This window comes from uncultured Mailhella sp. (assembly GCF_944324995.1).
Classification (GTDB): domain Bacteria; phylum Desulfobacterota; class Desulfovibrionia; order Desulfovibrionales; family Desulfovibrionaceae; genus Mailhella.
In genome coordinates this window covers 57,672-102,503 of the sequence record NZ_CALUYL010000006.1, presented here as the reverse complement: position 1 = coordinate 102,503, position 44,832 = coordinate 57,672, and the positions used below count along the sequence as shown (strand labels likewise).

The 44,832-nt window shown below is 63.0% G+C and carries 38 protein-coding genes (1 of these 38 cut by a window edge); 17 read left to right on the top strand and 21 right to left on the bottom strand.

The window, feature by feature from the left end:
- Window positions 1-779 precede the first annotated feature (779 nt).
- The gene (locus Q0K02_RS04485; RefSeq protein WP_294485443.1) at window positions 780-1,223 is read left to right on the top strand and encodes a flavodoxin; all 444 of its coding nucleotides are present in this window, start codon (window positions 780-782) and stop codon (window positions 1,221-1,223) included.
- Window positions 1,224-1,557: 334 nt separating this feature from the next.
- Here Q0K02_RS04485 and aroE read toward each other — a convergent pair whose 3' ends face one another.
- The 9 genes from aroE to Q0K02_RS04440 all read right to left on the bottom strand — a co-directional run bounded on the left by aroE (window position 1,558) and on the right by Q0K02_RS04440 (window position 10,202).
- The gene (gene aroE / locus Q0K02_RS04480) at window positions 1,558-2,424 is read right to left on the bottom strand and encodes a shikimate dehydrogenase (RefSeq protein ID WP_294485442.1); all 867 of its coding nucleotides are present in this window, start codon (window positions 2,422-2,424) and stop codon (window positions 1,558-1,560) included.
- Between the two features lie 15 nt (window positions 2,425-2,439).
- Window positions 2,440-2,958: a shikimate kinase gene (locus Q0K02_RS04475; protein ID WP_294485441.1), complete on the bottom strand. Its 519-nt coding sequence runs from the start codon at window positions 2,956-2,958 to the stop codon at window positions 2,440-2,442.
- Window positions 2,955-4,013, bottom strand: coding sequence for a chorismate synthase (aroC, locus tag Q0K02_RS04470; protein WP_294485440.1), 1,059 nt, complete (start codon window positions 4,011-4,013; stop codon window positions 2,955-2,957). The genes Q0K02_RS04475 and aroC overlap by 4 nt, the downstream gene beginning before the upstream one ends.
- On the bottom strand, window positions 4,013-4,849 hold the full coding sequence (locus Q0K02_RS04465; protein WP_294485439.1) for a prephenate dehydrogenase/arogenate dehydrogenase family protein: 837 nt from the start codon (window positions 4,847-4,849) through the stop codon (window positions 4,013-4,015). The genes aroC and Q0K02_RS04465 overlap by 1 nt, the downstream gene beginning before the upstream one ends.
- Entirely contained in the window at window positions 4,846-6,165 is a 1,320-nt protein-coding gene (gene aroA, locus Q0K02_RS04460) for a 3-phosphoshikimate 1-carboxyvinyltransferase (RefSeq protein ID WP_294485438.1), read from the bottom strand. The genes Q0K02_RS04465 and aroA overlap by 4 nt, the downstream gene beginning before the upstream one ends.
- A gap of 3 nt (window positions 6,166-6,168) precedes the next feature.
- On the bottom strand, window positions 6,169-7,308 hold the full coding sequence (gene pheA / locus Q0K02_RS04455) for a prephenate dehydratase (protein ID WP_294485437.1): 1,140 nt from the start codon (window positions 7,306-7,308) through the stop codon (window positions 6,169-6,171).
- 3 nt (window positions 7,309-7,311) lie between these two features.
- Window positions 7,312-8,280 (bottom strand): 3-dehydroquinate synthase II family protein, encoded by a 969-nt coding sequence (locus tag Q0K02_RS04450; RefSeq protein WP_294485436.1) that lies wholly within the window; start codon window positions 8,278-8,280, stop codon window positions 7,312-7,314.
- 19 nt (window positions 8,281-8,299) lie between these two features.
- A complete protein-coding gene (locus tag Q0K02_RS04445; RefSeq protein WP_294485435.1) occupies window positions 8,300-9,103 on the bottom strand; it encodes a 2-amino-3,7-dideoxy-D-threo-hept-6-ulosonate synthase in 804 nt (267 codons plus the stop codon).
- A 301-nt stretch (window positions 9,104-9,404) separates the two neighbouring features.
- Window positions 9,405-10,202 carry a 2-amino-3,7-dideoxy-D-threo-hept-6-ulosonate synthase gene (locus Q0K02_RS04440; RefSeq protein ID WP_294485434.1) on the bottom strand — a complete coding sequence of 266 codons (798 nt, stop codon included), beginning with the start codon at window positions 10,200-10,202 and terminating at the stop codon, window positions 9,405-9,407.
- Between the two features lie 821 nt (window positions 10,203-11,023).
- Between Q0K02_RS04440 and Q0K02_RS04435 the strand changes: the two genes are divergently transcribed.
- From Q0K02_RS04435 to Q0K02_RS04405, 7 genes are all read left to right on the top strand, one after another.
- Window positions 11,024-12,454 (top strand): anthranilate synthase component I family protein, encoded by a 1,431-nt coding sequence (locus tag Q0K02_RS04435; protein ID WP_294485433.1) that lies wholly within the window; start codon window positions 11,024-11,026, stop codon window positions 12,452-12,454.
- A complete protein-coding gene (gene trpD, locus Q0K02_RS04430) occupies window positions 12,435-14,021 on the top strand; it encodes an anthranilate phosphoribosyltransferase (RefSeq protein WP_294485432.1) in 1,587 nt (528 codons plus the stop codon). Before Q0K02_RS04435 ends, trpD begins: the two co-directional genes overlap by 20 nt.
- Complete coding sequence (locus tag Q0K02_RS04425) at window positions 14,018-14,833, top strand: indole-3-glycerol-phosphate synthase (protein ID WP_294485431.1); 816 nt, start codon at window positions 14,018-14,020, stop codon at window positions 14,831-14,833. Before trpD ends, Q0K02_RS04425 begins: the two co-directional genes overlap by 4 nt.
- On the top strand, window positions 14,823-15,467 hold the full coding sequence (locus Q0K02_RS04420) for a phosphoribosylanthranilate isomerase (protein WP_294485430.1): 645 nt from the start codon (window positions 14,823-14,825) through the stop codon (window positions 15,465-15,467). Before Q0K02_RS04425 ends, Q0K02_RS04420 begins: the two co-directional genes overlap by 11 nt.
- The gene (gene trpB, locus Q0K02_RS04415; RefSeq protein ID WP_294485429.1) at window positions 15,464-16,633 is read left to right on the top strand and encodes a tryptophan synthase subunit beta; all 1,170 of its coding nucleotides are present in this window, start codon (window positions 15,464-15,466) and stop codon (window positions 16,631-16,633) included. Before Q0K02_RS04420 ends, trpB begins: the two co-directional genes overlap by 4 nt.
- 33 nt (window positions 16,634-16,666) lie before the next feature.
- The gene (gene trpA, locus Q0K02_RS04410; protein WP_294485428.1) at window positions 16,667-17,443 is read left to right on the top strand and encodes a tryptophan synthase subunit alpha; all 777 of its coding nucleotides are present in this window, start codon (window positions 16,667-16,669) and stop codon (window positions 17,441-17,443) included.
- A gap of 209 nt (window positions 17,444-17,652) precedes the next feature.
- Complete coding sequence (locus Q0K02_RS04405) at window positions 17,653-18,585, top strand: DUF1848 domain-containing protein (protein ID WP_294485426.1); 933 nt, start codon at window positions 17,653-17,655, stop codon at window positions 18,583-18,585.
- 23 nt (window positions 18,586-18,608) lie between these two features.
- Here the strand turns inward: Q0K02_RS04405 and Q0K02_RS04400 are convergent, their stop codons facing one another.
- The 6 genes from Q0K02_RS04400 to Q0K02_RS04375 form a co-directional block, all read right to left on the bottom strand.
- Window positions 18,609-20,093 (bottom strand): histidine-type phosphatase, encoded by a 1,485-nt coding sequence (locus Q0K02_RS04400; protein WP_294485424.1) that lies wholly within the window; start codon window positions 20,091-20,093, stop codon window positions 18,609-18,611.
- 482 nt (window positions 20,094-20,575) lie between these two features.
- A complete protein-coding gene (locus Q0K02_RS04395) occupies window positions 20,576-20,905 on the bottom strand; it encodes a ferredoxin-thioredoxin reductase catalytic domain-containing protein (RefSeq protein WP_294485422.1) in 330 nt (109 codons plus the stop codon).
- Entirely contained in the window at window positions 20,883-21,317 is a 435-nt protein-coding gene (locus Q0K02_RS04390) for a glutaredoxin family protein (protein WP_294485420.1), read from the bottom strand. Before Q0K02_RS04390 ends, Q0K02_RS04395 begins: the two co-directional genes overlap by 23 nt.
- 121 nt (window positions 21,318-21,438) lie before the next feature.
- Window positions 21,439-23,010: a hypothetical protein gene (locus tag Q0K02_RS04385; RefSeq protein WP_294485418.1), complete on the bottom strand. Its 1,572-nt coding sequence runs from the start codon at window positions 23,008-23,010 to the stop codon at window positions 21,439-21,441.
- Window positions 23,011-23,153: 143 nt separating this feature from the next.
- The gene (locus Q0K02_RS04380) at window positions 23,154-24,014 is read right to left on the bottom strand and encodes a zinc metalloprotease HtpX (RefSeq protein WP_294485416.1); all 861 of its coding nucleotides are present in this window, start codon (window positions 24,012-24,014) and stop codon (window positions 23,154-23,156) included.
- 221 nt (window positions 24,015-24,235) lie between these two features.
- Window positions 24,236-25,072 (bottom strand): histidinol-phosphatase, encoded by an 837-nt coding sequence (locus Q0K02_RS04375; protein ID WP_294485414.1) that lies wholly within the window; start codon window positions 25,070-25,072, stop codon window positions 24,236-24,238.
- 726 nt (window positions 25,073-25,798) lie between these two features.
- On the opposite strand from Q0K02_RS04375, the gene Q0K02_RS04370 reads away from it, so the two are divergent.
- Window positions 25,799-26,266 carry a tRNA (cytidine(34)-2'-O)-methyltransferase gene (locus Q0K02_RS04370; protein ID WP_294485446.1) on the top strand — a complete coding sequence of 156 codons (468 nt, stop codon included), beginning with the start codon at window positions 25,799-25,801 and terminating at the stop codon, window positions 26,264-26,266.
- Between the two features lie 16 nt (window positions 26,267-26,282).
- Here the strand turns inward: Q0K02_RS04370 and Q0K02_RS04365 are convergent, their stop codons facing one another.
- A complete protein-coding gene (locus tag Q0K02_RS04365; RefSeq protein ID WP_294485412.1) occupies window positions 26,283-29,393 on the bottom strand; it encodes a hypothetical protein in 3,111 nt (1,036 codons plus the stop codon).
- A 437-nt stretch (window positions 29,394-29,830) separates the two neighbouring features.
- Between Q0K02_RS04365 and Q0K02_RS04360 the strand changes: the two genes are divergently transcribed.
- Entirely contained in the window at window positions 29,831-30,511 is a 681-nt protein-coding gene (locus Q0K02_RS04360; protein WP_294485410.1) for a septal ring lytic transglycosylase RlpA family protein, read from the top strand.
- A gap of 455 nt (window positions 30,512-30,966) precedes the next feature.
- Window positions 30,967-32,424, top strand: a complete 1,458-nt coding sequence (locus tag Q0K02_RS04355; protein ID WP_294485409.1) for a catalase — start codon at window positions 30,967-30,969, stop codon at window positions 32,422-32,424.
- Between the two features lie 320 nt (window positions 32,425-32,744).
- Here the strand turns inward: Q0K02_RS04355 and lpxB are convergent, their stop codons facing one another.
- From lpxB to cobA, 5 genes are all read right to left on the bottom strand, one after another.
- Window positions 32,745-33,860, bottom strand: a complete 1,116-nt coding sequence (gene lpxB, locus Q0K02_RS04350; RefSeq protein ID WP_294485407.1) for a lipid-A-disaccharide synthase — start codon at window positions 33,858-33,860, stop codon at window positions 32,745-32,747.
- Window positions 33,832-34,812 (bottom strand): nucleoside recognition domain-containing protein, encoded by a 981-nt coding sequence (locus tag Q0K02_RS04345; RefSeq protein ID WP_294485405.1) that lies wholly within the window; start codon window positions 34,810-34,812, stop codon window positions 33,832-33,834. The genes lpxB and Q0K02_RS04345 overlap by 29 nt, the downstream gene beginning before the upstream one ends.
- A gap of 272 nt (window positions 34,813-35,084) precedes the next feature.
- Window positions 35,085-35,531, bottom strand: a complete 447-nt coding sequence (locus tag Q0K02_RS04340) for a hypothetical protein (protein WP_294485404.1) — start codon at window positions 35,529-35,531, stop codon at window positions 35,085-35,087.
- A 79-nt stretch (window positions 35,532-35,610) separates the two neighbouring features.
- A complete protein-coding gene (gene purN, locus Q0K02_RS04335) occupies window positions 35,611-36,285 on the bottom strand; it encodes a phosphoribosylglycinamide formyltransferase (RefSeq protein WP_294485400.1) in 675 nt (224 codons plus the stop codon).
- Window positions 36,282-37,802, bottom strand: coding sequence for a uroporphyrinogen-III C-methyltransferase (gene cobA, locus Q0K02_RS04330; RefSeq protein ID WP_294485399.1), 1,521 nt, complete (start codon window positions 37,800-37,802; stop codon window positions 36,282-36,284). The genes purN and cobA overlap by 4 nt, the downstream gene beginning before the upstream one ends.
- Window positions 37,803-38,157: 355 nt before the next feature.
- Here cobA and Q0K02_RS04325 point away from each other — a divergent pair, with 355 nt between their 5' ends.
- The 6 genes from Q0K02_RS04325 to htpG all read left to right on the top strand — a co-directional run.
- On the top strand, window positions 38,158-39,078 hold the full coding sequence (locus Q0K02_RS04325; protein WP_294485397.1) for a respiratory nitrate reductase subunit gamma: 921 nt from the start codon (window positions 38,158-38,160) through the stop codon (window positions 39,076-39,078).
- 12 nt (window positions 39,079-39,090) lie between these two features.
- Window positions 39,091-40,686, top strand: coding sequence for a (Fe-S)-binding protein (locus Q0K02_RS04320; RefSeq protein WP_294485395.1), 1,596 nt, complete (start codon window positions 39,091-39,093; stop codon window positions 40,684-40,686).
- Between the two features lie 798 nt (window positions 40,687-41,484).
- Window positions 41,485-42,228: a sulfite exporter TauE/SafE family protein gene (locus Q0K02_RS04315; protein ID WP_294485394.1), complete on the top strand. Its 744-nt coding sequence runs from the start codon at window positions 41,485-41,487 to the stop codon at window positions 42,226-42,228.
- Window positions 42,229-42,364: 136 nt separating this feature from the next.
- Window positions 42,365-43,309 (top strand): TIM44-like domain-containing protein, encoded by a 945-nt coding sequence (locus tag Q0K02_RS04310; protein ID WP_294485391.1) that lies wholly within the window; start codon window positions 42,365-42,367, stop codon window positions 43,307-43,309.
- A gap of 392 nt (window positions 43,310-43,701) precedes the next feature.
- On the top strand, window positions 43,702-44,442 hold the full coding sequence (locus tag Q0K02_RS04305) for a DUF4851 domain-containing protein (protein ID WP_294485389.1): 741 nt from the start codon (window positions 43,702-43,704) through the stop codon (window positions 44,440-44,442).
- Between the two features lie 291 nt (window positions 44,443-44,733).
- Window positions 44,734-44,832, top strand: partial view of a molecular chaperone HtpG gene (gene htpG / locus Q0K02_RS04300; protein WP_294485387.1) — the start only. Its footprint extends 1,920 nt past the window's final position; 99 of the gene's 2,019 nt are visible here — the first part of the coding sequence; the start codon lies at window positions 44,734-44,736; its stop codon lies off the right edge, out of view.

Here is a 44,832-nt window from a genome sequence, read left to right as displayed (position 1 = left end):
TTTTTTCTTTTGAAAATTCATAACATGCGCCACGGTCCTATAATGGCAACGTTTTTTTCCCCCCCCCCCCCCCCCCCGGCCGTCTGACGATGGCTTGACCCGGCGGGAGCCGGAGTCGTCAGGCGGCAAAATTTCCGCAGGCTTGCCTGCTCGATATTGGAATACGACCGGGTCGTGTTCCGTGCTGAGGGTAACCCTCAGTCTCCTGGTGCGGCGAGGGCCGTTCCCCGCGGTGGGGAACGGCCCGAGGAGTCCACCCCATGTTTGCCATAACAGCATGAGGCGATCCGAGCGCTTCATGTCTCCATAAGAACGTCGAGAACTCCGAGGCGACGTTCCGTGCCGGATCACGCGGGTGTTCCGGCAAAATTTCTGCCGTGCGGCAGGAGCACGAACGTTTCTGTTCGTCAACACATTCGCCATACTTTTCGGGAAAAACAGGTGGCCCGAAAAGTTCTCCTCCGCATTGCCGGCATGCACGCCATGACATGTCGGCAAAATTTGCTCTGGGGTCGCAAGGCTCCAGTCTCCTCCCCCCCCGGCCGGACTTTCGGCTCACAGCGAAGGTCCGGCAAAATTTCTGTCCTGCATCCATCCCGCGATTGCGGGGTGCGTACTCCTGGTCGAGCACGGCGGAGAGGGGCGGTATGCTCTCCGCCGTGCAAAAAACGCGAACTTATCTTCCCTCCGGGACAGGGATCGCCGGTTTTCGACACGGGGTCGGGAACGGGCCACTGCCCTAGGGTCTCTGTTTCGGAGGTTTTTTTCTGGAGAAAGCCATGAAGATTCTCATTGTGTATGGTTCCACGACGGGCAACACCGCGGGTATTGCCGAAGCTCTCGCTGAACGCATCGGAAACGCCGGTCATGACGTCACGCTGCTGAACGCCGCCGACGCGTCGGCCGAAGGACTGTGCAACGGCTACGACGCCGCGCTGTTCGGCTGCTCGGCCTGGGGCACGGACGAGGTGGAAATGCAGGACGACTTCAACACGCTGTTCGAGGACTTCGACGCCATCGGCGCAAGCGGCAAGAAGGCGGCCTGTTTTGCCAGCGGCGACAGCAGCTTTGAGCATTTCTGCGGCGCGGTGGACGTGATTGAAAACCGGCTTTCCGGCCTGGGCGCCGTGATTATGGAAGAGGGCCTCAAGGTGGACGGCGACTATTCCGGCAACAAGGCGGACGTGGACGCCTGGTGCGACCGCATCATTGAAGATCTGTAGCGAAAAGAGACTGGTTATGATCGGGTCATCCGGGCGTCGGCGCGCCCGGATGACCGGCCTGAACATGAGGATTCAGGGTGCGCGAGTATCGCCCGAAGAGTTTCAAGACCTGAAACGCCGAAACGCGCTTTCCGCGCCGCCGAAGCCTTGGGGAAAACGCCCGGAGGAAATGTTCAAGAGAGAGAAAGCAGCTGCAAGAGAGAGTATCCGGAGAGAGAACCGACTTGTAACCGAGCCGGTTCTTTTTTTTTGCATGAAGGCGTGGAGAAAATAAGGCCCACTTGCGGCAGGGGGGACGCAGCGGCGTTCGGAACGGGGCGTGCCCCGTTCTGGATCAGACTTTCTGATGCAGCACCGGAATCAGCCTTTTTTCCACGGCCTTTTTCATGAGCGCGGCGTCGAGCGGCATGGCGGCGAACAGTTCCAGCGCGAGAATGGCCTGATGAATGAGCATGCCGAGGCCGTTCATGGTCTGATGTCCGCGTTTTTCCGCTTCCTTCAGCAGTTCGGTTTTGAGCGGCCGGTAGATGAGATCGCACACCGGCGCGGAGGCGGGAAGGGCGTCGAGAAAACGGAAGTCGGCAAACTGCGCGGGAACGCCCTGCATGCCGAGCGGCGTGCAGTTGATGAACAGATCCGCTTCGGCCAGCGTCCGCTCAAAGTCCGGGCTGCCGAGGGCGACCACATGCACGCGGGCCGAGGAGCGGGCGAGTTCTTCGGCCTTGGCCGGGGTGCGGCAGCACACGGCAATGGACTTGGCTTCCGCCGCGGCAAGCTTGAGCACCACGGAGCGGGCCGCCCCTCCGGCGCCGTACACGGCAATCTTTTTGCCCTCAGGCAGGATGTCTTCGTCGAGCAGGGAGCGGAGGAATCCCGCGCCGTCGGTGTTGTGGCCGTGGAAATGTCCGTCGCGGATGACCACGGTGTTCACGGAGCGGTACATGCGCGCGTCGTCGGAGAGCGTGTCCATGAGGGGCACGAGATCGGCCTTGTGCGGCATGGTGGCGTTGAAGCCCGCAAGGTTCATGCCGGGCGTGCCGGGCAGCCAGGCCGCCACGGTTCCGGCGGGAACGAGAATGCGGCCGTAGGTGCAGTAGAGGCCGAGTTCGTCCAGCATGGCCTGCTGAATGAGCGGGGAGAGGCTGTGTTCGATGGGATCGCCGATGACGGCCAGTTTCTTTCCGTTCAGAATGCTGCTCATGGAAGACTCCGTGGGTCAGACGTGGGAATTGCTGCGGCGGTAATGCCGCAGTACCTGGAGAATGCGGCGCTTCAGGGTGCGCGGGCCGCCGTGATTGGGAACGGTCACGTCGGCGTGACGGCGGTACAGGGCAAGTCGGGCGGCGTAGAGGCGGAAGAGCTTGTCTTTGTCGTCCTGCACGAGCGGGCGGTCCTTCAGCGTGGTGGAGCGGAGAATGCGGGAAGGATGGCGGTCGATGAAGACGACAAGGCCGTTTTTGGAAAGTTCCTTCATGTTTTCTTCGCGCAGAATCATGCCTCCGCCCGTGGATATGACGGCGCCCTGCACGGCGGCGGCTTCCCGGGCGCAGGCGGATTCGATGTCCCGGAAGCCCGACTCGCCGTCTGCGGCAAAGATGTCCGGAATGGTGCGGCCCGTCTTTTTTTCGATCATGACGTCGGTGTCGAGAAGCGGCAGGCGCAGCCTTTTCGCGAGCCTTCTGCCGAAGGTGCTCTTGCCGCAGCCGGAAAGTCCTATGAGCACGAGATTTTTCATGCGAGCACTCCCGGCAGTTCGGTGAGGGCCAGAGCGCAGGCGGCCTCGATGACGGGCACGGCGCGCGAAAGAATGCAGGGGTCGTGCCTGCCGGAGATGGTGAGTTTTGCGGCCTCGCCGGTGCTCATGTTGACGGTGTCCTGCTCTTTGCCGATGGAGGGCGTGGGCTTGACGACCACGGTGAACACGACGGGCATGCCGTTGGAAATGCCGCCGTTGATGCCGCCGTTGTTGTTGGTGCGGGTGCGGAGGGGGTTGCCCGGCGTAAGAGAGTCGTTGGCTTCGCTTCCGCGCATGGAAGCGAAGTCGAAGCCCGCGCCGAAGGCCAGTCCCTTGACTGCGGGCACGGCGAACATGTGCCGGGCGATGAGACTTTCGATGTTTTCATCGAAGTCCGGGCTGCCGAGTCCGGCGGGCACGTTGAGCGCAAAGCACTGGATGAGTCCGCCTGCGGAGTCGCCGTCGCCCCGGGCGTCGAGAATGGCCTGCTGCATGGCTTCGCCGCGCGCATCGTCGATGACGGGCAGGGGCTTGCGGGCCGCGGCCCGCAGGGCCTCGACATCGGGAGAGGCCAGATCGAGGGGAGCGTCATCGATGCCCGCAATGCTCTTGACGCGCGCGAGCACTTCCACGCCCCGGGCGCGCAGGGCCAGCTTGGCCACGGCTCCGGCAAAGACCAGCGGGGCCGTGAGCCGGCCGGAAAAGTGACCGCCGCCGCGGTAGTCCTCGAAGCCGCGGTAGCGAAGATGGGCGGTGAAGTCTGCATGGCCGGGGCGGGCGAGCCAGCGGGTGGCGGCGTAGTCGCGGGAGCGGGTGTCGGTGTTTTCTATCACGCCGCAAAGGGGCGTGCCGCAGGCCTTGCCCTCGAACACGCCGCTCAGGATGCGCACTTCGTCCTTTTCGTTTCTTGCCGTGGCAAGCGGCGATTTGCCGGGCGCGCGGCGCGCCATTTCGGCGCGGATGAAGTTCTCGTCGATGTCGAGTCCCGAAGGGACGCCCTGAAGTACGACGCCGATGGCCGGGCCGTGGGATTCGCCGAACAGGCTGTAACGCATTATTGTTGTCCTTTTTTCAGCCCCATGCGGGCCGACTGGAGAGCCACCTTGCGGGCTTCTTCGTGAATTTTCTTTTTCTCTTCGCCTTCCTTCCACCACCAGCGGGCCTTGTGCAGAATGAGGTCCACATCGCCCGCGGCGGCCAGCGAAAGCAGATTGCGGTACTGGCGCGTCATGGCCTGACTGTGGGGGTTGGCTTCGAAAAGCCAGGTGAACAGCGCGCCGTCTTCCATGAGCTGCTTTTCCGAGGAGTTCATGCGCCGCAGGAAGGAGGGGGTTATGTACGGCAGAAGCGCGGGGTCTTCCGCCGTCATGGCGAAATACACCGCGCTCGTGATGAAGTTCATGCCCTGAATCTTGGCTTCCGCGATGTCGTGCTCTTCGGCCGTGGCGCGGAAGGTCACGCAGCCGAAGCCCTGAAACAGGCTCTCCACAAAACTTGTGTCCTCTTCCGAGGCCCGCCTGCCGGGCACGATGGTCACGCGCAGTTCCAGGTCCTGCGCGGGCACGGGCCCGAAGAGCGGATGCGTGCCCACCACCGGCCCATCCCACAGACTTTCCATGTGCTGCATGGGCAGTTCCTTCACCGAGGTGATGTCGGCAAGGATGGCGTTTTTCTCCATGAAGGGGCGAAGCAGGGAGACGGTGTCGGCTATGGCCGTGGCCGGTATGCACAAAAGCACCAGGCGCGCCCCCCGGCAGGCCTCCTGCATGGCCTGCTCCTCAAAGGGCAGATCGAGACCTGCGGGGTCAAGTTGCGGATTGCGGCCGAAGCGCTCCATGAGCATGGAGCCCATGCGGCCGCGGCACCCTACAATGACGATGCGTTCGCTCATGCAAGGGCGCTCCACACGTTCCAGAATTCGGGGAAGGACTTGCGCACCACGGCGGGATCGTCCACCACGACGCGCTGCCCCCGGCCGAGACCGAGGAGCGATGCGGACATGGCGATGCGGTGATCGTTGTAGGTGTGGAACACCGTGCCTTCGGGAATGGAAGGCGCATTCGGCGCAAGACCGCGCACGGCAAGATAATCCGCGCCTTCCTCCACGGACGCGCCGATGCGGGAAAGTTCCGCGGCGCAGGCGGAAATGCGGTCGCATTCCTTGAGGCGGAGGTGGGCGATGTTTTCCATGCGCGTTTCGCCTTCGGCGTAGGCCGCCGTCATGGCCACGGTGGGCACGAGATCGGGGCAGGCTCCCATGTCCACGGTGATGCCGTGCAGCTTCGAGGGGCTCACGAGAATGCCGTCGCTTCGCACGTCGATGGACGCGCCCATGTCCCGCAGAATGGTCAGGATGGCGCGGTCGCCCTGCAATGAGTCGGGGCGAAGCCCCGTCACGAGCACGGGCTCGCGGCCCACGGCTCCGGCGGCAAGCAGGTAGGAGGCTCCGGACCAGTCGCCTTCCACGCGGTATTCGCCGCTTTTGTAGCTGCCGGGATGCACGGTGATGCGAAGCTCTCCGGGACGCGCTTCCTGAACGCTTTTCCACGGCACAATCTTCCATGCGCCGCCCGTCAGCATTTCCACCTCAAAGGCGATGCCGAAGTCTTCCAGCACCTGCAGCGTGAGTCCCACATAGGGCCAGGACACCACCTTTTTGCCCGTGAGAGAAATGCGCAGCGGCGAGGGGCAGAAGGGCGCGGCCAGAAGCAGACCGGAAAGAAACTGACTCGATTCGTCCACGCTCATGTCCACGTCGCCTCCGGCAAGGCCGTCCGTGGAAAGCACGAGAGGCGGATAGCCTTCCTTTTCCTCAAAGGTCACGCGTGCGCCGAGCGTTTGAAGGGCCTTGGCGAGCGCGCCGATGGGGCGTTCGTGCATTCTCGGAACGCCGTGAATGCGGAACGAGCCGCGACCGGCGGCCAGCACGGCGGTGAGCAGACGGCAGGTGGTGCCCGATTCGCCCACGTTGCAGTCGGCGGGCTCGTCGATTCCTCCGACCGGGCCTCTCTCCATGCCCTGCACGCGCCAGTTTCCGTCGCCGAGATCCTCCATGACGGCCCCTGCGGTGTGGAGAATGTCGCGCGTGCGCTCAAGATCGGCGCTGGAGAGCGCGTGGCGCACCAGCGACGAGCCGTGCGCGAGCGCGGCCGCAATGAGCGTGCGGTGAGAGACGGATTTGGATGCGGGGGCCTGAAGCGTTATCATGAATCAGAATCCTGTGGTGTTGGCGGTTGAATCGAGACGCGGTCCTTCGGGATAGCAGCCGAGCACGCGCAGAGACGTGCAGCAGGAGGCGAGATCGCGGATGAGATCGGCGCGGCGGGAGGCGGTGAGATCGCATTCCACGTCGGCAAAGAACATGTAGTCCCAGCACCGGCCCTTCAGCGGACGGGATTCGAGCTTGGTCATGTTCACCTTGTGCGCGGAGAACACGTTGAGCACGTCGCAGAGCGTGCCGGCCTTGTTCTTCACCGTGAAGAGCAGCGACGACTTGAAATTGTCGGCGTCGGCTTCGTGCGGGCTTCCGGCGGGAACCTCGCCCGCGCGGATGAGCACGAAGCGCGTCCAGTTGGCGGCGTCGTCCTGAATGTTGTCGGCAAGGGAGCTCATGCCCAGCTTTTCGGCCATGCTGCGGTGACCGATGGATGCGGCTCCCGCTTCCTGCGAGGCCTTCCACGCGGCGGCGGCCGTGGAGTCCACGGACACGAGCCTCGCTCCGGGCAGATGGGCGCGCAGCCATGCGGCGCACTGGCCGAGCGGCTGCGCGTGCGAGTACACGGTTTTCACGTTGTCGAGCGACGTTTCCCGGCTGAGCAGGCTGTTGGCGATGCGGGAATAGAATTCGGCCTGAATGTTCACGTCGTACTGAGAGAACAGGTCGAAGCTCTGGGTGATGGTGCCGTGAATGGAGTTTTCCAGCGGAATGACGCCCGCGTCGAACTGTCCGAGGCTCACGCCGCGGAAAATTTCATGGAAGTCGCGGCAGGGCACGAAGGACATGGATTCGCCGAGAAAGTCCATGGCCGCAAAATAGGAGAACGTGCCTTCCGGGCCGAGATAGGCCACGGTACACGGTTTTTGCAGGGAACGGGAAGCGGAAAGCACGGCGCGCCAGATGGAAAGGATGTGTTCCGTCTTCAGCGGACCGGGGTTGCGTTTGGCGAGCCCTTCCAGAAGCCTGGCCTCCCTGGCCGGATCGAACACTTTGCCCGACACCTGTCTCTTGGCCTGCCCGACGGCCACGCTCAGGCCTGCCCGCCGGTTCAGAAGCTCAAGAAGCTGGGAGTCCACGTCGTCAATCTGCCTGCGCAGGTCTGCGAGGCCCGGAATCTGGAAAGGCTCTGCCATACTCTATTTCTCCTGAATGTCTTCCTTGATGCGCATGCCGAAGTGACGTCCGGCCTCGTCGGTGCGACAGAGCACCTTGTCGCCGGGCTTGAGCGTCACCACGCTCACGGGAGTTCCGTCGGGAGCGGTCAGGCGTATGGTCTCGGCGTTCTGAAGGAACACGGCGCCCGTCTTGTCCCCGACCTTCGCTTCCACGAGCAGCATGGGACGCACTTCAATCTTCACTCTTCCGGCGGTGGCGATGCTGGTGGCGCCCGTGTAGTCCACGACGAGCATCTGCGTTCCGGCCGTCACTTCCGAAAGATAGGTCGTGGCGTCGCCGGGCAGGCGCACGTAGGCGTGAACCGCGCCCGCGTTCACGCGGAAGGGGCGGGAGGCCACGTATTCGTTGTGCTCCGTTTCGGCGTGAACAAGGAAGGTGAAGGCGCTGGAATTGCCCACCAGCATGCCCTGTCCGCGGTGCAGCATGGACATGGTGTCGATGCACACGCGGTGTCCGAGTCCGGCGGGCTCCACGCGGACGATTTCGGCTTCCTCCAGGTCTTCGTGCTCACGGCTGATCTTGCAGCGCGACACGATTTCCTTGAGATCGGCGATGGCTTCGGGCAGCACCACGATGCCCTGCACGCCGCGCTGAAGAATGCCGGACGCAAGCACGGCTTCCTCCAGCGTTCCGGCTTCGGCCGTCACGTTGTCGCACTGGGCGAGCAGGTTTTCCACGGGAATGATCTCCCATCCCCGGGCGAGAACCACCTGCTTTCCCGAACGGAGCGAGTCGCGGATCTGTTCTTCGTCGGCCTTGGAGGTCATGGCGCAGGAGGGCATGTCCTCTTCCGCAATGACGGGAGTGCGGGAGAGCACGGACACGGATTCCACCTTGTCGGCGGGAACGATGACCCCGTCCACGCCGGATTCCAGCGCGAGGGTCACGTCGTTCTTGCTGAAGGGCACGCTTTTGAAATAGATGTTCATGGACTATCCTTCAAAAGAATTAGTCTTCGCCCACGATGGCCATGGCGTCGTCCACGGAGGCGTTCGAGTGAACGAGGGCGTTCATGGCGCGCATGAGATCCACGCGGCGGGGATGTTCAAACACGTTGCGGCCGATGGAAACGCCCGCGCCGCCGGCCTGCAGGGAATCGTACACCATCTGCAGCAGCTTGCGCGTGGAGTCGATGCGTTCGCCGCCGGCAATGACCACGGGCGCGCAGCAGCATTCGGTGACGCGCTGGAAGGTTTCGGGGCTGCCGGTGTAGGAGACCTTCACGATGTCGGCGCCGAGTTCCGCGCCCACGCGGGCGCAGTGGGCCACCACGTCGGTGGCGAAGCTGTCGCGGATGAGACCGCCGCGGCCGTAGAGCATCATGAGCAGCGGCACGCCCCAGCGGTTGCAGTGATCGGCAATGACGCCCGCGGTGTTGAGCATTTCGCGTTCGTTGGGATCGCCGAGGTTGATGTGGACGGACACGGCGTCCGCGCCGAGGCGGATGGCTTCTTCCACGGTGCCGGTGAGCACCTTGGTGTTGCCGTTGGGGGAGAGCTCCGTGGAGGCGGTGATGTGCATGATGAGGCCGAGGTCGGCGTTGGCGTCGGCGCAGCCGGAGGCGCGGATGAGACCCTTGTGCATGAGCACGGCGTTGGCGCCGCCTTCATTCATGTCGTCCACGGCCTTGCGGATGTCCACCAGACCGTCGGGCGCGCCGATGGTCATGCCGTGATCCATGGGCACGATGATGGTGCGTTTAGTGTCGGGGTTGAAGATGCGGGTCAGTCTTTTCTTGGTGCCGAGTTCCATGGGGCGTTCCTTCTTTTTGAACGTTGTGGGCTGCGTGGCGGCTGTAGCATACAAAAAGGGCCGCCGGCTTGTTTCGCCTGCGGCCCGAAGTTTGCAAACTGAGGATGTCAGCAACTCTTCCGACCACAGGGCCCGGTAAAATAAAAGTAAAAACCAAAGGTAAAGCCGTTGGTTTCAAACTGGGCGGTGGCGGAATACAGAGTATGCATGACAAACAACCATTGAAAGTTTAAGAATTTACTAATCCCAGAGAAAGAAATCTGTCAACAGGAAAATGGCGGGAGACGAAAACTTTTTCGTCTTATTTTTCACCCATCATTTCCAGGGCCTCGTCCACGGTGGCGTTGCCGTGAACCATGGCGCGCAGGGCCTTGAGCAGTTCCACGCGGCGCGGATGCTCGAACACGTTGCGGCCCACGGAAAGGCCGGAACCGCCCGCCTGCAGCGAGCCGTACACCATTTCCAGCAGCTTGCGCGTGGAATCGAGCTTGGGGCCGCCCGCAATGAGCACGGGCACGCCGCAGTCTTCCACCACGTCGGCGAAGGTTTCGGGATCGCCGGTGTAGGGCACCTTCACGATGTCGGCGCCGAGTTCCGCACCCACGCGGGCGCAGTGGGCGATGTTGTGCGGATCATAGCTGTCCACGTCGTGACCGCGCGCGTACACCATCATGAGCAGAGGCATGCCCCACAGGCTGCATTCCTTGGCGATCTTGCCGGCGTCGGCCATCATGAGGCTTTCGTCGTCGTCGCCGAGGTTGATGTGGATGGACACCGCGTCCGCGCCGAGACGCACGGCCTCTTCCACGTCGCCCACGAGCATCTTCTTGTTGGGGCGGCGCGAAAGGCTGGTGGACGCCGAAATGTGCATGATGAAGCCGAGGCGCATGTGGGATTCGTAGTCGGCCTTGTGGATGAGGCCTTTGTGCAGAAGCACGGCGTCGGCCATGCCTTCGTCCATGTCGTGAATGGCTTTTGCCATGTCGCGCAGACCGCGGGGCGCGCCGTCGGACATGCCGTGATCCATGGGAACGATGATGGCGCGGCCGGTTTTGGGATTGATGATGCGATTGAATCTTCTGAGAGAGCCGACTTCCATGAGAGGTACCTCTTTGCAGGCATTCCGGCGGTTACGAAAAAAGCCGCCGGCTTTTGATTATGCCTGCGGCTTTATATTCCTGTGTGACGGAAGAGATCAGCACAGCTCGCCGCTTGGCCGGAAATAATACGCATAGCACCAGCAACCGAAGCTGCTGGCGTAGGTAAAATAGCCGAAGCGGAACGCGCTGAACATGATGTGCCAACCTTTTTTTTCTCTCATAGCTCCGGTCTGGAATCGCTGTCAAGCGGGGAAGCAATCTTTTTGTCTCGTCGTTCATAATTAATGATCGAATGTTGCGTCATGGGCGTCTGCGGAGGCGGACTTGCTTTCCGCAAGACCGCGCTGCGCCTCGATTTTTGCCCGGAACGAAAAAATCTGCATGATATTTTGCACAGACGTCGATACTTTTTTGTATATGAATGCGCTTTTTCCGGTCATGCCGTGCACTATCATGACTCATACAGAAAAAAGATGACACGGCTGATGCAAAATTGTTTTATACCTGAGCCGTCGGCCTTCATGATCCGGAAAGTTGCGGCAGACGCATCCTTTCCGGAAAAAATTTTTCCGACGCCGTTGACAAACGGAGCGCTCTTGCATACACAGAAGGAAAGTTCACCATTCACGTTCAGGAGTCTTCCATGTCCGCAGCCGTTTTCACCATGTCCTTCGCCGGTCAGTGGTGGTGGCGTATCTTTTCTTCAGGGAGAGGATGCGGTCTTGACGTCTGAGTAATGGTGCAGATTCGGAAGCAATAAATGCCGTTCCCTCTCCGGGGAGCGGCATTTTTTTATTAACTCACACTGAGGATTATCGACATGACAACCAAGACATCGCCCATTCGAGTGCGTCAGAGCGTCCGCTGGCTCCCGGCGGACATGGACACGCCCATCAGTCTTTTCCTGGACATGGCCCGGGACAGGGACGGCATTCTTCTGGAAAGCGCGGAAGTGGACGGGCGATGGGGTCGCTACAGCGTGCTTGCCTGCGACATGGCCCTGTACCTCATTTGCCGCGAAGGAAAGCTTGAATGCCGCACGGAAGACGAACGCCTTGCGCGTCTTGCCGCCTTCAACGGCATGAACTTCGTGGAAGGGCTTCGCTCGGTCATGCGTTCGCTGGAAATTCTGCCCGACCCGCAGGCCGCGGATCTGCCGCCCATCACGCGCTCTTTGTGCGGCTATCTGGGCTACGGCATGGCGTCGCTCTTTCATCCGAAGCTCGCCCCCGTCATGAAGCCGGAAGATGCGGAGTGCGTGCTCTGTCTGCCCGGAACTCTGCTGCTTTTCGATCACATGTACAATCGACTGGCGCAGGTGAGCCTCGGCGAACACAGGGATCTGGGCCGCAGCGGATCGTTTTCCCGTCAGGATTCGACGCATGCGGACAGGGCCGACGTGCTGGCCGAACCCGGCGAGGCCGGATTCCAGGCGGCCGTGGAACGCATACGGGAAATGCTGCGCATGGGCGAAGCCATTCAGGTGGTGCCTTCGGTGCGATTCAGCATGCCGTTCGACGGCGATCCCTTCACCCTGTACCGCCGCATGCGCAGTGAAAACGCGTCGCCGTACATGTTCTTCATGCGTCTGCCGGGCATCACGCTGTTCGGCTCTTCGCCGGAAGTCATGGTGCGCTGCGAGAACGGCAGACTGCTTTCCGCGCCCATTGCCGGAACCAGACGCCGCGGCGCGACCGTGGCCGAAGACGAGGCCCTGGCCGAGGAGCTCATCGCCGATCCCAAGGAGCGCGCCGAGCACATGATGCTCGTGGATCTCGGCCGCAACGATCTCGGCAGGCTCGCGCGCCCCGGCTCCGTGGAAGTGGAGAAGCTCATGATGGTGGAACGTTTTTCCCACGTCATGCATCTCACGAGCCGCGTCACCGCGGAACTTGAGGACGGCCTCGACGCCGTGGACGTCCTTGCCGCCACGTTCCCGGCGGGCACGGTGAGCGGCGCGCCCAAGATACGCGCCATGGAAATCATTGCCGAAACCGAACCCTGCCCGCGCGGACCCTACGCAGGCTGCATCGGCTGGCTCGGTCTGGACAGAGACGGCGTGAACCTCGATACGGGCATCACCATCCGCAGCATGTGGGTGCGCGATCAGCGCCTGTACTGGCAGGCCGGAGCCGGCATCGTTCACGATTCCGTGCCGGCCCTGGAATGGAAGGAGGTTTGCAACAAATCGGCCATCATGCGTCAGGCCTGTTTCACCACGGGAGAGTTCCATGTTCCTGCTCATCGATAACTACGATTCCTTTACCTACAATCTTGTTCAGGCCTTCTGCCGTCTGGGGCACCGCCCCCGCGTGGTCAAGAACGACGATCCCGGTCTGGTGGCCATGGCCAACGATCCTTCGCTGCGCATGGTGTGCATTTCCCCCGGGCCGGGGCATCCGTCGCAGGCCGGATACTGCCTCGACTTTCTGAAGCAGCTCAGTCCGCGCATTCCGGTGCTCGGCGTGTGCCTCGGGCATCAGATTCTCGGCCTCTACGCCGGGGCGGACGTCGTGCCCGGCCCCGTGGTCATGCACGGCAGAACTTCGGAAATCGTGCACGACGGCAAGGGGCTGTATCGCGGCATGCCCAATCCCATGGTGGTGGGCCGCTACCATTCCCTGGTGGTTCGCGTGGACGACGAGCATCCCAACGATCTGCTTTCGGTGTCCGCGCGCGGGCCGCAGGGCGAAGTGATGTCCATGCGCTTCAAGGATCGTCCGTGGGTGGGCGTGCAGTATCATCCCGAATCCATCCTCACGCCCGACGGTCTGCGTCTTCTGGAAAACTTCCCGGGCAGCCTGCTGCCCACGGTTCACGCCGCGCCCACCATCAGTTCCATTCTGGAATCCGTGTCCCGCGGCAGGGACATGACCGACGAGGAATGCGACGTGGCCTTCGGCTCCATGCTCGACGGCACCATGACGCCCGCCCAGGCCGGAGCCCTGCTCATGGGCCTGCGCATGAAGGGCGAAAAGCCCGCCGAACTGGCCGCGGCCATCCGCATCATGCTGGCGCGCGCCGTGAAGGTGACGGGCATTCCTGAAAAGTGCATCGACATCGTGGGCACGGGCGGCGACGGCAAGCGTTCGTTCAACTGTTCCACGGCCACGTCGCTCACGCTGGCGGGCATGGGCTACCGCATGCTCAAGCACGGCAACCGCGCCGTGTCTTCCACCTCCGGCGCGGCGGACGCGCTGGAAGGCCTCGGCATTCCGCTGGAAAAGGATCCCGAAGCCATCGTGGAAATGCTGAAGGAACGCAATTTCGCCTTCCAGTTTGCGCCGTACTTCCACCCGGCCTTCGCCAACGTGGGGCCGGTGCGCAAGCAGCTCGGCATGCGCACCATGTTCAACATGCTGGGCCCCATGCTGAATCCGGCCTGCCCCGACTATCTCATGATGGGCGTGGGCGATCCGAATCAGGTGGATCTCATTGCGGCCACGCTGCAGAAGCGTCCCTTCCACAAAGTGGCGGTATTCAACGGCGCGGGCGGCTACGACGAATTGACCACCATGGGCAAAACGCGCGTCGTTCTCATTACCGACGGCAAGATGGACGAAGTGGTGTTTGATCCTGCGCTCTACGGCTTCGAGCCCTGCGAGCCCGAGGACGTGGAAGTGAAGAACAAGGAGGAAGCCGCGGCGGTGCTGAAGGAACTTCTGGCCGGACGCGGCCCCCGGGCCATGCGCGACATGATGACGGTGAACGCGGCGTTTGCCATCTACATGCTGGAAGACGACAAGAGCATGGAAGAGTGCGTGGAGCTGGCCCGCAAGGGCGTGGCCGAAGGCGCGGGCATGAGGGTGCTGGCATGACGGGACTGGAACGTTTTGTGGAGGCCAAGCGGGCGGAGATAGCCGAGCTTGAGCGCCTCGGCGCGGACAATCTGCATCCGTGGAAGGGCGGCAGACCGTCGTTTCGCGGGGCGCTTGAAAGCGGAGGGGCCGGGCCTCTTCCCGTGGTGGCGGAGTACAAGCGGGCCTCTCCCTCGCGCGGCGTGATCTGCGAAACGCTGGAGCCCGAAGACGTGGCCCTGCAGTACGCGAAGGCCGGGGCGGGCGCGATTTCCGTGCTCACCGAGGAGCGGTATTTTCACGGCTCGCTGTCGTACCTTTTCCGCATGGCCTCGGCCATGCAGCGGGAAGGCGCGGCGGTTCCCATGCTGCGCAAGGACTTCATCTTTCATCCGCTGCAGGTGGCGGCGGCGCTTTCCACGCCGGCGTCGGCGCTGCTGCTCATCGTTCGCCTCACGCCGGACGCCTGTCTTCTTCGCGAGCTGCGCGAGCAGGCCGAGGCGGGCGGCATGGAGGCGGTGGTCGAGGTGTTCGACGCGCGCGACGTGGCGCTGGCCCGCGAGAGCGGGGCGGGCATCATTCAGGTGAACGCGCGTGATCTTGCTTCACTCAAGGTGGACAGAAGGGCCTGTCTTGCGCTGGCTGAGGCGTGCCCTCCGCAGGAGGGGGAACTCTGGATTGCGGCAAGCGGCATGAGCTGCCGCTCCGATCTGGAAGAGGCCGCAAAGGCCGGATTCCGGGCCGCGCTCGTGGGCTCCGCGCTCATGGAACACGGTCGTCCGGGGGAGGCGCTGCGCGCGCTTCTTGGCGGGGAGGCGGAGTATGCGGATTAAAATCTGCGGCATGAGCGAGCAGCGTCTCATCGACGAGGCGGCCGCGCTCGGCGTGGAGTTCTGCGGATTCGTGTTTTACGAACCGAGCCCGCGCAACGTGTCGCCGAGGCTGGTTGCGTCTCTGGACACGCACGGCATGAAGCGCGTGGGCGTGTTCGTTCGTCAGAGCGCGGAGGAAACAGAGCGCATCGCAAGCGAAGCCGGGCTGGATTTCGTGCAGCTTCACGGCGGTCAGAGTGCGGCGTTTGCCGCGCGTTTTCCGGCAGAAAAAGTGATCCGCGTGCTCTGGCCGGGGAAATATTCGTCCGCGCAGGCGCTTCAGCAGGGCATCGACGCCTTTGCCGACACCTGCGGCATGTACCTGCTCGACGCGGGCATGGGCAGCGGCCGGGAGCTCGACTGGCAGAGTCTTGCCGATCTTTCGTTTCCGCATCCGTGGTTTCTTTCCGGCGGACTCGGGCCGGACAACGTGGCAAGGGCGCTTTCGGCCTGTTCTCCGGACGGGCTCGACTTCAATTCCAAACTGGAATCCTCCCCGGGCAGAAAGAGCGGGGAACTCATGGAAAAGGCCGTGGCGGCGGTTCGCGAATGCGCAAGTGGCGCGGCAGACAGCAGAAAAGGTGACAGGCTATGAAAAAAGGATATTTCGGCGATTTCGGCGGGCGTTTCGTGCCCGAGCTGCTCATGCCGCCCCTCATGGAACTTGAGGAGGCCATGAAGGACATTCTGCCTTCCGAAGCGTTTCGGAACGAGCTTGACGATCTGTTGAAGAACTACGCCGGGCGCGCGACTCCGCTCACCTTCTGCCCCGGGCTTTCGGCAAAGCTGGGCTTCGAGGTGTGGCTCAAGCGCGAGGATCTGCTGCACACCGGCGCGCACAAGATCAACAACACGCTGGGGCAGGCGCTTCTGGCCAAACACATGGGCAAGACCTCGCTCATTGCGGAAACCGGCGCCGGTCAGCACGGCGTGGCCACGGCGGCCGCGGCGGCGCGCCTCGGCATGAAATGCACGGTGTACATGGGCGCGGAAGACGCGGAGCGGCAGTCCGCCAACGTGCGGCGCATGCGTCTGCTCGGCGCGGACGTGGTGGCCGTGGAGAGCGGCTCCCGCACGCTCAAGGACGCCATCAACGCGGCGCTCCGGGCATGGATTTCCCTTCAGGAAACCACGCATTACTGCTTCGGCACGGCGGCCGGGCCGTATCCGTTCCCGGATCTCGTGCGGGAATTTCAGAGCGTCATCGGCCGCGAGGCCCGCGCGCAGATGCTGGAGCGCACGGGCAGCCTTCCCGACTACGTGGTGGCGGCCGTGGGCGGCGGCTCCAACGCCATCGGCATGTTCACGGCCTTCGTGCCCGACGAGTCGGTGAAGATCATCGGCGTGGAGGCGGGCGGCACGGGCGAGCCCGGCTGCATGCATTCGGCGGCCATCAATCTCGGACGCCCCGGCGTGCTGCACGGCGAGTACACCATGCTGCTTCAGGACGACGAGGGGCAGATTCTGCCTTCCGGCTCCATTTCCGCGGGACTGGACTACCCCGGCGTGGGCCCGGAACACGCCCATCTTGCGGCCGTGGGCCGCGTGAAGTACGGCGTGGCCTACGATCACGAAGCGCTTTCGGCCTTCCAGGAGCTCTGCCGCGTGGAAGGCATTCTGCCCGCGCTGGAATCCTCCCATGCGCTGGCCTACGTTCTGGCGCACGCCGGGGAATTCGCTCCCGGCAGCCGCGTGCTGGTGAACCTTTCCGGCCGCGGCGACAAGGACATGGACATTGTGGAAAAGGCGCTGAACCTCTGATTTTCGGCGGCACGGCCGCGAAGGAACAATAGTATGCATCTGCTGGAAAAAAAGTTACGCGACGCTTCGGCCGAAGGACGCACGGCGCTCATTCCCTTTGTGACGGCGGGATATCCCTCGCCGGACGCCTTCTGGAACGTCATTGAAGAACTGGACGAGAGCGGCGCGGACGTCATTGAAATCGGCGTTCCGTTTTCCGATCCCGTGGCCGACGGCCCCGTGGTGGAGGCGGCGTCCGTGGAGGCGCTGAAAAACGGCGTCACGCTGCGCCGCATCATGGAAGGGCTGCGCGAGCGCAAGGGCAGGTTCAAGGCCGGGCTGGTGCTCATGGGCTACATGAATCCGTTTTTGCAGTACGGTCTGGACAAGCTGGCGACGGAGGCGCAGGAGGTGGGCGTCCACGGTCTCATCGTGCCTGATCTGCCCTACGACGAGGCGGGCGACATGCGCGCGGCGCTCTCCGCGCACGGTCTGGCGCTCATTCCTCTGGTGGGGCCGAACACCTCCGAGGAGCGCATGAAGCTTTACGCGGACGTGTCGGAAGGTTACGTGTATGTGGTGTCCGTCATGGGCACCACGGGCGAGCGCGCGAGCCTGCCGCCGGAAGTGCCGGAGGTGCTCTCCCGTGTGCGCAGGGTGTTTTCTCTTCCGGTGGCGCTCGGCTTCGGCCTGCGCGTTCCGGAACAGCTCGACGCGCTGCTGAAGGACATCCGGCCGGACGCCGCGGTGTTCGGCAGCTCGCTCCTCAGGCACATTGCGGCGGGCAAGGCCCCTGCGGACTTCATCAAAGTGTGGAAGGCCGCCCGGTAGCGGCCTGCCTGCGTTCAGGAACGCGCCCGCCTTCGACGCGAGATACGGCCTGAAAAGAGAATCGTTCTGCGCCCGGCGCTCCGTGATATCCTCCTTTTCGGAGGACAGGCGGATGGCCGGGCGTTTTTTTTGACGCATGGGCGGGATTTTCGCGCGGATGCCTGCCTGACAACGAAGAGATGAGCCCGCCCGCGCGGGCGCGGAGCAGCATGATCGTAAGCGTCAGCCGGAGAACGGACATTCCGGCCTTTTACGCGGACTGGTTTTTCCGCAGACTGGAGGAAGGATTCGCGCTGGTGCGCAATCCCGTGAATCCGCGCCGGGTGAGCCGGGTGAACCTTTCGCCCGACGCGACGGACGGCTTCGTGTTCTGGACCAAGAATCCTTCGCCCATGCTGAATCGGCTCTCGCGCCTCCGGGACTACGCGTATTATTTTCAGGTGACGCTCAACGCCTACGGCCGGGACGCGGAACCCGGCGTGCCTTCCAAGCGGGATGTGATCATTCCGGCGTTTCGTCGTCTTTCCGAACTCGCGGGGCGGGAGCGGGTGATCTGGCGCTATGATCCCGTGTTTTTCAGCGCTGCGTACACGATGGAGCATCACGTCCGCTACTTCGAGAGGCTGGCCGCGCTGCTTGCTCCGTGGACGAAAAAATGCATCGTCAGCTTTCTGGACGTGTATCGGAACACGCGGCGGAACATGGCGTCGCTTGGTCTGCGGGACGCGTCGATGGAGGAGCGGCGATCGCTTGCGTCGGCCTTGGCCGAGATTGCCCGGTCGCACGGTCTCACGCTGGAGGCCTGCGCGGAAGACATGGATTTTGGAGAATTCGGCATAGGCCGCGCCCGCTGCGTGGATGCCGATCTGCTCGGCAGGCTGCGGGGCGTGACGCTGAAGGCAAGGAAGGACCCGCATCAGCGCCCGGCCTGCGGCTGCGCGGAGAGCGTGGACATCGGCGCCTACGACAGCTGTCTGCACGGCTGCCGCTACTGCTACGCCTGCGCCGGACGATCGGGTGCGCCCGCGGGGGCGGGCAGGCACGAAGCCTGCTCGCCGTTTCTCGTGGGGCACGGTGAACCCGGGGACGTGGTTGTGGAAAGAGCGGGGAGAGCCTGCGGGGACAGGCAGCTTTTTTTGTGACGCGCGGCGGAAGCTTTGGCCTGCTAGGGCTGCGGACGCGCCGTCGTGGACAGAACGGCGTTCAGCCTCGCGTCGAGATCCTTTCCGGCCATGGCGCGCACGGCGGAGAGAAAATGCTCCAGAGGCAGGCCCGGACCTGCGGGCGTCGGCGCGAAGGAGCCGGGAAGCACGAGCGTTTCCTGCCGGAGCGCCGCGCTGTTCATGACGTTTTCGTCGGTGCTCAGCAGCGCCGCGGGCGTCTGACACTGGAAGGTCGCCTGCACGAGCCGTCCCTGCGGCGTGTCCCAGAGCCGGAACACCAGCATGGAGCCGGGAGGCGTGCTGTCTCTGGGGAAGGGCGTGTTGTTCCAGTGCAGGCCGAGAAGGCCCGCCACGTTGACGATGTTGGTGTCGTGCCCGGAAAAGATGACCAGCTTTGCCTTGTTGACTTCGCCCAGCGGCGAGGTTCCGGCCAGCGCTTCCGCCATGAAGAGCAGCAGCGGCATGCCTTCCTGACGGGCAATGGCGGGAAAGCGCTGAACAGCGTTCTGCACGCGGGTATGTACGGGCAGAAGGTGCAGGGCCGTGGAAGGATTCACCAGAATTTCCCCGTCTGCGGGAGCGACGGGGGCGGGCGTCCAGCGCGGACGGGCGGGAAGCGTCACGACGCCCGGCTTGTCGCTGCGGGGCGCAAGAATGATCTGCCTCGCCTTCTGCTCCACGGGCGTGCCGGGCCCGGCAGGCTGCGTCACGGGCGTCGCGGCGGGAATCATCTGGGAGCGCACCGGCCATTCCAGACTTTCAAGCAGCAGAAGTTCCGCCGTGGTGGAAGCCAGCGCCAGACCGCCGCGCAGGGAAACGCCTTCGCGGGAGCCCGGCTTGGGGTATTGCAGCAGCGTGGGCATGTCGCTCAGCGTGCAGAACGGCTGCCCCGGCTCGCACAGCTGCGGGGAGGCCGGGCCGAGCAGTGCGGAGAGTTCCGCCACGCGCCTGTCCATGTCGGCGCGAACGTCGACGAGGTCTTCTTCCAGTTCCGATTTTTCTTCGCTGGTGAGCGCAGGCGCGGCCATGAGACCGCCCCGCACGGGATGAAACACGGGATCGTGTCCGCTGCGGCTTGAGAGCGTCTTCATGCCGCAGCCCGGAGCCAGTCCTTCCAGCATGGCCGCGGCCGTGGCCAGAGTGCGCTGTTCGTTGTCGGCATAGACCAGCACGCTGCCTGCGGGCGGACATTCCGAGGCCGGAAGCAGCCCGTCGAAGGCCAGGGACTCGCGCAGGCCGGTCCATTCGCCCTCGATGAGATCCGCTCCGCGTGCCGTGAGATTGCCCGGAGCCGTGTTCCATGCGGGCCAGTCGCGGGAACTCCATGTCTCCAGCGTGGAGGGCGACTGCGTGGGCGAACGCACGCCGTGGCGGCTCAGCGCCACCACCTTGAGCAGCCTGGGCGAATCCTGAGCAAGAGCGTCCGGAAGAGGCGAACAGAAAAGAACACCCGCCAGAGCGGCAGTGACAATAAAAACGCGGCGCATGATCGGCTCCTTTTCCTGTTTTGGAAAAAGTATGGCATGCGCCGTGACGGCGGGCAAGGATTTTTAGTTTTTAGAGTGTGTTAGAGTAATGCTGTCGCGCATTGCCGCATTGCCTGAGGCCCGTTGCCGGGCCCGCTTCCGGGCCGGGCGGGCATCTTTGCCGCGCGGGCGAAGAACGCAACCATGTTGCAGCGGCGTCGGTGTGAAGCGCTGCCCGGACGGTCGGCGCGAAACGAAAATTCGAGCGCGCTGCTTGAAACGCCGTGTTCGGCCACTGGGGGGGAAAAAAGACGCAGGGGCGTGCTGTTTGAAGCGCAGTGCCCGGCGACCTCTTTGAAGCACAGGGGGAGGGCCGGTCTGATGCAAAGTGCCGAGGCGGCGCTCTGCGCTCATCGCGCCTGCGCCGGAAAGGCCTTCACCTGACGACTTCGGTTCAAAGCGCCTTTGCCGCGCGGAAGCCCCGTGTTCCGTTTACGGGCGAATTACAGTCCGCGGGAAGGGTCGCGGCGCTCCTCCACCTCGGGGAAGAAGTCCGGATCGTCCTTGTGCTCCTTGGAAACGTAGAAGGAACAGAAGCACGCGCCGTACTCGGCAATGTCGGCGTCCCGGTACACGCAGGGGCAGATGATGTCGCTGTCCTGCTGCTTGTCCGCGCAGGCCAGACGGCAGGGGCAGCACATGTAGCCGTAGCGCTCCTTGTTGGCCAGCAGACTTTCCGCCGTGCCCAGACAGTGATCGTGATCGGCGTGAAGATAGTATCCCTTGGATTCAGCTCCCTTCGCCAGATGTTCAAGCAGTTGTTCCGGAGTCATGAATCAGTGCCTCCTGCATGAGCTGTTTGCGGAATCCCACGATGACCTTGCCGCCCGGCACGAGAATGGTGGGAAACGTTCCGCGGGGATTGTAGGTACGCACTTTTTCCATGAGATCGGAACGCTGCGAGCCTGCATATTCGTCAAGATAGATGACGATGTAATCGACATTATTGGCGTCAAGAAACTTTCTCGTGTTCTTGCAGTGCTGACACGTGGTGAGGGCGTACATGATGGGCTTTTCGGAAATGGGATTCATTCCGAGCTGGTAGAGCTCCTGATCGCCCTTGAGTTCCTCCTCTTTCGGCTTGTCGGAGTCCGGTTCGGAGGTCTTTTTCCTGCGCAGAACAAGAACCGCAATGAGAACGATGACGACAACGGCGGCGGCTATGAGGGCGACGGTAGAGTTCATGGGATGGTCTCCTTACAGGATGCTTCGCCTGAAGGCGAATGAAAAAAGTATGCTCTTTTTGTGAAAAAAAGCCAGAGGCAACGGCTTTCGTTCCGCAAAAAAGCGAAAGCCGATATTTTCGTCAGTGTTTTCCGCGGCTTTTGTCGGGGCGGCGTTCCTGATCCCGGGCAGGTCTTCCCTCGTTTCTCCGGGTGCGATCGTTGTCCCGGCGGCGGGGAGAGGGACGGCGCGTTTCGTTGTCGCGCTCTTCGGGGAAGGCGCGGCCGCGCTCGGCCGGGAATCGGCGGCCGGAGTATTCGCGTCCGCGTTCAGGTGCAGCGCGGCGATGATCGCGCCGTTCGGTTGAAAATCGCCCCGGTTCGCGATCGTCCCTGCCGGAATGACGCGGAGACTCCAGGGAAAGAATGATCGCCCGGGACTTCATGTCCTTTTCGCGCGTGGGCCAGGCTTCGCAGAGCGCGCCGGGCGGCAGGTGCGACGAGGCGGGAATGAGGGCGAGACCGAGGGGCGAGCAGGCGTAGCGGGCGCGTCCGGGATAGCCGGGAACCACGAAGGCGTCGGAAACGATGCGTGCGGGCACGGGGCGTCCTTTTGGCTGCGGCTGTTCGTCGGAAAAGTGTTCCATGTCCTCTTCGCGAATCTTGCGCAGCAGAAGGAAGGACAGACTGATGGAATCCTTGTCGAGTCCGGCGCGGGCGGAAAGTTCGCGCAGCGCGGCGGGCGCGTGTTCGGCGGGCGCGTTCACATGGCACCAGGCCGTGGTTCTCCTGTTCAGCATGGGGCAGCGGCCCGCATGGGGGCAGGGCGCAAGAGGCTCGAACAGGGGCGGCAGACCGAAGTCGTCCATGTCGTCGTCCCAGTCGTCATCGACGTCTTCGCGGCGGCCCGCCTGCTCCTCGCGCAGGGCAAAGGCCGTGAGATCGCCGTATTCCGGCTCTTCGTCCACGCCGCCGAGCGCGCTCTTGCGCAGGTGCGACACGAGGCGTCCGCCCTGGCGCGTGCCGGGCTCCACGGAAAGAATGAGGCCGTCTTCGCAGAGCATGTCGGCCGCGCTTTCCAAAAGTTCGCGCATTCTGTCGCCTATCTGATGGCCGGGCCTGGCGCGGCGTTCCTCCATTTCGTTGAGCACGTTGCCCATGCACGCCATCCACAGGGAGCCGGGCTTGGCGTAGAGGCGGCGCGGAGCCTGCGTGACCGACGAGCGCATGGTGCGGATGATCCACGGGCTTTCCGGATCCAGCGCGGCGCGCATGCCCTCAAAGATGTTCCGGCCCAGTTCCAGAATGTGCGGCGTGGTGTCGCTGGCCACCAGCGTGACGGGGCGGGAGCGCAGATCGGGGCGGGAGAGCCACAGCGCGAGCGGAAGCGTGAGCGGGCCGCTGCCCATGTCGAGGATGAGCGGCTCGTCGGGAATGCGGCCGAAATCGAGTCCGGGCAGCAGCGCGGAGAGGCGCACGAGGTTCCAGGGCAGAAAATAGCGCAGATAGGCCGAGGTCAGACGGGGGGAAGTCCAGTAGGGGCGGCTCAGGCCGTCGCGTTCCGTGGTGAGCAGCGCAGAAAGATCGCGGCAGGCCATGGGGAGGTCGCGTTTCTGGGAACCGTTCATGGGCATGACGCGGTCGAGAACGAGGAACAGTTGTTCCAGCCCGCGCCGGGCGAAGCTGTCGGGAGCGGAAAAGAGAGGTGTGATCATGGAAAATCCTGTGCGGAAAAAGGCTGCCGAAAGGTTGCTGAGAGGGTGGCGTAATCCGGGGGGAAATGCAAGGCGAAAATGAACGAAAAAAGGCGGGACCCGCGTGCTGCGGATCCCGCCCTGCAGACGGAAGGATGGATTGCCTAGCCGGGATAGCGGCCGGTGCGGGCCATTTCCTGCAGGTTGGCGATGCGCTCTTCCATGGGAGGATGCGTGCTGAACATGCGGCGCATGGTGTCTCCCGAGAGCGGCGACACGATGAACATGTTTTCCGTGGCCGGATTGGCCTGCATGGCGATGTGCCTGCTGTAGGCGTCGAGATTGTTCAGGGCTCCGGCGAGGGCCAGCGGATCGCCGCAGTATTCGGCGCCCGCGGCGTCGGCCATGTATTCGCGGCGGCGGGAAATGGCCATCTGAATGAGGGTGGCGGCCAGAGGGCCGAGAATCATCATGGCGATGGCGGCCAGCGGATTGCTGTTGCCGTCTTCGTCGCGCGAACCGCCGAAGATCATGGAGAACTGCAGCATGTTGGCGATGGCCGTGATGGCGGAACCGAGCACGCCGGCCACGGTCTGGATGAGAATGTCGCGATGGGCGATGTGGGCCATTTCATGGGCGAGCACGCCGCGGAGCTGTTCCGGCGGCAGCAGGCGCATGATGCCGTCCGTCACGGCGATGACGCCGTGTTCCGGATCGCGGCCCGTGGCGAAGGCGTTGGGGGCCTCCTGCGGAACGATGAACAGCCGGGGCTTGGGCACGCCCGCGCGTCCGGCGAGCTCTTCCACTATCTGATGCACCATGGGCGCGTCTTCCGGGGAAAGTTCCTGCGCCCGGTACATGGAAAGCACGATTTTGTCGGAGAACCAGAAGCTTCCGATGTTCATGATGACGGCGAGCACGAGGGCGATGACGATGCCCTGTCTGCCGCCGAGGGCGCTGCCCATGACGATGAGCACGGCGGAAAGGCCGGCCATGAGCAGTAAGGTCTTGAGTTGGCTGGTCATAGTTTCTCCTGATGTTGTGGTCGCAAGGCCATGGGGAAAGGATAACCATGCTTCGACGCCCTGCCAAGGGCGGAATGCTTGCAAATTGTTGCAGCGGGGCCCGTCTCTCCGGGCTCCGGGGCTGCCGCAAAGGCGATCCGGGGAAGGAGCGTCCGGCCCGGGCGCAGAAATCCGCCACGGCAGGGCATGGCGCGGTCGCGGGGCGCGTCTGCGGAAGATGCTCAGTCGGCGTCGAAGGGCATGGCGGTCACCTTGCCCCGGCAGAAGACCAGACTTTCCTTCCAGCCTTCGGCCGCGGCGCAGCGGGCCAGCTCGTCGAAGTTCCAAGCCACCTGTTCGGTGGCGTGGCTGTCCGACGCGAAGGTGACGGGAAGGCCGAGCTCACGGGCGAGACGGCGGATCTTCGGGCCGGGGTAGATTTCCTGACAGGGCTTGCGCAGACCGGCGGAGGAAATTTCCATGGCCATGCCCGCGTCGCGCACGGCCGTGAGCGCGTCGCCCACAAGATCCATGCTTGCGGGCATCTCCAGCCAGCGGCGGAAGTCCTCCACGGAGAATATCTTGATGAGGTCGGGATGCGCCACGATGTTGAAGAGCCTTGTTTCGGCCATGGCCTTCATGGTGCGGTAGTACTTCTCGTAAAGGGCGCAGCGCTCTTCGAAGGAGAGCGGCGCCCAGTCGGAGGCGGCGGAGTCGAAGCCCCAGTGATCGAGAAAATGAATGCCGCCGATGAGGTAGTCGTAGTGATGTTCCGAGGTCATGGCGCGCAGGTAGGGCACTTCGTTTTCCAGCCAGTCCACCTCAAGGCCGAGCAGCACGGTGACGCCTCTGGGGGCCTGTTCTTCCTTCAGGGCCGACACTTCGGCCAGATAGTCGTTGAAGGTGGCGGCGAGATGATCGCGGTATTCCGAGGGATAGTCGTATCCCGCAGGCCGCGGGGAATGTTCGGAAAAACCCTGAACGACAAGGCCCCTGGCCTGTCCGGCGTCGAACATCTGCCGGACGCTGTCGCGCGCGTGGGAATGATTGGTGTGGGTGTGAAGATCGACTCGTATCATGGCGTTTTCCTGACGAAACAAAGGTTGAACGGGGGAGAGCATAGCCCATGTGCCCGCCGCCCGCAACGAGAACCGGCGGGGAATTTGGGAAAAGTCCGGCAAAAGCGGCGAGTTGGAGCGGCAGCGGGCCGGGGACGGGGCAAAAGCAGTCGCGCGTCTTTTTTTGCCGCGCCGTGCCGGATGCCGGGCTTGCAGGCGGGGCGGCAGGCAGCCCCGGTGCAGGGAGGGGAGGGGGAGAAGCGCTCGGCCTCGGCGGGGAGGCAAAACGGGCGCGGTCGCCCGGTACCCTCCAGAATGCGCGCAGCCGGGCGGCCGATGCATCTTTTGCGCCCCCGTTTTTCAACGGCAGCGGACGAGCGAAAGGGAACGCCGTTTCCCCTCGGGACTCTTGCGCAAACAGCCGCTTGGGGATATGGTAAACAGGCATTGTTCGCCCGCAGGGCATTCCTCAGCACAGGAGAGCGTCATGGACTTCCTTTTCTTCTTCGTCGGCATCATTGCGGTGATCTGCGCCCTTACCTATATCAAGAAAACGTCTCCCAACAGACATCATTGATCGATGGAAAAACGGCGGAAGAGGCCGTGCCTGTTCCGCTTCCTTTCCGCGTTCCGGCAGAACGGCGGTTCCGCCGTCTTGTGTGACGTCCGCGCTCAAGAGCGTCGGGCGTTTTTCTTTTCGTTTTTCGGCGCGTTGTGAGCGCGCCCGGGCCCACGGAAGCATCCATGCTGCACATTGTTCTGTATCATCCTGAAATTCCGCCGAACACCGGCAACATCGCCAGACTGTGCGCAGGCACGGGCACGCGTCTTCATCTCATAGAGCCGCTCGGCTTCTCCATCGACGACAGGCATCTGCGCCGCGCCGGGCTCGACTACTGGCCTCATGTGGATGTGACCGCGTGGCCTTCGCTGGACGCCTATCTTCGCGCCGACGGCGCAGGCCGCAGACTGGTGGCCACGAGCGCCAGACGCGGCGAAGGCGTGCATCGCTTCGCGTTTTCCGACAGGGACAGTCTGCTTTTCGGGCCGGAATCCTCCGGACTTCCCGCCGACGTGCAGGCCGCGGCGCAGGAACACGTGCGCATTCCCATCCGAAACTGCATCCGCAGCCTCAATCTGTCCACCTCGGCGGGCATCGTGCTCTACATGGCGCTCGCCTCGCTCGACGGCCTCGATAACTGGCCCGCGCAGTGAAAGCGCGCCGCCGCGGCTACTTCTGCGGCTGCGGCGGCAGGCACACGGCTTTCATCTGACGCAGATATTCCTCGTTCCTGGCCAGATAGAAGGACAGCGGCGCGGCAAAGTTGCGGCCCACCAGACCGTCCACCAGAAGCTGACTCACTTCCTTTTCCAGCATGAGAATCTGCTGCATGCGCAGCAGCACCTGCCGTTCGCTGTCGGAAAAGCGCCGCAGCATGATGTCGAGCGCATAGTTGGCCCGGGGCTGATAGAACCAGAAGTACATGAGATCGAGAGCGTTGATGATCATGTCGAGCCACAGCTGCGGATCGACGGCCTTCACGGTGCGGGGCAGCGTTTCGGGGCGTCCGAGCAGGGCCATGACGTTCTTCTCGGGGAAGAGTTCCTCAAGCCTGCCGTAGAGCGCGAGCGATTCGTGCAGACGGCTGCGGTAGTCGGCCATGCGCCGGCGTATGTTGCGGCCTCTGTCCACAATGCCGTCCACCACGCCGATGACCGTGTCCGACGCGAGCTTGACCACGAACACTGCGGCGGCCGCCAGCGTTTCCGGGCTGCCGCCGGCAAGGGTGATCATGAGCATGAGCGCCGCGTGGAAGAGCAGCGCAAGCGGGAGTGAAAGCAGAATGCAGAAAATATCCGAAAGAATGCTTTTGCTTGAAAAGCCCCGCAGCAGATGGGTGGCCACCTTGTACGCGCCGCAGCCTGCCATGAGTATGGAATAGGTGAGCAGGGGGGAGTTTACGGCGTTGACGCCCATGCCCTGTTCGAGAATACGGCAGCGCAGAATGGGTTCGAGCAGCACCACGGAAAGCCCGTTGTACATGAGGGACACGTACAGGCTCGACCAGCTTACGTAGCTTTTCCAGTGCAGCACGGAGGAGCGGTGCAGACCGCCGCTGCCGAGCACGGCCTGCAGAATGTTGCGCAGCCCGGAAATGAGGAACCAGAGCGGCGCGCCGATCCAGGCGAGCAGGCCCGTCTGCGTGAACAGGAAGGACAAAAATGCGGGAATGAATCCCACCACCACGCAGAGCGCGTTGGAGAAGCCGGTGTTGAGGTAGTGGCTCTTTTCCAGCAGACTTTCGCTGCGGGGTTTGGCGGGCATGAAGCCGTTGGTCATGTTCGCGTCCGTGCCGCCGAGAGTGATGATGTTGCCCCGCGTGGAGCTCACGTCGGCGGTGGCGATGGAGCAGTCGCCGTGATTGCAGACCACGGTGTTTTCCGAAACGGGCGTCCATTCAGTGTGGCTGTCCTGCCGGAAATGGCGGAAACCCGGAATGCGCCGCAGCAGGCATTCCAGACGCGAGGATTCTTCGCCCGGGGCGTCGGAACTGTAGGTGACCTGTTCGAGCAGCTCGGTGCGCAGCGGCAGCAGAAGATGCGCGGAGCGGCGCGGATCGTTCAGTTCTCTGCGGGCGCGCAGGGGCAGGGTTTCGGGATAGGCGAGGCCCATGCCGTAGCGGTGACCGGGGCGGCTCGTGGAATCGGTGCCCATGGTGGCGCGCAGCTTGGCCGTCTGATAGTAGCCGCAGAGCACGGGAATGTTCTGAAGAATGATGCGCAGCTTGCGCACGCGTGGAGACTTCGGCGCGTCGGCGGAGTGCAGAGTGGCGCTGCCGCGCGGCGTGCTGAATCCTTCCTGTTCGGAAACCTCGGGCAGGGCTCCGGCGTCCCGGAGCATGCCGATGATGATCTGCTTGAGCCGCGGCACGCTGCCTTCGTTGATGGCGCGCTGCAGCTCGTTGATGGACTGCAGATGCTCCAGATCGCCGTTCTGCCAGTCCTTGAGATTGAAGAGCTCCAGGTGCGTGATGCGACCCTGGCAGTCCCAGAGCAGATTGAGCACGTCTTCGGCGGAGAGCCGCGCCAGATTCAGGGTGATGCGGCAGCCGCTCTTGAGATCGCACAGCCGCGTGAGCAGGTGCAGCGGCGTCTGATTGAGCAGCTCCGGGCAGTCGGCGGATTCGCAGGCGTTCTGGAGCGCGGACGTTTCGGGAAAGAGTTCGGGATCGTTCAGTCTGGCAATCACGGTTTCGGTGGTGAACTTGTCCAGAATGTCGAGTTCGTGCATGAAGCCGAGGCTCTCTTCCGCGGAAACGTCGGGGGAGGCGAGCAGGTCGCGGATGTGCCGGGCGCGCTTCTCCAGCAGAGGAAAGAGCTTTTTATGAATGAATTCGGCAAGGTGCAGCAGCGACGCCTGACCGTGTCCCACAAAGAGCATGAATTCGTGCGCATCCAGCTCTTCGGGCGTTTCGTGGAGCATGGGCTCAAGGCGGAAGCGTTCGATGCGGTTCCAGTATTCGAGCAGGCGCAGAATGCGTTTTTCCAGCCAGCGCGTGGCGGCGCGGCCCTCGTTCATGAGCGTGGACATGGCCGGCGTGGAAAGAAAGGCGATGAAGTCTTCGTCGTTGGTGAAGCCGCGCGGTATCCAGATGAGATCGACCAGACGCCCGAGGTAGGGTGCGTGGAAGAGCAGCCCTATGCGCACGGTGATGCCCATGATGCGCGCGGCGCGGATGAGTTCGCTTGCGGCCTCGGGGGCAACGTAGTTGTAGTAGATGACGGTAAGGGAGCGTATGCCCTTGAGCCAGGCGTCCATGATGAGGTGCGTGGCGTTCTTGCGGCCCTTGGTGTTGGCGTCGTGAACATGGTTGTCGAACACGGCCTGGTTCCAGTCTTCGGGCATTTCCAGCATGAAGTAGCGGTGCAGGAGCCGGCGCACCACGGCGTGACGGCCGCTGGCCGCCTGACGGAAGTCGTGGGCGAGACGAAGCTGGGTTTCAAAATCGCCGTGGGAGCGCACGAGTTCCTTCATGAGCTGCACGAGCACGCGGCCCGTGTTGATGCGCAGAGAGGTACGCGCCATGACGAGCACTTCGTCGCGCAGGGCGGTGAGCGCTTCGATTCTGTCGTCGGCCCGGCCCTGGGAGAGGGTGTCGAGCAGCCGCAGCACGGCGGAGGCCATGCGCAGCTCCACGGGCACGGCGAGCTCCATGATGCCGGAAGGACTGAGCTGCGGCATGAGGCTGGGCAGGCCTTTCTGGCTTTTCGTCACGGTGCGGTTGATCATGGCGAGAAGCTGATAGTCCTGGGGATCGAAGCGGAGAGAGCGATGTGTCATGACGGTACCTGCGGCATAAAAAAATGGGTTTCCATAGTAGTACGACGGGCGTCGGGGCGCAAGCCGCAGGTCGGAGCGTCCGGCAAAAAGGCGGGAAAAATTGCAGTGCTCCGCTGTGAAACATGAGAGTTTTACAGAAGAAATCGGGGCGTTATACAGACCTGCTTGACAGATTTTTTCCCGGATGAGATATTAGGCCCCCTATGAGACGTGTACGGAAGACGACAGACGCTTTGAAGCGTGTCGCGCTTCCGTCGTTTTCCTCCGTTCCCGAGGTCCTCTGAAGAATGGACTTTCGGCTTGCCTTGCGCATCGGAGCCGCGCCCCGTTCCGGGAGTGATCGCGGCGGACAGAGGAAAAAAAGGGCGATTTCCGCTCCACGCAGCCAGGATCGCAGACGGATCGGCCGCGTGACTTCATCTCAACCCGGAGTCTGCATGACATCATCTTCCTACCGAAGTCTGATGGCAGTGTGCGGAGCGTGGCTGTTGTGCCTGTTCCTTGCCTTGCCGTCGGCTTATGGCCAGGATGCCTCTTTCCAGTCGGGCGTGGCCTCGTGGTACGGCCCCTGGCATCATGGAAAGTCAACCGCTACGGGTGAAGCCTTCGACATGTTCGCCATGACGGCGGCTCATCGCACGCTTCCCCTCGGCACACTGGTCAAAGTGGAACACAAGGCCACCGGCAAAAGCGTCATCGTGCGCATCAACGACCGCGGGCCTTATTCCAAAAACAGAATTATCGACTTGTCGTTTGCGGCCGCCGACAGTCTCGGCCTTTCCGAGACGGGCGTTTCTCGAGTGACCCTCCAGATCGTCGGAGACAGCGAGGGTCATCCGCTGCTGAGTTCTCAGGCCTTTTTCGTCAAGCTGGCGGAAACGCAGGTGTCTTCCGACGCCGTGGCGCAGCAGCTGCGCCGCCTTATCCGCCTGGGCCTGTACGACGCGGCCTCCCTGCTGCATACGCGCGACGGCCTGATGGCCATCGGCCCGTACGCGAGCTTCCAGGAATCGCAGGATGCGCTGGTGCGCGTGGCCACCACCCACCCCGGAGCCAGCATCATGCTTGCGGAGAAAAACTCCATGTCCCCGGCCGTTCAGGCCGTGGCCGAAAGGTAGCTTCGCCCCCGGAAAAGGCGAACCGACCTCGCGGCGCGTGAGAAACGCCGCCACACGATGCGCTTGCCCCCGAGCTTCAGGCCCGGGGGCTTTTTTTTGCCCTGCGGCCTGGCGGAGGCGTTTCGCGCGGCGGATTTTTGTGCGGACGCGGCGGAACGCGCTTGTTCCCCATGGGCATCCTTTTTGAAAAAGGCGGATGCCCGGCACGCTTGCGCGCGTGTCCTGCCGCGACGCGAGAACATTTTCGTGCCGCATAGCCCGTGGAAAAGCAAGGATTTTTTTGCCGGACGGCGGGCGGCTCCCGACGGGACGGACAGGTTATCATGAACGATATTAAATAGTAATGATAATCTTTACTATTTACAAAAATTGTCGACCGTGGCATGTTCTCCTCAAAGGCGTCATGGGAATTTTCTCACACGGCACCTCATGGTGCGCAACCAAGGAGCAAGCTTATGGCTGACAAGAACGACTGTCTGACTACCGGCAGCGGTGCGCCCGTAGCCGACAACAATCATGCGCTGACTGCCGGCCCCCGCGGTCCCATGCTGATGCAGGACGTCTGGTTTCAGGAGAAACTGGCCCACTTCGATCGGGAGGTCATTCCGGAGCGGCGCATGCACGCCAAGGGCTCCGGAGCCTACGGAACCTTTACGGTGACGCACGACGTCACGAAGTACACGAAGGCCTCGCTTTTTGCCGAGGTGGGCAAGAAAACGGAAGTGTTCGCGCGCTTTTCCACGGTGGCGGGCGAGCGCGGCGCGGCGGACGCGGAGCGCGACATCCGCGGCTTTGCCGTGAAGTTCTATACGGATCAGGGCAACTGGGACATGGTGGGCAACAACACGCCGGTGTTCTTCCTGCGCGATCCGCTCAAGTTCCCGGATCTCAATCACGTGGTCAAGCGCAATCCGCGCACCAACATGCACAGCGCCGCGGACAACTGGGACTTCTGGACACTGCTGCCCGAAGCGCTGCATCAGATCACCGTGGTCATGAGCGATCGCGGCATTCCGGCGTCGTACCGGCACATGCACGGTTTCGGCAGCCATACCTACAGCCTCATCAATGCCGAAAACAAGCGCTTCTGGGTCAAGTTCCACTTCAAGACGCAGCAGGGCATCAGGAACCTCACGGACGCCGAAGCCGAAGCGCTCATCGGCCGGGACAGGGACAGCCATCAGCGCGATTTGTACGAGCACATTGAAAAGGGCGATTTCCCCCGCTGGACGCTGTACTTCCAGGTCATGCCGGAAGAAGACGCCGAAAAGCTGCCCTATCATCCGTTCGATCTGACGAAGGTATGGTATCACAAGGATTGCCCGCTCATCGAAGTGGGCGTGCTGGAGCTGAACCGCAATCCTGAAAACTATTTTGCCGAGGTGGAGCAGGCGGCGTTCAATCCCGCGAATCTGGTGCCCGGCATCGGCGTTTCGCCGGACAAGATGCTTCAGGGACGGCTGTTCTCCTACGGCGACGCGCAGCGCTACCGTCTGGGCGTCAATCACAACATGATTCCGGTGAACAGGCCCCGCTGCCCCTATCACAGCTTCCACCGCGACGGCGCCATGCGCGTGGACGGCAATTACGGCAGTTACACGAGCTACGAGCCCAACAGCGCGGGGGCCTGGCGCGAGCAGCCGGAATTTGCGGAACCGCCGCTCAGGATCAGCGGCGACGCGGCCCGCTGGGACTATCCCTGCGACGACGCCGACTACTTCGAACAGCCCGGCAAACTGTTCCGTCTGATGTCGCCGGAACAGCAGGAAGCGCTGTTCGGCAACACGGCAAGGTCTCTGGGCGACGCGCCCAGGGAAGTCAAGCTGCGTCACATCCGCCACTGCTTCAAGGCTGATCCGGCGTACGGCATCGGCGTGGCCCGGGCCTGCGGCATTCCGGAAAGCGAAATTTAGTCAGCGGATATTCCGGCGTTTCCATCCTCCCGGGAAACGCCGGACATAAGGAAAGGCAGGCGCGCCGGAGCGGCATGCCTGCCTTTGTGTTTTTTTCGGCGCAGGGCATTTTGCAGGCTGCGCGCTTGCAGAAGCAAGGCGGGCGACCTGGGTGCGTCCGGGCAGGCGCAGAGGGGGGGACGTCCGCTGTGTCGCGGGGCGCTTCATTTAAATTCCGTGTGTCGAAGCGTTCGGCGCGGCGTTGCGAGGGACGCCGCGCGGCTTCATCTCTGCGAATTCAGGCGCTCGGGGTGATGTTCAGGCGGACAGGGGCCGAAGCGTCAGAAAAGTTCCCGCGCCAGCGCTTCGGCCGCGCGATGCGCGCTGCCGGGCCTGCCGCAGCGTTCGCGAAGCTCTTCCAGATCGTGCACGATGCCGTCCAGCTTTTCGGGGTGTTCGAGCCAGTCCGCCACGCGTCGCGCCATGGGTTCGGGGTCGGCGTCCTTTTCGATGTGCTCGGGAAACACGGTGCGGTTCATGATGAGGTTGGTCAGGCTGATCCACTTCACCTTGATGACGCGAAGGGCGATCTGATACGAGAGCGGGGATACCTTGTAGGCCACGAGCGTGGGCACGCCCGCAAGACCCGTTTCCAGCGTGGCCGTACCCGAGGCCGCAAGAATGCACTGAAACGAGCGCATGAGGCGGTAGCGGTCTGCGCCGTCGTGCATCACGAGGGGCGCGTCGCAGTGCCAGAGCGAGCGCAGATGCTCTTCGGAAAAGTTCGAGGAGCGTATGCAGTGAAATTCCAGATCGGGAAACTTTTTCGTGAGCAGCGCGGCCGCGCCCGCAAAGGCCGGCATGAGGGAATCCACTTCCTTGCGGCGGCTGCCGGGCATGAGCCCTATGCGGTGCGGAACGGGAGAGACGTCCTTGATGGACGCGTAATCCACAAGATCCACCAGCGGATTGCCCACATACTCGACGTCCATGCCGTGGGCGTGGTAGAAATCCACCTCAAAGGGCAGGATGGAGAAAATGCGGCGCACGTGTTCCTTCAGGAATTTCACGCGGCCCGTGCGCCACGCCCACACCTTGGGCGGAATAAAATAATAGACGGGAATGTTCAGGGCACGGGCTATCTTTGCCACACGGAAGTTGAATTCCGGCGCGTCGATGAGCAGCACGGCGTCCGGACGGATGCGTTCCATTTCCCGGCGGATGCGGCGCAGAAGTCCGAAGATGCGCGGCAGACTGGTCAGCACTTCCACAAGGCCCATGACGGAAAGCTCTTCCACGCGCAGCAGATTTTCCTGACCGGCGCGGGCCAGATTGTTGCCGCCCATGCCCACGACGCGCAGCGCGTCCTTCGGCGTGATTTCGCGCAGAGCGGCAAGCAGCGCGCCGCCCTGAAGGTCGCCGGAAATTTCACCGGCATTGATCCACAGTGTCTTCATGGGAAACCTCGCGATCTGTCCCGGCGAAGCGCTTCAGGGCAGGGTAGAAGGCGTTGATGAGCGCTCCGGCCGCCAGCGTGAACGCGAGGCGGAAGCCGAGCAGGCCCCACAGGCTGCCGCCCACGAGGGTGAGCAGCAGCGTGTCTTCGATGAGGGAGTGGGAAAGCCCGAGCAGGGAGATGGCGCAGAGCGCGTCCTGACGGGAAAGCGTGCCCTGCTGGGCGTTTTTGATGAGTATGCCGCTGCCGTAGAGCAGGCCCATGGTGAAGCCGATGACCACGATGGACACGGCCTTGGGGGAAACGCCGAGCAGGCGCAGCGCCGGGCCGAGCAGGCGGCCCATCCAGTCGGAAATGTGGAACACGTCGAGAAAGCGCTGCAGCAGCATGACGGCGCAGATGATGACGTACATTTCGGCCAGCGTTTTTACCTGCTGAATCAGCCAGTCGCTCCAGGATGTGGTGGCCCCGGCGGAAAGCAGGATGGCGGCCGGCTGCTGAAGCAGGCCGAAGCCGTCGAGAACAAGATGCAGCAGAAAGGCGGCGAGAATGCCCGAGCCGAGGCGCAGGAAAAACTGAAACGGCATGGACACGCCGCATTGCCCGGCGATGCGCACTTCGAGAATGAGGCTGTGCGCAATGAGCACCAGCACGCCGAACACCGTGGTCTGGGCGACGGTGAGCTCGGGAAGCTGCGGCGCAAGGGAAATGAGCACCATGAGGCCGGAATACATGCTCACCAGAATGCAGGAGATCCAGGCGAGACTCAGCTCCGCGGGCAGGCCGACGAGATCCATGACCGGACGCATGGGCAGCGAGATCCAGGGAATGAGACCGCTTTCTTCCAGAATCTTCACGAGCACGACGATGGGTATGAGAAAGCGGAAAATGCCGAGGGCGACTCTGTGACCGTCGCGCCAGCAGTCCGACAGGTGTTTCAGAAGAGCGTTCATGATGCCATCCGTGCGTGAGGGCGGGCCGGAAAGAAGAGGGCGGAGCGCCGTGGGAGAAGGGGGGGCGTTTTGTTCGGAACGCGCCGGGAGAGGCGGGAAGCGGCGGCGTTTTTGCGGACGCCTGCGGAAAGGCTTGCGTTCCTGCGCCGAAGAAAGAGGGTTGTCCGCCGGGGAAAGCGCGCTGCGGCGCGGCAAAGGGCGGGGGAAAAAGAGGTTTTTTGCGGAACGCATCCGCGGTTCGGGCGGGGGCATCGCTCCCGCCCGGAAGGCGTTTATTTTTCGCGGTCGAGATAGCCGTAGCGGGCGGACACGCCGTCGGTGCGGCTCACGATGCGGTCGGCCACTTCGTCCACGGTGTCGGGCGTGACGATGCCGAGATCGCGCACGAGATAGTATTCCATGGAGCCTTCGGAAAGGGCGAGAGTCCAGACCACGGCGTACACGGAGCCCACGCCGGGACGGGAGGGAAATTCCGCCGCCGTGGAAAGCAGAATGCGGAACTTGGCCTCGCGCGGAGGATTGGCGGGATTGGAGCTGTTGATTTTTTTCTGCAGGCTGTTGAAGAGGGCCACGCCGATGCTGTCGTCGCCTTCAAATTCCACAACGACGGGGGTGCGGCGCTCCGCCTTGCGGGGTGCGTCGTCGGCCGCAAAGGCGGCGGAGCTCACGCACAGGCAGGCGAGCAGGGCCGATGCGGCAAAAAAACGAAGAGCTTTCATGCAATCTCCCTCGGCTGAAGGTCAGCCGTGTGGGCGCGGCAGCGCCGCGCGATGTGAGCCGGGGGGCCGGCAAAAAGCGTTAGAAACCTTCTTCCAGCGGCGGCCAGATCAGGGCGAGTTCCGGCTGCGGAACCTGCGGACGGCTCGACGGCTCAAGGAGCACGCGGCGGCCGTCGAGGCGCAGACGGTCTTCGGCCAGCCACTGCAGCGCCTGCACGTAGATGCGGTGCTCGAACACGTGAATGCGATTGAGCAGCGCTTCGTCGTCTTCGTCCTGACGCACGGGAAGCGTGGCCTGAACGATGATGGGCCCGCCGTCCATGACGGGATCCACGATGTGCACGGTGCAGCCGCTGAACTTGGCGCCGTACTGCCAGGCGTCGCGCGCGCCGTGCGTGCCGGGGAAGGCGGGAAGCACGGCGGGGTGAATGTTCAGCACGCGGCCGGGAAAGGCGTCGAGAAACACGGGCGTGACGAGACGCATGTATCCGGCAAGGGCCACGGTGTCCACGCCGGCGGCGGTAAGTTCCTCCACCATGCGTCTGTCGAAGGTTTCGCGGTCGGGAAAGGTTTTGTGATCGAGGCACAGATGCGCGATGCCGTGCCGCTCGGCGCGGTCGAGCACCGGCGCGCCCGGGCGGTTCGCAATGATGATGCGGATGTCCGCATCGAGCCTGCCTGCCTCCACGGCGTCGATCATGGCCTGGGCGTTGGTTCCGCTGCCCGAGGCGAGAATGCCGAGCTTGAGGGTCATGCGCGCTCCTTGTGCGCAAAGGCCGCGCACACGGCGTCCACCATTGCGGGAATGGTGAAGGATTCCGACTGAATGTCGGGCTCAAGGCCCAGCGAACGCATGGTTTCCGCAGTCACGGGGCCGATGGCGGCAAAATGCACGCCCGGATGCTTCTTCAGCTCGTCGAGCGGAATGGAGGCAAGAAAATTGCGCACCGTGGAGGAGGAGCCGAAGGTCACGCAGTCGAGCGTGCCCGCTTCGAGCGCTTCCATGACCTTGTCGCGGTTTTCCTCGGAAGGCACGTTTTCGTAGGCGGCAATGACGTCCACGTCGGCTCCGGCTTCGCGCAGGGCGCGGGGCAGCACGTCGCGGGCTTCCCTGGCGCGGGGCAGCAGCACCTTCTGGCCCTTCATGCCGAGTTCGAGCATGGCCTGCGCCACGCCTTCCGCCACGTAGGAGGAGGGCACGAGGTCGGGGCGAATGCCCATTTCTTCCACGGCCTTCGCCGTGGCCGGGCCGATGGCGGCCACCTTCACGGAGCCGAGGGCGCGGGCGTCGAGCTTGAGCGCGGAGAGGCGCTGCCGGAAGAAGCGCACGCCGTTCACCGAGGTGAACACCACCCAGCCGTAGCGGGAAAGATGACTCACGGCTTCGTCGAGTTCGGCGTAGTCGGGCATGGGAACGATCTTGATGGTGGGGAACTGAATGACGCGCGCGCCCTTTTCCGCCAGAAGCGCGGCGCTGCCGCTGGCCTGCTCGCGCGCCCTCGTGACCACCACGGTGCGGCCGAAGAGGGGCTTTTTCTCGAACCAGTCGAGCTTGTCCTTGAGGCGCACCACGTCGCCCACCACGATGATGGAAGGATTGGTGAAGCCTTCGCGCACGGCGGCGTCCGGCAGATCGGCCAGGGTGGAGGCGAGGGAACGCTGCCTGTCGGTGGTGCCCCAGTACACCAGGGCCGCGGGAGTATTCCCGTCCATGCCGGACTCGATGAGCTTGGCCGCGATGTCGGGCAGATTCTTCATGCCCATGAGAAAGACCAGCGTGGAGGCGCTGCGGGCGAGAGCCTTCCAGTCGTGAACGGATCCGGGCTTGGTGGGATCTTCGTGACCGGTGATGATGGTGACGGAGGACGACCAGGCCCGGTGCGTGAGCGGAATGCCCGCGTAGGCCGGACCGGCAATGGAACTGGAAATGCCGGGAATTTCCTCAAAGGGAACGCCCGCGTCCACGAGTTCCTCGGCCTCTTCGCCGCCGCGTCCGAAGATGTAGGGATCGCCGCCCTTGAGGCGCGCAACAACCTTGCCCTCCTTCGCCTTGGCGATGAGCAGCTTGTTGATGTCGCCCTGTTTCATGGCGTGATTGCCGGCGATTTTGCCTACATAGATGAGTTCGGCATCGGGCCGGGCCAGGGCGAGGAGTTCCTCGCTGGAAAGATAGTCGTACACCACGACGTCCGCTTCAGAAAGCACCTTTCTGCCTTTGCAGGTGAGCAGGCCGGGATCGCCGGGGCCTGCGCCGATGAGATAAACGTACATCCGTCCTCCGGGTCTTGAATTCAGGCGCAGTGTACTTATTAATAGGATGGTGAGCAAGACTTTCCTCGGCGGGCCTCTCTGCGCGTTGTCACCTTGTGAAAGTTCTTGTGGGCGCAGACTTGTTTTTTTGCGCTTTGTGAGGTAATCTTCATCAGCTTTCCTCCGGTGCATCCTTGCGCCGGTCCGGCCGCCCCGGCAATAGCTCTCGCCGGGAAATATATGGAATAATTCCATATACTTTTATCCATGAAACGGTGATGCGGCGGGCGGTTTGGAAGCGTGGTGCGGAAATGTGGCCGGGGCAGATTGCCCCTGTCAGGATGCAAGTTGGCGGACAACGCGACAGGAGACAACCATGAGCATCTTTTTCTACTGTTTGGCCTATGTGGCGGTTATAGCCTTCGTGGCCGTGGCTCTGATGAGAATCATCGGCTATCTCAAGAAACCTCAGCATCTGCGCTGGGAACTGTATCCCGTGGCGCATGAAGACCCTGAAAAGGTCGAATACGGCGGCAGCTACCTTGAAAACACCGAATGGTGGAAGGACAAGTATCGCAGCTGCATGGTCGGCGCTCTCAAGGGCTTCCTCATCGAAGCTCTGTTCCTCAAGGCCGTGTGGGAACACAACCGCACTCTCTGGGTGCGCACGTATCCCTTCCACATCGGTCTGTACCTTCTCATCGGCGCCATGGGCATGACCATTCTGTCTGCCCTCGGCATGCTCGCCGGCGCCGACGGCTTCGTGACCTTCTGCACCGTGATCACCGTGATCTGCGACGTGTTCGGCTTTGCCGGCATCCTGTTCGGCTCCATCGGCCTCATTCAGCGCCGTCTGTGCGACAAGGGGCTGCGCAAGTACACCACCAACGAACACTTCTTCAACCTCGGTCTGTTCGGCGTGTACGGCCTGTTCGGCCTCATGCTGTGCCTCGGTCACGGCGTGTACGACTTCGCCCTCATGGGCAACAGCTTCATCTATGGCATGTTCACCTTCACTGCCATGGAACTGACTCCCCTCTACGTTCTCTATCTGCTGATCGGCTTCTTCATGTTCTTCTGGGTGCCCTACAGCTTCCTGGGCCACCTCTTCATGAAGTACTTCACCTGGCACGACATCCGCTGGGGCGATGCTCCCACCATCAACAATCCCAAGCTTCAGAAGCAGCTTGCCAACAACCTGAACCTGCCCGTCAGCTGGCGCGCCCCGCATGTTCAGGGCGACGGCAAGAAGACCTGGGCTGAGGTTGCCACTTCCAACCCCGAGAAGCAGGACTAAGGAGCTCCATACATGAAAACTTCGCAGGAACTTACCTTTAATGATCTGTCGAGGGAAGAAGGGCTGCTCACCACGGTTGATGTGAATACCCTTCGTCCCATGCCCGTGGACTACCAGACCTTCCCCTGGAAGGTCATCACCGACGAGCAGAAGAAGCAGTACTGCTGCCTGCTCGACGACATCAACGTTCTGCTCATTCCCGTGCCTCAGACCAAGGCCGAGGAAGAAGAGATCGTCAATCGCTTCCTCGACGGCGTGCGCAAGCTGTTCACTCCCGAGAACAACTGGACCTGCCTTGCCATGCTCGACACCACCATGGACTACTGCGCGCAGTGCAACTCCTGCTCCGAGGCCTGCCATCTGTACGAAATGTCCAACGAGCATGAAATGTATCGTCCGAACTTCCGCTCCGAGCTGTTCCGCCGCATCTACAAGCAGTATGTGAAGAAGGAACCCCTCGCCAAGTGGCGTTACGGCGACACCGAACTCAACTGGAAGACCGTGGTGCGTCTGGCCGAACTCTCCTACCGCTGCAACCTGTGCCGCCGCTGCGCTCAGGTTTGCCCCATCGGCGTGGACAACGGCCTCGTCGCCCGCGAACTGCGCAAGCTCTTCAGCCAGGAATTCGGCTGGAACCCCCGCGAACTGCATGAAAAGGGCACCAAGCTGCAGCTCGAAGTCGGTTCCTCCACCGGCATGAATCCCTCCGTGGTTCAGGAAACCGTGGAATTCATCGACGAAGACTACGTCGAAACCACGGAATACGAATTCAAGACCCCCTGGGACGTGCCGAACGCCGACATTCTGCTCATCCACAACGCCGGCGAAATGCTCGCCTGGCCCGACAACATCGCGGCCTTCTCCCTCATTTTTGAAGCCGCCGGTCTGTCCTGGACCCTGAGCTCCGAAATCGCCGGCTACGACTCCGTGAACTACGGCGTGTTCTACGACGACGTGCAGGCCGCCCGCGTGGCCATCAAGCACGCCGAAGCCGCCAAGAAGCTCGGCGTCAAGAAGATCGTGCTCGGCGAATGCGGTCACGCCCACAAGGCCCTCACCGTCATTGCCGACCGCATCCTGCCGCCCGACCTGAACATTCCCCGCGAAAGCTGCTTCCCGGTGCTGCGCGACATCGTGCTCGGCGGTCGCCTCAAGCTCGATCCCAGCCGCAACAACTTCCCCGTCACCCTGCACGACCCCTGCAACCTGGTTCGTCTCATGGGCGTGGTGAAGCCTCAGCGCGACGTTCTGCACGCCATCTGCCCGCAGTTCCGTGAAATGACGCCCCACGGCGTGGAAAACTACTGCTGCGGCGGCGGTTCCGGTTTCGCCATCATGACGCGCAACAACATCAACGAATGGCGCATGAACATCACCGGCCGTAAAAAGATGGAACAGATCTGCGGAGCCTTCAAGGACTGCCTCGGTCCTGAAGTCAAGAAGTACATCTGCGCTCCCTGCTCCAACTGCAAGGGCCAGATCCGCGAACTGCTCGAACAGAACAATCTGCTTGAGAAGAACGGCATGCAGTACGGCGGCCTTGTCGAACTCATCGTCAATGCCATGACCGACGTGAAGCCCGGCTTCATCAAGTGGGAAGAAGAATAAGAACAACGGCGGGAGGAAGAGCGATCTTCCTCCCCTGAGAACGACAGGACGGAGGCTCCGGCTTCCGTCCTGTTTTTTTATCCGCGGGGAAAACGTCAGTCGGGCAGGGGAGGCGTTCACTGACGGCAGCGAAGTTTCGGGGCCGGGCCGGGCGTCCGGCGGCTCCGGTGCGTCGCAGGACTGTTTTTCATGGAGATTCGTCCGGGGGAAGCAGAGGCGGCGGAAGACAGGGCGGCAGAGTCGGCGCGACGGGCGATCAGGCAGTGTGCGGATTTGTCGAAGCCGGACCGCATGCATGCGCGCGTTAATGACGCAGCGGAGCAACGGCTGGGGAACATCACATGCGGCATCATGACGGGAAAGCCGACGGAAAGGGCAGGGGGGAGCCCGGGCAGCGCTCGTCCGTCGGGCACATCCACCGGGGAGGCGGAAGCATTCGGAGACTGCCGGAGATGTTTGCTCCGGACTCCGCGCGGCTGGCATGACGGGGGGCTGGTTCCGCGCAGATTCACGGAGAATGTGTTGTCAGGAGGGCCCGATGTTCGTGCGGGCCGGGAGAGGGGAGCTCGGCAGCGCGCGGGAGTTCAACGAGGGGCATTGCCGCGACGCAGGAACAGTCGGGGCGGACAGTGGAACCGGAAAAAGGCGGACGCGACAGCGACGCTCCGTCGCGGGGAGCGCAAATCGTTTTGTTCCCGTCTGGACAAGGCGAAATAGCCAGAGTATAACTCTGCTCAATTTACCGGCGATCAATCTGCAACCTGCGCGCCGCGCCAAACGCGAGCCCGAGGAGGAATTATGGACTTTTTCTGGACGTGCTTCATGGTCGGGCTGGGCTGGTGCTTCGGCGGCGTTGTCGGCGGGGCCACGGGCATAGGCACCATCATGGTGGCCATGCCCCTCATGACGGCGGTGCTCTCGCCGGGCGACGCCGTGCTGGTTTCCTGCCTCACGGGGTTGTACGGCACGGTTCATCTTTCCTATTCCTACCGCAAGTCGTGCTGCTGGCGGGAGATTCGCGATCTTGTCATCGGCGCGGTGCCGGGCTGCTTTCTCGGCGCGCTGGTGCTGCGCGTGGCCTCCATGCAGACCCTTCAGCTCATGGTCTGCGCCATGCTCGCCTGCTTCATCGCCATGCAGTGCTTTCACAAGGCGGCCTCGTACCGCCTGCCGGATTCCACGATCATCGGCATTGCGGCCGGTCTCGTCTGCGGCTTCGTGAGCGGCTCCGTGGCTATGGTGGGGGCTCCGCTCGGCATTTACGTGCTCATGAAGCACTGGTCCGCCGACAGGGCGCGCGGCAACATGAGCGTGTTCTACGTGTTCACCAGCGTGGCTTCCGTGCTTTCGCAGGCCTTTGCCGGATTGTACACCGTGACGTTGTTTCAGGTGTCGCTCGCGGGCGTGGCGGGCTGTTTTCTGGGGCAGATTGCGGGCGTGCGCCTCGGCCGCCGCATCAATCAGCAGCTTTTTCAGCGCATCGTGCTGGGATTTCTGGCCCTTGCCGCGGTGATTCTTTTTGCCCGTGCCATGGGATGGTAATATTTCCGCGTTATGCTTTGCGCGAAAAGGCCCGTTCGGCTCTTCCCAGCGGCGCTTTTCGTGATTATGGTATTGGTGACTGTACCCGCTCCGTTTCGGGGCGGATGGTCGATAACTCAGCCCATAAGGAATGAACATGAACAAATGGAAAACTTTCGCCCTCTGCGCGGCCTGCCTCGCCACGCTCTCCTTCTCCATGCCTGACTATGCGGATGCCGCACGTCTCGGCGGCGGGCGAAGCTTCGGCAGTTCCTCCATCATGAGCCGGCCGGCCACGCCGCCTTCCGGCGCTTTCCGCGGAGGCTCCTCCTCGGTGCAGCGTCAGGCCCCCATGGCCAGCACGGCCAACGGCGGCGCCGCCACCATGGCCCGCAACAATACCGGTCTTCTCGGCGGCCTGTTCGGCGGCCTTCTTGCCGGCACGCTGCTGGGCTCCCTGTTCGGCGGTCACGGCATGGGCGGCGGCATGCTGGGCGGCGTGCTCAATCTGATTATTCTCGGCCTGCTTGTGTACTTCGGCGTGCGCATGTTCCGTCGCTTCCGCGGCGGTCAGGCTTCTTCCGACAGCAACGAACGTCAGGCCTACCGCTACGACGCTCCCCGCGACTACGAAGCGCCTCGTCAGGCCTCTCAGGGCGGCGCATGGGACAATCTGCGCTCCGAACAGCCGGTTCAGCAGGCTGCGGAAGCGCAGAACGACGTGGTTCTGCCCGCCGACTTCGATCAGGACGAATTCCTGCGCGGAGCCAAGGCGGCCTATACGCGCCTCCAGGCCTCGTGGGATCGCCGCGATCTTGACGACATCGCCAACTTCGCCACCGAAGACGTCATGCGCGAACTGCGCGAGCAGGCGAAGCAGGATCCGAATCCCGGCAAGACCGAAATTCTGCTGGTGAACGCTTCCGTCATCGAGGTGCGCGACGAGGGCGATCTGCGCCGCGTGGCCGTGTACTTCGACGTGCTCATGCGTGAAGATCAGCGCGCCGCCCGTCCCGAACAGGTGCGGGAAGTGTGGCACTTCGTGTGCTCCCGCGCCGAGGGCGACAGCTGGAAGCTCGACGGCATTCAGCAGCTTGCCTGAACTTGAAAAAAAACGGACGCCCCGCCTCCGGGCGTCCGTATCCGGCCGGTTCCTCCGTCGGGGGGAGCCGGTCTTTTTTTTGCGCTCTTTCGGCGCGGATGCGCGTTGTTGTGCCGAAAAGACGGCTCGCCGGGAGCGTTTTTGCCGCGGCGCTCCGGCGCAGAGGGCGCGCGATGTTCCCTTTCCGCGCCCGGGAGGACATGATTGTTGACCGCACGGGCAATCCGCGCCATCCACGGCGGGGAAAAGGCGTCCTTTCCGGCGTTATTATCAATGTTTTTGCGTGATTACTCATGCCGCTCACGGTTGCATCCGGTTTCTTATCATGCGCGTTCTGCTAGTCTGAGCCCTGTTCCGGGATGATCCGGAACAGGAAACATGGAGAGCGTGTCATGAAGAGAATGCTTTCGATTCTGGCTTTTCTGGTGCTGTCGATACCTTCGGCGGCCTGTGCGGAATGGGCTCTGGTGCGCGGATCGGGAAATGTCGGCGCTTTTGAGTCCACGGCCCGTCCCACGGTGGCGGTCAAGACCTCGCCCGACTTCTCGGCCGTGGCGCAGGGCAAAATGACGGTCATGCTTTCCACCGACCGCGAACTGCCCCGTTCCGAGCCGGGCGTGGTGTGGTACAGCCTGAGCGCGAAAAGCGGCGCGCAGCTTGCCGTGGCGCTCGCCGACGCGGGCTCGAAGTACTGGTATCCGGGCATCATGTCCACCAATCTGGAATTTCTGCCCGTGCTGTACTCCTGCGGCGGGGACAGACCCGAAACCGTCACCCAGCGGGTGTTCGTCCGCCCCGTGCAGCTTGATCCCTGGATGCCCGCCTTTGCCGAACGCGGCATGGGCTGGACGGCCGGCGTCATGGTCAGCCAGTACGAATGGATAGTGAACAACGGCGAGAGCAAGCTGCTCGTGGAGTACCGCGAACCGCTGGCCACCGAACGCTGCCCCATCGTGGAAGATGCCGAGCTCAAGGCCTTCGTGCAGCGCGCCGACACGGCCTTTTCGGCCAGATTCGGGGAAAACGGCGACATTTCTGCCGACATGGTGCGGCCCTACGCCTGGGGGGATTCCGGCGTATCGTCCAGACTGCTGAGCACGGTGCTCGGCTCTACCATGGATAATCCTTCGTAACGGCAGACCCGCGCGCCTGTCTTCGTTTCAGCGCGAGGCGGCATCTGCCGCCGCAGGGCATGGTCCCCGCTTTTCCGCTCTGCGGAGAAGATCCCTGCATGACAGGCGCACGGCCCCGGGCCGGACTCCGACGCGGCGTCGGAAGTCCGGCTTTTTTTGCGTCGTCCCCTTGACTTGCCGCCTCTTCGCCTTATGTGACTCTTGGGCCCGCATGCTGTCGGGCCCTTTCTTCAGCGATGACCGTACGGCGGCGTCTGCCGCGCGTTCGGAAACATATCAGGAGGCCATGTCATGGCGGAAACCACTCATCAGTTTCGCGCGGAAACGTGCAAGCTGCTCAATATTCTTACGCACTCTCTGTACACCAACCACGAAATCTTCCTTCGCGAG

What these genes read in the sequence shown, in the direction of transcription:
- cobA (WP_294485399.1), bottom strand. Translation starts at nt 37,802, where the DNA reads ATGTACGTTTATCTCATCGGCGCAGGCCCCGGCGATCCCGGCCTGCTC.
- Q0K02_RS04390 (WP_294485420.1), bottom strand. Translation starts at nt 21,317, where the DNA reads ATGAACTCTACCGTCGCCCTCATAGCCGCCGCCGTTGTCGTCATCGTT.
- trpD (WP_294485432.1), top strand. Translation starts at nt 12,435, where the DNA reads ATGTTCCTGCTCATCGATAACTACGATTCCTTTACCTACAATCTTGTT.
- Q0K02_RS04375 (WP_294485414.1), bottom strand. Translation starts at nt 25,072, where the DNA reads ATGATACGAGTCGATCTTCACACCCACACCAATCATTCCCACGCGCGC.
- Q0K02_RS04425 (WP_294485431.1), top strand. Translation starts at nt 14,018, where the DNA reads ATGACGGGACTGGAACGTTTTGTGGAGGCCAAGCGGGCGGAGATAGCC.
- aroC (WP_294485440.1), bottom strand. Translation starts at nt 4,013, where the DNA reads ATGCGTTACAGCCTGTTCGGCGAATCCCACGGCCCGGCCATCGGCGTC.
- Q0K02_RS04320 (WP_294485395.1), top strand. Translation starts at nt 39,091, where the DNA reads ATGAAAACTTCGCAGGAACTTACCTTTAATGATCTGTCGAGGGAAGAA.
- Q0K02_RS04380 (WP_294485416.1), bottom strand. Translation starts at nt 24,014, where the DNA reads ATGACCAGCCAACTCAAGACCTTACTGCTCATGGCCGGCCTTTCCGCC.
- Q0K02_RS04315 (WP_294485394.1), top strand. Translation starts at nt 41,485, where the DNA reads ATGGACTTTTTCTGGACGTGCTTCATGGTCGGGCTGGGCTGGTGCTTC.
- Q0K02_RS04445 (WP_294485435.1), bottom strand. Translation starts at nt 9,103, where the DNA reads ATGGAACTCGGCACCAAGAAAAGACTGACCCGCATCTTCAACCCCGAC.
- Q0K02_RS04305 (WP_294485389.1), top strand. Translation starts at nt 43,702, where the DNA reads ATGAAGAGAATGCTTTCGATTCTGGCTTTTCTGGTGCTGTCGATACCT.
- Q0K02_RS04440 (WP_294485434.1), bottom strand. Translation starts at nt 10,202, where the DNA reads ATGGAAGTCGGCTCTCTCAGAAGATTCAATCGCATCATCAATCCCAAA.
- Q0K02_RS04360 (WP_294485410.1), top strand. Translation starts at nt 29,831, where the DNA reads ATGACATCATCTTCCTACCGAAGTCTGATGGCAGTGTGCGGAGCGTGG.
- trpB (WP_294485429.1), top strand. Translation starts at nt 15,464, where the DNA reads ATGAAAAAAGGATATTTCGGCGATTTCGGCGGGCGTTTCGTGCCCGAG.
- Q0K02_RS04345 (WP_294485405.1), bottom strand. Translation starts at nt 34,812, where the DNA reads ATGAACGCTCTTCTGAAACACCTGTCGGACTGCTGGCGCGACGGTCAC.
- Q0K02_RS04475 (WP_294485441.1), bottom strand. Translation starts at nt 2,958, where the DNA reads ATGAAAAATCTCGTGCTCATAGGACTTTCCGGCTGCGGCAAGAGCACC.
- Q0K02_RS04395 (WP_294485422.1), bottom strand. Translation starts at nt 20,905, where the DNA reads ATGACTCCGGAACAACTGCTTGAACATCTGGCGAAGGGAGCTGAATCC.
- Q0K02_RS04405 (WP_294485426.1), top strand. Translation starts at nt 17,653, where the DNA reads ATGATCGTAAGCGTCAGCCGGAGAACGGACATTCCGGCCTTTTACGCG.
- Q0K02_RS04420 (WP_294485430.1), top strand. Translation starts at nt 14,823, where the DNA reads ATGCGGATTAAAATCTGCGGCATGAGCGAGCAGCGTCTCATCGACGAG.
- aroA (WP_294485438.1), bottom strand. Translation starts at nt 6,165, where the DNA reads ATGATAACGCTTCAGGCCCCCGCATCCAAATCCGTCTCTCACCGCACG.
- Q0K02_RS04450 (WP_294485436.1), bottom strand. Translation starts at nt 8,280, where the DNA reads ATGAACATCTATTTCAAAAGCGTGCCCTTCAGCAAGAACGACGTGACC.
- aroE (WP_294485442.1), bottom strand. Translation starts at nt 2,424, where the DNA reads ATGAGCAGCATTCTGAACGGAAAGAAACTGGCCGTCATCGGCGATCCC.
- trpA (WP_294485428.1), top strand. Translation starts at nt 16,667, where the DNA reads ATGCATCTGCTGGAAAAAAAGTTACGCGACGCTTCGGCCGAAGGACGC.
- lpxB (WP_294485407.1), bottom strand. Translation starts at nt 33,860, where the DNA reads ATGAAGACACTGTGGATCAATGCCGGTGAAATTTCCGGCGACCTTCAG.
- Q0K02_RS04435 (WP_294485433.1), top strand. Translation starts at nt 11,024, where the DNA reads ATGACAACCAAGACATCGCCCATTCGAGTGCGTCAGAGCGTCCGCTGG.
- Q0K02_RS04485 (WP_294485443.1), top strand. Translation starts at nt 780, where the DNA reads ATGAAGATTCTCATTGTGTATGGTTCCACGACGGGCAACACCGCGGGT.
- Q0K02_RS04385 (WP_294485418.1), bottom strand. Translation starts at nt 23,010, where the DNA reads ATGATCACACCTCTCTTTTCCGCTCCCGACAGCTTCGCCCGGCGCGGG.
- purN (WP_294485400.1), bottom strand. Translation starts at nt 36,285, where the DNA reads ATGACCCTCAAGCTCGGCATTCTCGCCTCGGGCAGCGGAACCAACGCC.
- Q0K02_RS04465 (WP_294485439.1), bottom strand. Translation starts at nt 4,849, where the DNA reads ATGAGCGAACGCATCGTCATTGTAGGGTGCCGCGGCCGCATGGGCTCC.
- Q0K02_RS04340 (WP_294485404.1), bottom strand. Translation starts at nt 35,531, where the DNA reads ATGAAAGCTCTTCGTTTTTTTGCCGCATCGGCCCTGCTCGCCTGCCTG.
- Q0K02_RS04400 (WP_294485424.1), bottom strand. Translation starts at nt 20,093, where the DNA reads ATGCGCCGCGTTTTTATTGTCACTGCCGCTCTGGCGGGTGTTCTTTTC.
- pheA (WP_294485437.1), bottom strand. Translation starts at nt 7,308, where the DNA reads ATGGCAGAGCCTTTCCAGATTCCGGGCCTCGCAGACCTGCGCAGGCAG.
- Q0K02_RS04355 (WP_294485409.1), top strand. Translation starts at nt 30,967, where the DNA reads ATGGCTGACAAGAACGACTGTCTGACTACCGGCAGCGGTGCGCCCGTA.
- Q0K02_RS04325 (WP_294485397.1), top strand. Translation starts at nt 38,158, where the DNA reads ATGAGCATCTTTTTCTACTGTTTGGCCTATGTGGCGGTTATAGCCTTC.
- Q0K02_RS04365 (WP_294485412.1), bottom strand. Translation starts at nt 29,393, where the DNA reads ATGACACATCGCTCTCTCCGCTTCGATCCCCAGGACTATCAGCTTCTC.
- Q0K02_RS04310 (WP_294485391.1), top strand. Translation starts at nt 42,365, where the DNA reads ATGAACAAATGGAAAACTTTCGCCCTCTGCGCGGCCTGCCTCGCCACG.